Annotated in this window: 40 protein-coding genes and 1 pseudogene (2 of these 41 only partly in view); 9 read left to right on the forward strand and 32 right to left on the reverse strand. The window is 36.4% G+C overall.

Translation table 11 applies throughout. From position 1 onward, the window contains the following. From EGI24_RS20615 to EGI24_RS20690, 16 genes are all read right to left on the reverse strand, one after another. Nucleotides 1-773: the beginning of an ABC transporter permease gene (locus tag EGI24_RS20615; RefSeq protein ID WP_255050522.1), read on the reverse strand. Its footprint begins 1,642 nt before the window's first position; only the first 773 of its 2,415 coding nucleotides appear in the window; it begins with the start codon at nt 771-773; its stop codon lies off the left edge, out of view. Nucleotides 774-883: 110 nt separating this feature from the next. After that, on the reverse strand, nt 884-1,411 hold the full coding sequence (locus EGI24_RS20620) for a helix-turn-helix domain-containing protein (protein ID WP_255050523.1): 528 nt from the start codon (nt 1,409-1,411) through the stop codon (nt 884-886). A 100-nt stretch (nt 1,412-1,511) separates the two neighbouring features. Continuing rightward, nucleotides 1,512-3,899: an ABC transporter permease gene (locus EGI24_RS20625; protein ID WP_255050524.1), complete on the reverse strand. Its 2,388-nt coding sequence runs from the start codon at nt 3,897-3,899 to the stop codon at nt 1,512-1,514. 69 nt (nt 3,900-3,968) lie between these two features. Next, nucleotides 3,969-6,365, reverse strand: a complete 2,397-nt coding sequence (locus EGI24_RS20630; protein WP_255050525.1) for an ABC transporter permease — start codon at nt 6,363-6,365, stop codon at nt 3,969-3,971. 22 nt (nt 6,366-6,387) lie between these two features. Next, nucleotides 6,388-8,829 carry an ABC transporter permease gene (locus EGI24_RS20635; RefSeq protein ID WP_255050526.1) on the reverse strand — a complete coding sequence of 814 codons (2,442 nt, stop codon included), beginning with the start codon at nt 8,827-8,829 and terminating at the stop codon, nt 6,388-6,390. 269 nt (nt 8,830-9,098) lie between these two features. After that, nucleotides 9,099-11,570: a DUF5916 domain-containing protein gene (locus tag EGI24_RS20640; protein WP_255050527.1), complete on the reverse strand. Its 2,472-nt coding sequence runs from the start codon at nt 11,568-11,570 to the stop codon at nt 9,099-9,101. A 164-nt stretch (nt 11,571-11,734) separates the two neighbouring features. After that, on the reverse strand, nt 11,735-12,559 hold the full coding sequence (locus EGI24_RS20645) for a DUF4097 family beta strand repeat-containing protein (RefSeq protein ID WP_255050528.1): 825 nt from the start codon (nt 12,557-12,559) through the stop codon (nt 11,735-11,737). Between the two features lie 38 nt (nt 12,560-12,597). Next, nucleotides 12,598-13,455: a hypothetical protein gene (locus tag EGI24_RS20650; RefSeq protein WP_255050529.1), complete on the reverse strand. Its 858-nt coding sequence runs from the start codon at nt 13,453-13,455 to the stop codon at nt 12,598-12,600. Nucleotides 13,456-13,488: 33 nt separating this feature from the next. Continuing rightward, nucleotides 13,489-14,208: a HEAT repeat domain-containing protein gene (locus EGI24_RS20655; protein WP_255050530.1), complete on the reverse strand. Its 720-nt coding sequence runs from the start codon at nt 14,206-14,208 to the stop codon at nt 13,489-13,491. A gap of 62 nt (nt 14,209-14,270) precedes the next feature. Next, nucleotides 14,271-14,795, reverse strand: coding sequence for an RNA polymerase sigma factor (locus EGI24_RS20660; RefSeq protein WP_255050598.1), 525 nt, complete (start codon nt 14,793-14,795; stop codon nt 14,271-14,273). A gap of 202 nt (nt 14,796-14,997) precedes the next feature. Next, the gene (locus EGI24_RS20665) at nt 14,998-17,451 is read right to left on the reverse strand and encodes an ABC transporter permease (protein WP_255050531.1); all 2,454 of its coding nucleotides are present in this window, start codon (nt 17,449-17,451) and stop codon (nt 14,998-15,000) included. A 104-nt stretch (nt 17,452-17,555) separates the two neighbouring features. Further along, complete coding sequence (locus EGI24_RS20670) at nt 17,556-19,985, reverse strand: ABC transporter permease (RefSeq protein WP_255050533.1); 2,430 nt, start codon at nt 19,983-19,985, stop codon at nt 17,556-17,558. A gap of 78 nt (nt 19,986-20,063) precedes the next feature. After that, nucleotides 20,064-22,490 (reverse strand): ABC transporter permease, encoded by a 2,427-nt coding sequence (locus EGI24_RS20675; protein WP_255050534.1) that lies wholly within the window; start codon nt 22,488-22,490, stop codon nt 20,064-20,066. A gap of 62 nt (nt 22,491-22,552) precedes the next feature. After that, nucleotides 22,553-24,967 (reverse strand): ABC transporter permease, encoded by a 2,415-nt coding sequence (locus EGI24_RS20680; protein ID WP_255050535.1) that lies wholly within the window; start codon nt 24,965-24,967, stop codon nt 22,553-22,555. Between the two features lie 76 nt (nt 24,968-25,043). Continuing rightward, the gene (locus EGI24_RS20685; RefSeq protein ID WP_255050536.1) at nt 25,044-25,385 is read right to left on the reverse strand and encodes a hypothetical protein; all 342 of its coding nucleotides are present in this window, start codon (nt 25,383-25,385) and stop codon (nt 25,044-25,046) included. Nucleotides 25,386-25,549: 164 nt separating this feature from the next. Next, nucleotides 25,550-26,227, reverse strand: a complete 678-nt coding sequence (locus EGI24_RS20690; RefSeq protein ID WP_255050537.1) for an ABC transporter ATP-binding protein — start codon at nt 26,225-26,227, stop codon at nt 25,550-25,552. 162 nt (nt 26,228-26,389) lie between these two features. Between EGI24_RS20690 and EGI24_RS20695 the strand changes: the two are divergent. Beyond that, nucleotides 26,390-26,668: pseudogene (locus tag EGI24_RS20695) on the forward strand (four helix bundle protein); the annotation flags it as partial. A 47-nt stretch (nt 26,669-26,715) separates the two neighbouring features. Here the strand turns inward: EGI24_RS20695 and EGI24_RS20700 are convergent. From EGI24_RS20700 to EGI24_RS20725, 6 genes are all read right to left on the reverse strand, one after another. Continuing rightward, entirely contained in the window at nt 26,716-27,963 is a 1,248-nt protein-coding gene (locus EGI24_RS20700; RefSeq protein WP_255050538.1) for an efflux RND transporter periplasmic adaptor subunit, read from the reverse strand. A gap of 136 nt (nt 27,964-28,099) precedes the next feature. Next, nucleotides 28,100-29,425: a PAS domain-containing sensor histidine kinase gene (locus EGI24_RS20705; RefSeq protein ID WP_255050539.1), complete on the reverse strand. Its 1,326-nt coding sequence runs from the start codon at nt 29,423-29,425 to the stop codon at nt 28,100-28,102. Continuing rightward, complete coding sequence (locus EGI24_RS20710; RefSeq protein WP_255050540.1) at nt 29,422-30,750, reverse strand: sigma-54 dependent transcriptional regulator; 1,329 nt, start codon at nt 30,748-30,750, stop codon at nt 29,422-29,424. The genes EGI24_RS20705 and EGI24_RS20710 overlap by 4 nt, the downstream gene beginning before the upstream one ends. A 62-nt stretch (nt 30,751-30,812) precedes the next feature. Beyond that, entirely contained in the window at nt 30,813-32,117 is a 1,305-nt protein-coding gene (locus EGI24_RS20715; protein ID WP_255050541.1) for a TolC family protein, read from the reverse strand. Nucleotides 32,118-32,350: 233 nt separating this feature from the next. Then, nucleotides 32,351-33,013, reverse strand: a complete 663-nt coding sequence (locus EGI24_RS20720; RefSeq protein ID WP_255050543.1) for an ABC transporter ATP-binding protein — start codon at nt 33,011-33,013, stop codon at nt 32,351-32,353. Between the two features lie 391 nt (nt 33,014-33,404). Next, entirely contained in the window at nt 33,405-33,611 is a 207-nt protein-coding gene (locus tag EGI24_RS20725) for a hypothetical protein (RefSeq protein ID WP_255050544.1), read from the reverse strand. Nucleotides 33,612-34,119: 508 nt separating this feature from the next. On the opposite strand from EGI24_RS20725, the gene metG reads away from it, so the two are divergent. Next, nucleotides 34,120-36,186: a methionine--tRNA ligase gene (gene metG, locus EGI24_RS20730; protein WP_255050600.1), complete on the forward strand. Its 2,067-nt coding sequence runs from the start codon at nt 34,120-34,122 to the stop codon at nt 36,184-36,186. 97 nt (nt 36,187-36,283) lie between these two features. On the opposite strand, the gene EGI24_RS20735 is transcribed toward metG, so the two are convergent. Together EGI24_RS20735 and EGI24_RS20740 are read right to left on the reverse strand one after the other, a co-directional pair. Further along, on the reverse strand, nt 36,284-36,919 hold the full coding sequence (locus tag EGI24_RS20735; protein ID WP_255050545.1) for a hypothetical protein: 636 nt from the start codon (nt 36,917-36,919) through the stop codon (nt 36,284-36,286). A gap of 59 nt (nt 36,920-36,978) precedes the next feature. Then, on the reverse strand, nt 36,979-39,150 hold the full coding sequence (locus EGI24_RS20740; protein WP_255050546.1) for a TonB-dependent receptor: 2,172 nt from the start codon (nt 39,148-39,150) through the stop codon (nt 36,979-36,981). Between the two features lie 269 nt (nt 39,151-39,419). Between EGI24_RS20740 and EGI24_RS20745 the strand changes: the two genes are divergently transcribed. The 5 genes from EGI24_RS20745 (at nt 39,420) to EGI24_RS20765 (ending at nt 44,361) form a co-directional block, all read left to right on the forward strand. Continuing rightward, the gene (locus tag EGI24_RS20745; protein ID WP_255050547.1) at nt 39,420-40,997 is read left to right on the forward strand and encodes a GDSL-type esterase/lipase family protein; all 1,578 of its coding nucleotides are present in this window, start codon (nt 39,420-39,422) and stop codon (nt 40,995-40,997) included. Nucleotides 40,998-41,140: 143 nt separating this feature from the next. Continuing rightward, entirely contained in the window at nt 41,141-41,773 is a 633-nt protein-coding gene (locus EGI24_RS20750; protein ID WP_255050548.1) for a hypothetical protein, read from the forward strand. Between the two features lie 101 nt (nt 41,774-41,874). Beyond that, nucleotides 41,875-42,129 carry a hypothetical protein gene (locus EGI24_RS20755; protein WP_255050549.1) on the forward strand — a complete coding sequence of 85 codons (255 nt, stop codon included), beginning with the start codon at nt 41,875-41,877 and terminating at the stop codon, nt 42,127-42,129. Continuing rightward, nucleotides 42,119-42,448 (forward strand): type II toxin-antitoxin system RelE/ParE family toxin, encoded by a 330-nt coding sequence (locus EGI24_RS20760; RefSeq protein ID WP_255050551.1) that lies wholly within the window; start codon nt 42,119-42,121, stop codon nt 42,446-42,448. Before EGI24_RS20755 ends, EGI24_RS20760 begins: the two co-directional genes overlap by 11 nt. A 317-nt stretch (nt 42,449-42,765) precedes the next feature. Beyond that, nucleotides 42,766-44,361, forward strand: coding sequence for a carboxylesterase/lipase family protein (locus EGI24_RS20765; protein WP_255050552.1), 1,596 nt, complete (start codon nt 42,766-42,768; stop codon nt 44,359-44,361). A 75-nt stretch (nt 44,362-44,436) separates the two neighbouring features. Here EGI24_RS20765 and EGI24_RS20770 read toward each other — a convergent pair whose 3' ends face one another. The 7 genes from EGI24_RS20770 to EGI24_RS20800 all read right to left on the reverse strand — a co-directional run bounded on the left by EGI24_RS20770 (nt 44,437) and on the right by EGI24_RS20800 (nt 53,800). Continuing rightward, complete coding sequence (locus tag EGI24_RS20770) at nt 44,437-45,354, reverse strand: AEC family transporter (protein WP_255050553.1); 918 nt, start codon at nt 45,352-45,354, stop codon at nt 44,437-44,439. Nucleotides 45,355-45,453: 99 nt separating this feature from the next. After that, nucleotides 45,454-46,920, reverse strand: coding sequence for a YitT family protein (locus EGI24_RS20775; RefSeq protein ID WP_255050554.1), 1,467 nt, complete (start codon nt 46,918-46,920; stop codon nt 45,454-45,456). Nucleotides 46,921-46,942: 22 nt separating this feature from the next. Further along, nucleotides 46,943-47,983, reverse strand: a complete 1,041-nt coding sequence (locus tag EGI24_RS20780; RefSeq protein WP_255050555.1) for an adenylate/guanylate cyclase domain-containing protein — start codon at nt 47,981-47,983, stop codon at nt 46,943-46,945. Nucleotides 47,984-47,987: 4 nt separating this feature from the next. After that, entirely contained in the window at nt 47,988-48,359 is a 372-nt protein-coding gene (locus EGI24_RS20785; RefSeq protein WP_255050556.1) for a response regulator, read from the reverse strand. Nucleotides 48,360-48,396: 37 nt separating this feature from the next. Beyond that, nucleotides 48,397-50,364, reverse strand: coding sequence for an ATP-binding protein (locus EGI24_RS20790; RefSeq protein WP_255050601.1), 1,968 nt, complete (start codon nt 50,362-50,364; stop codon nt 48,397-48,399). 2 nt (nt 50,365-50,366) lie between these two features. Beyond that, nucleotides 50,367-52,445 (reverse strand): ATP-binding protein, encoded by a 2,079-nt coding sequence (locus tag EGI24_RS20795; RefSeq protein ID WP_255050557.1) that lies wholly within the window; start codon nt 52,443-52,445, stop codon nt 50,367-50,369. Between the two features lie 11 nt (nt 52,446-52,456). Beyond that, the gene (locus EGI24_RS20800; RefSeq protein WP_255050558.1) at nt 52,457-53,800 is read right to left on the reverse strand and encodes an ATP-binding protein; all 1,344 of its coding nucleotides are present in this window, start codon (nt 53,798-53,800) and stop codon (nt 52,457-52,459) included. Between the two features lie 248 nt (nt 53,801-54,048). On the opposite strand from EGI24_RS20800, the gene EGI24_RS20805 reads away from it, so the two are divergent. Continuing rightward, nucleotides 54,049-54,438, forward strand: a complete 390-nt coding sequence (locus EGI24_RS20805) for a VOC family protein (RefSeq protein WP_255050559.1) — start codon at nt 54,049-54,051, stop codon at nt 54,436-54,438. A 57-nt stretch (nt 54,439-54,495) separates the two neighbouring features. On the opposite strand, the gene EGI24_RS20810 is transcribed toward EGI24_RS20805, so the two are convergent. Further along, complete coding sequence (locus EGI24_RS20810) at nt 54,496-55,776, reverse strand: dicarboxylate/amino acid:cation symporter (RefSeq protein ID WP_255050560.1); 1,281 nt, start codon at nt 55,774-55,776, stop codon at nt 54,496-54,498. Nucleotides 55,777-55,971: 195 nt separating this feature from the next. Here EGI24_RS20810 and EGI24_RS20815 point away from each other — a divergent pair, with 195 nt between their 5' ends. Next, nucleotides 55,972-57,671, forward strand: the 5' portion of a protein-coding gene (locus EGI24_RS20815) for a YgiQ family radical SAM protein (protein WP_262926223.1). The gene runs 310 nt beyond the window's last position; only the first 1,700 of its 2,010 coding nucleotides appear in the window; the start codon lies at nt 55,972-55,974; the stop codon falls past the right edge of the window.

The raw sequence follows: 57,671 nt of genomic DNA on the forward strand, positions 1-57,671 counted from the left end.
ATTTCCGGGGTAGAATGAGTAGCCACCAATTGCGAAATGGCTTTTTCTACGGCCTCTGGCTTAACACCTTCTTTTAGCTCTAAATAGCTGGCTATGTATGGATTAAACCAAGAATCGTATTGATTTCTACCGAAAAAATTGGCATTTTTAAAAGACATGATAATCGGGAGGCCGCTTTCTGTTCCAGTAAGATTTGTGATGGAATTAAAAGGTACTTTTTCCAGTACGCCAGTTATAGTGAATTCAGCATTCCCACCAGAAAATGACTCCAGTTTTAAGGAATTTCCAACCACATCGGTTTTACCAAAATATTTGATGGCTTGATCAGTCGAAATAACCATGGAATTGGGCTGTAATAGTGCTGAACGGCTATCACCATGTAGAAGTGAGAAACCATACATACTCAAAAATGTGGAATCGCCCAGCTGAACACTTTCCCTGAACACTTTTTCTCCTTTCGAAACCACTGTGGAAACACCATCAAAACGATAAAAATTGGCCACTAGATTGGGATAATAATCTTTGAGAGCCTTTGCAACTGCACCCAGGGAGGTAATCTCAATACCCATGTTTTCCTTTTTCCATTTGCTCTGAATCATGTATTGATTCGGGGCATTTTTCAAGTTTCCGTTGGTTTGTATTTCACGCCAAACATAGCTCCCTATCAAAAGCGAAAAAGTAAGGCCGATGGAAAGACCAAAGATGGTAATGAAAGAATAAAACCTGCGTTTTTTTAGATTTCTCCAAGCGATTTTTAGGTAGTTTTTAAGCATTTGCAAAAAGGTAATTTTCCTTGATTAAAGATAAAAAAGAAAACCAATGAGATAAAATGGCTTAACTTTATTTAACTTTTAAACTGTCTTCTAAGTAAAGAAAATACTCGTTAAAGCACCTTTGATGGCTTCAAAAACTTAATATTTAAGGGATATTTATAAGCTTGTCCGTTATTTACTTTTACAGTATTAATGACAATGTATAACTGACTAAAAACTGCAAAAAATAATGAAATAGGGTGAATAGAAAAAAGCAAACAAGGAAGCAAATATAGAGACATGCTAAGTTGAAAATTAATCACATCATAAGCATGGGTATTAATATTTTCAATTCGATTTTTCTTATAAATCCAGACTAAAATGGGGGCAATGATGGTTAAAAGTAAGCCACTTAAATGCAATAATGGCAACCACTTTTTGGTTTCATTGTCATTTTGGTCTGCTTCATAAATATTAAGCACTTCAAAATCTACCTCCAAAGCAGCTGCAATAGACTGCAAAGTATAAGCACGCGGATCCACATCACCATTTTCAATACGTTGGATGGTTCGGACACTTATTTCAGTTTTTTCTGCTAATTCTTCTTGCGTTATGCCTTTTTTCAATCTTAGTGTTTTAATCAAATGTCCTGTCTTCATCCTATTGTTTTATTTGATTGCAAATGTAAATGTATTGAAAAAAGACTGAAACTACATTTACACGACATTTGGGTGACATTTAGTAAATGAAGTGGAAATTTCACTCTGTTTTCAAACTCTTTACTGGGTTCATAAAAGCTGCTCGAACTGCCTGGTAACTTACTGTTAAAAAGGCGATAGCGACAACCAACGTGCTAGCCAAAAGAACAATCGATGCATCAAAATTGATATGATAGGCAAATTGCTGCAACCATTTGTCCATGGCCCACCAAGCAATTGGAGATGCAACAAGAATAGAAACAATTACCAGAATCAGGAAATCCTTTGAAAGCAAATGAACGATGCTGCCCACACTTGCTCCCATCACTTTTCTGATGCCAATTTCTTTGATTCTGACCTCTGACGCAAATGTTGCTAGACCAAAAAGTCCGAAACAAGAAATCAACAAAACTATTGCTGCGAAAGCATTGAACATTTTAAGCTGTTTGCTTTCGTTTTTGTGCAAATTATTGAAAGTGTCGTCCAAAAACTCGTAATTCATTATGTTGTTGGGTGCTAGCTCTTTCCAGCTTGCCTGGGCAAAAGCAAGTGCATTTTGATATTGACCTGGGAGAACTTTCACATTTATGGTACTCATGTAGCCTTCATTGTTATAAAAAAGTACGAGCGGAGTGATGGCCTCCTTCAAACTTCTGAAATGAAAATCTTTTACAATACCCACTATTTCACCTTTACGGCCATTTGCTTCAAAAATTTGACCTATCCATGGTTTCGGGATTTTGAATTCTTTTATCGCAGTTTCATTCAAAATAGAATTGTTTTCATCGGCTTTACTATCGGTAATCCAGCGACCTTCTGTGAGTTTTAGGTTAAAGAATTTTTTATAATTAGGAGAAATTTCCAGCAAAGAAGTTGTTGGATTCCAGGTGGTATCCTTACCAGGCCAATTGAGGCTTCCGCTATGGGTATTCAAAACATTTACAATGCTTGAATTAGAAATCGTAACGTCTTTTATACTACTTTCCTTTTTTAATAAATCAACCATGGTTTTACACAAATTCGAGGAATTTGGAACATTCCAGGGAATCGTTATGGTGAAAATATGCTCCTTTTCATAACCCAGAGGCTTGTTTTGAATGAATTTTAATTGCCTGAAAATAAGCAAAGTGGACATCAATAGGACAACAGTGAATGTAAATTGAAAAACCACAAGACCTTTTCTGAAACTACTGCTTTTAGTATCAACACCCAAAGCTCCTTTAATAGATTGAATTGGATTAAATGATGCAATAAACAAGGAAGGATAAATACCTGTAAGAAAGACCGAAACGATAGCAATGCTTGTTAAAATATAGAAAACAATGGGGTTGTTTTGGAAAGAAAAATTTGAGTCTGAAATGTCGTTTAACAAAGGCATATCGAAATATATCAACATCAGTCCTATGGCGGCGGCTATAAAACTGGTGATAAATGATTCCAGAATAAACTGATAAAACAAGCCTATTTTGGTAGCCCCAATCATTTTTTTGATACTCACTTCCTTGATTCTTTGTGAGGCCTTTGCCGTGGTAAGATTGATGTAATTGATGCTCGCTATAAGTAAAATAAAAATGGCCACCAATGTAAAAATGTTCACTATGGTTTTGTTTCCTGCAGAAGCCAAACCGGTGGATTGAAATATATTATCGAAATGAACATCTGTTAATTTTTGGAGTTCCAGATGGGTATTGTCTTCTTCCGAATTTCGAGTCTTTTTTAGGAATTTTGTAAGCTTCTCTGAGGTAGTTTTAGGATTGAGCCTGGAAGAACTCAGTATATAGGTCTGATAGTTGAAATTATTCCATTGTTCATCGTTTTTAGCAACGTTCGGATTGCTCATTCTGGAGGCATTGTTAAAGATGAAGTCATGTTGAAAACTAGAATTTGAGGGACTGTTTTTTACCACAGCACCTACCACATACATCAATGAATCATGCTGAATTACGTTTCCGATTGGGTTTTCGTCAGGAAATAGTTCTTGTGCCTTTTTCTCAGAAATAATCATCGAAAAATAATCTTTCTTGAAGTTTTCGGGGCTTCCCTTTATAAATTCATAATCAAAAACCTCAAACCAATGACTATCCACAAATGCCACTTTTTTTTCAGCAAAAACTTCGTGATTTATGACAAAGTTGAAGTCTCCCCAAGGTGTAAAAAGTCGTGTGCTATTTTCGATTTCTGGGAAAGTTTGTTTCAGATAATCGGCTAATTTGTAAGGAGTTGATGCCCAGTGCCAGGTTTCAGTATCATTTATTTTGAGGTGGGTGTTTATACGGTAAATCTGATCTGATTTTTTATGAAAAGAATCAAAACTCATTTCGTTTTGCACCCACAAAAACAGTAGGGATGCCGTAGCCATGCCCAGAGCAAGTCCTCCAATGTTTATCAAAGAATATAATCTGTTTTTAAACAAATTGCGATAGGCGATTTTGAAATAATTCTTTATCATAATTTTGTTAATTTTTATTGGGAAATTGGTCGCTTTTATACCCGATTAATCAGTTTTCAAGTCACCTATTTACTCCGTTTTCAAACTCTTCACCGGATTCATCAATGCTGCCCTGATGGATTGCCAACCTACTGTGAGCAGTGCGATTACAATAGTTGTCATGGCAGTAAAACCGAAGATCCACCAATTAAAAGCTTCTCTGTAAGGATAGTTTTCAAGCCATTTTTGGCTGGCCAAATAAGCCAAAGGAAATGAAATGACAAACGATAAACTTACCAACTTTAAGAAATCAGTTGAAAGCAATTTTACAATACTTGTTACAGAAGCTCCCATGACTTTCCTTACGCCTATTTCTTTCGTACGTTTTTCGGCAGATAAAGTAGCCAAGCCAAACAAACCGATACAAGAAATAAAAATGGTCAAAATAGCTCCAAACAATATAATGTCTTTCCACTTTGACTCTGACTCATAACTTTTAAGATTCTCTTTTTCTTTAAATGAATAAGAATAGGAGCTTAAAGGGAAAATCTGTTTGAAGGTCTTTTCGATGTATTTCAAACTAGCGGTTTCAGTATTGGGTCTAATTTTCACATAAACTTGTCCATACCCATTACCGGGTTTCATAGTAAATAATTGTGGCTCAATTTTCTGACTAAGCGAAGCAAAATGATGATCTTTTACCACACCAATAACCTGATATTTTTCATCATTGTTATAGAAAAAATTCACTACTTGGCCCAAAGGATTTTTCCAACCAGCTTGTTTGACAAACGTTTCGTTGACCAAAACAGACTTTGTAGAATCCGAAGGAAATTCGGATGAGAAGTTTCTACCTTCCACCAAAGGGATTTTCAAAAGTCCCAAATAGGCAGTATTGACGGTTTCATAAGCAAAATTCATTGAAGTTTCGCCGTTTACTTTAGCTCCTGTTCCCCAAGATCCTCCGTTTTTTGGGGCAACTTCTATAATGTTCGGATTTTCAATTAATTCTTGCCTAAACAAATCGGCTTCCTGTTTTGTCATATTCCATTTCTCAACTTTAATTAAATCCTTATCGTCATATCCTAAATTACTAGATGTAAGATAGTTGAAGTGCGTATATATCACCAAAGTAGCAATTATCAAAAACGAGGCAAGGCCAAATTGTAAAACTACAAGGGACTTTTGAAGATAGGTTTTGCCTGTGAAATTGAATCTTCCATAAAGTGTTTTTACAGGTTCGTAACCCGACAAAACCAATGCCGGATAAATACCTGCCAACAAACCTGTTATAACAAAAAGCAAGACATAAGAAACAATTAATTTAAAATCAAAAAGATAACTTAAGGCTAAAGACTTATTGGCCAGCTGATTAAATATTGGCAACACCAGAACAACTAGTAATATGGCAATGATAAATGCAGAAAAACTTAGGATATAAGATTCACCCAAAAACTGAATGATGAGTTGTTTTCTATTGCCACCTACAACTTTTCTCACTCCGATTTCTTTTGCTCGTTTGATAGAACGAGCCACTGTCAAATTAACAAAATTGATGCAGGCTATAATCAGTATAAAAATAGCAATTCCACCCAAAATATACGAAAACGTTGGGTTGCTGGCATCTCTCAGGCCATTGCTAGCTATGTAGTCGGTGCTAAGGTGCATTTCTGCGAAAGGCTGCAGAAGAAACTTTGTGGTTTCTTTTACATCATATTTTTCTCTCATATTTAGTATGGCCTCTTTAGCATCTGCTTCAAAAACTCGTTTCATTTTGGCTTCAACAGCTTGCTGGTTCGCATTTGGTTGTAAGACGAGAAACGTATTCTGAAAGAAATTAAACCAATTGTCGTTGTTGGCATAAACAGAATTTTCTACTACTTGAGGAATCAGGAAATCAAATTTTATGGAAGAATTTTGCGGACAATTTTCGGACACGCCTGTGATTTTGTATGGCACAAATTTGTCGTCTTCAATTAGTTCTAAGTTTTTACCCAATATATCCGTTGTTTTAAAATATTTTTGAGCCATTACTTCCGAAAGAATTATAGATTTAGGTTCTAATAGAGCCGTTTTTGGATTTCCAGCAACCAGCGGGAAAGTAAATACGGAGAAAAAGTTAGCGTCCACTGCTAACATTTCTATATTGCTGATTTCGTTTTGATGTCTGATGTTTCGGTTATCAGATTTTAACCTCACGAAAGCCGCCACTTCAGGAATACTCTCTTTGAATTTGGGTCCTTGAAAATGTCCTGTGTTGCCATCCTTACTTTTTATACTTCCATCCGGACTTATCCATTGGTTTACAACCCGATAAATACTATTTCCATTTGCATGAAATCGGTCATAGCTCACCTCGTCTTTGCTATAAAGTACAATAAGCATTGCAGCGGCCAGTCCAATACTAAGACCCATAATGTTGATGCCACTGTACACTTTGTTGTGCACAAGGCTTCTCCAAGCGATTTTGATGTAGTTTTTTATCATTGTTTTAATGTTAAAAGATTGTTTACTCTGCCTTCAAAGACTCCACAGGATTTACTTTGGCTGCTCTCCATGCTTGTGATAGAACAGTTAAGGAGCTTATTGCGAGTAATATAAATATGCCGAAAATCAAAACCGATGGACGAATAGAAACCCTTGACACAAAAAACTCTAACCACAAATTGTTTATAAAATAAGCCAATGGAGTGGCAATGACCACCGAAATGGCAATCATCTTAATGTAGTTTTTGGATAACAAAAGGATAATCTGAAACGCTCCAGAACCCAGAACTTTTCTAATACCCATTTCTTTGCGGCGAGTTTCGGCCGTATAGGTAGCCATACCCAATAATCCCAAGCAAGATATAAATACAGCTAGGAAGGCAATGAAGCCTAAAACATTTGCAACATTGCTAAACACAGTATGTACCAAAAGCAATTCTTCATCAAGAAATTCATATTCGAAATTTGTAGTTGGGTTTACTTTTTTCCAAGTTTCTTCTAGATATTTGGTAGTCTCCTGTTGGTTGTTACCGCTGATTCGAATAGTGGCGTAGTTAAATTCCGATTGTCGATTTCTAAGCATTAAAGGTTCTATTTCTCTCATTACATTAAGAAATTGAAAATCTTTTACTACTCCCACTACTTCTACCGTATTTTTACCTACCAAAATCTTCTGACCAACCGCCTCTTGTGGTGTACCTAACTTGAATTTTTCGACCATTTTTTGGTTGATTAGTATATGTCTTTCTCCGTTTTGGCTAGGTATTTCGGGTAAATTTTTCCCGGCTATTAACTTTAGTCCCCAAACATCTACGCATTTGGCATCAATGTCAATATAGCTGGACTGTAGGCTATCCTTTAGATTAGCTGCTTTTTTTACCATTGTACCATTTTGAGTACCGGTGGCCGGTAAAAAAGTACATGCCGATACTGCCGCTATGTTTTTGTTTCTGGAGATTTCCTGTGCAAACCTTTTGTAGTTTTCTTGTTTATAGAGCGTTACATTAATTACGTTGTCTTTGTTGAAACCATAGTCGAAATTAAAAATATGGTCGGTCTGTAGGTAAATGAGACATGTCGAAATAATAAATATCAGCGAAACTGAAAATTGCATAATCAAGAGTGCCTTGCGGAGCGTGAGGCGTTTAAAAACCTTGGTTCCTCCGAAGCTTTTGAGAATTTGTATTGGATTAAAGGCTGAAATATAAAGGGATGGCAATAAACCAGCAATTACACCAACGGCTAAGCTGAAGCCTAAAAAAGTCAAATAAAGTGGAAGAGTGTGATTAAAGTTGATATTGAGGTATTTGTTTATCATCAAACCGGAGAAAAGCGATTGTAATAAGAACAATATGATGATAGAAAGCACCAAAGATACCATTGAAATCAATGCTGACTCCGCAATGAATTGGCCAAAAATATGACTTCGAGTAGCACCTGATACTTTTCTTATTCCAACTTCTTTGGCTCTTGTCAATGACCTCGCAACAGAAAGATTCGTGTAGTTTAAACACGCAGATAACATCACAATCAAACATAAAACGCCTAAAACCAATAAGACGATTTTAGGTATAGCAATATGTGTTTCGTTTCCTATGGGGTTACTCGGAGTTATTTCGGTAAGGGCTTTGGTCTTTAACCCATACTGATTGACATCGCCCTTTGGATAGTATTTATCAGATATTTTATCTAAAATATTTTGTAAGTCAGCCTCCGTTTTATCTTTTTGTAGTAAAACATAGGTATAGTTTGCCCAAATGGAGTTCCAGTCGTTTTGAGCAACGTTCAAAACCGAATCTTTAACCAAGACATTAAGAGAACTCATGGATGCCAATAGCTTAAAAGGCAGGTGAGTTTTCCCTTCATTAGCTTTTAGTACTCCAGTTATGGTGAAAAGTCCATAGTCGGTTTCTCGATTACCATTGTCAACACCAGTAGGGCTGAGATCGGTGTTTTTAAAAGTTACTGTTTTCCCCACTGGATTTTCATTAAAAAACAACTTTGAGGCCATTTCTTGGCTGATTACTAGTGACCGAGGATTGGTTAATGCAGTTTTTGGATCGCCTTCTAAAAGTTTGAAATCTAGTATTTTAAATAAGTTTTCATCGGCAAAGTAGCCGCCTCCAGAGGCTATTTTTTCATTATAAAACACATTTCCTCCGATATTTCTAACGAGTGTGGCTGAGGCCTCTATTCCTGTATAGTTTTTACGCAACTCTTCACCAAGCGGAATTGCCGAAGTAGCCATGTCGTTCATATGGTTGTTGTTTTTACCATGTGTCAATACTCTAAAAACCCGATCTTTATTCGAATGGAACTGATCGTAGCTTTTTTGATCGGCTATAATTGCCAAGATCAATAAACATACCGACATGCTAAAAGCCAATCCAATAACATTGATTAAGCTGAAAGCTCTGTTCTTAAGGAGATTCCTCCAAGCAATTATAAAATAGTTCTTTATCATAATTTTGTTAATTGGGTAGCGACTCGTGAAAATTATGATTGGGTTGGTCAAAAGAAAAAGTCAAAACACATCTCTGTAGTTCTGATTCTTTATATTGACTCTAAGTAAAACTTAGAAATAGCTTTTTCATAATTTTATATATAATATCCAATCCTATGCCAAAGTTATAACTAATTGATAATTAGAATTTAAAAATGATATAACAAAAAAAAATGTCCAAAAATGGACATTTGCAGTACATCTTCGGACATTCAAAAAAATACGAAATCTTATTTGGCTATTTTCTTCAAAGTCAGGTAATCAAGGAAGTAAATTACTTTCAAAGAAAGGTTGTTATTTTGTTCAGATTGCAGCGTATTTTGAAGGTTTTCCAAGTATGCTACTTTGGCATTGTCGGAGCTATGAACGGTGGCGTTTTTCCAAACTACATTCATGAAACTTCCTGGAGCAAACTGCCATGTATAAACCATGTCCACATTAAAATAATTAACGTTTCGATCAAGGTTTTGGGTAATATCAGCTCTTTTAGACAATAGCCCATCTTCCTTGAGTTCGTAAAACTCTCTGTTGTTTACTACGCTAGCGTAATGCCTCGCTCTGAAAGTCAAACCCATTTTGTTTGTAAAATTATATTTGAGATTAAGCGTGTTTTCAATTGATTTAACTTTTCTGATAGCAAAAATCGACTTGTCCTCAATTATGGTCGTAAATCCTAAGCCTTTATTGTTCGTATTAATTTCCATACCGTGACGAACCGAAAACTTCGAATTGAAACGATAATTGTGACTGAAACTGATTTCGGATAGGTTTAAGTTATAAAAATTAAAGTATTTGCGATTAAATACTTCAGCGTATCCTGAATATTTTTTGGCATTGTTGGTTTCAAACCATGTACCTATGCCCAAACTATTGCCTCTTTTAAAAACTCTACCCGCCACACGAGGCTCGTAAAAATCGTTGTGTGTAGGTTGAAAGTTTGAGAAAACACCAAACCAAAAAATTTTTCTGTGCTGAGCATTGAAGTTGAAGTTTATTCTTGAATTTTGATATTTTGTATCAATATCTCCAATTCTAGAGAACAAATGGCTTGCATTTAAATTAAGGTTGAAGTTCATGCGGTTGTACCACCCTTTTGGTTTTATGAAGCGATACCCAACATATGCATAGTGATTTATGAAATTATTGTTGGTGAAATAGCCCAAATCATTGCTCGTGTATTTGGTATCTGTCAACTCTTGAGTTGCTCTAAATTGAAATCTACCACTGGTTTTGCCAAAACCAAATGAATGACTGTATCCAGTAGAATTGTTCTTTTCGATGCTCTTAAAATCCAAATGACTGATGGCTGTATTACCCGAAAAATTGTAATTATTTTTCTTATCGTTTACACTAAAAAGAGCTGAACTTACATTGGCATTATATTCATGGCTACCTCTCAAAACACTGGTATTGATAAAACTAACCGACGAATTGTTTTTCAGGTTTTGATCCAGAACAAAAATGTTGTAGTTGGTTGTTGGGTCGGTTTCATATTTTCTTATTTCGCCTGATTCGTTGTTTTGAATGATGGCAAATTGTGGTTTTGTAACAGCATTCAAAAGCCCTATTCCAAGACCTTTACTGGTTCTTCCAGAAATTTTAGAAGCATTAATTAGCTTTGATTCAGAAGGGTTTCTGAGTATTTCTTCACCGGATTTTACTGCATCATACGCATCGTAAAGGTTGATGGGCGTACCACCAATCCGACGAGAATAAAAGAGGTTTCCTTTACTAAAAAGCTCGGTTCCTTCTGTAAAAAACTGGCGATTCTCGTTGAATTTTACTTCAAATGGTGTCAAGTTTAGCACCTGATTATCACTTTGTACTTGCCCAAAATCTGGGATAAGTGTTGCATCAAGTGTAAAAGCTTGACTCAAACCTAGCTTCATGTCCATCCCTCCCGACACTTGGCTTGTCCAGTTTTTTTGGTTGGCCACATCTGCTGGAAAGTGATTTTGATACACGGAAAAATAGGGATAAAGCTGCAAACGAAGCGGCGGTTTTATGTCTGTTATACCTTTCCAAAGGCCCTCCTGAGTCAGAAAACCATTTTTGTTTGGGTCTATGGCCGACCAAGTATTTTGAGTTTCAACTTTTCTACGTCTGCGGGTAATATTTAGCCCCCAGTCCTGCACTTTGTCTTTGCTAAAACGAATGGCAGAATACGGCAGGAAAATCTCGAAAGTCCAGCCTTTTTCATGAATGACTACAGCACTTTGCCAAACGGCATTCCAAGCGAAGTCTTCACCACCATTGTTGGAGTTTTGATTGGAGGTCATTTTGGCATCCCATTGTTCGCCCAATGGCGTTACGAAATACTCAAAACCGTTCAAATTGTCGTGGTAAGTATCAAAAATAAGGCCGATGTAGTCATTCGCTCCGAAGCCATCACGGCCCGAAAGTTCTCTAGATATAGAATCTGGTGTACTTTCGAAGCAAGTCCCACCAAAATAAATACCAGCATCATCGTACATAATAAAGGCCTCTGTTCGAATTTCTGGCCTTTCTTTTCGTCCGATTACTGGACGAAATTCTGTAAAATCATCTAATTTGGAGGCATCGCCCCAGGCTTGTTCATTGAGTTTTCCGTCAATTGAAACTGGCTTGCTGGTGCGTTTGGCGTCGAGGACTTTGGGGACAATTTGTGCAAATGAGACATAACTCATCTGCATTACTAAAAAGAGTAATGTTAGTTTTTTCATAATAGTTTTTTCATAATGTGAGCAGGGCAAACCACACTCAATATTTCAAGATTTGCAAAATAGGTCTACCAAAGATTGTTAAAGGGAGGTTTTAGCAAAATTCAATAGACCTATAAAGACAAAAAAGATATGTTTTTTTTTAGGATGTTGCACCTATGGCAAAATTATTTGACTTTTCTGATGTAGATATTGCCTTGCATGGTTTTCATCATAATTTCCGAACCGCCACCGTTAATTTTGCCGTAGGTCCAGTCGTCTTTTTTGATTTTATAAAGACCATTTTCTTTGTCAATCGACTGATTTATTTTTGAGGAGGTTTTATCAACATCAATATCGAAATCGGTAAATACATCACCCATATCAGTTTTTAGTTTTACGTTGGCTTTCAAGCTTCCTGGAAACGTAACATCCACTTTGCCGTTGAGTGTTGTGAAGGCCATTGGTGTGTTGGGAGTTATTTCGGTAAAGTTGACCAAAATGTCTTTGTTGATGGTGTTGGCCACTACCGAACCACCCACGTTTTTCATTTTTATAAAGCCGTTGATGTTGCTTATTTCAAGATTTCCAACGACGTTTTCAATCGAAATGTCGCCATTGTTAATCGTACTCACTTTGAGCGAAAACTTATGAGGTACTTTGATGGTCAGGTTTACATGCATATTTACATTATCTACTCCCACGTTCACCGTGTTATTTTTTTCTTTGGCAGTTAGTTCAAACCCATCATTTGAATTAATTCTTTTCATTCCTTCAGACTCTTGGTTTTGTTTCTTGTGATTTTTTTCTACAGAAATAGCATCAATAACGACTTCTTTTCCGGCATAGCCAATCACTTTTATGGAGCCAGTGATGATACCCACATTTAGTTTTCCTTCTTTATTGGGATCTGACAATGGAATGGTTAGTTGTTCTTTTTCTTGACTTTTTGCAAAAAATGGAATTGCTACAGAAAGCAATAGAACTGCGAATATTATCTTATGTATTTTCATTTTTTTATTTGTTTTGTAAAGCAATTTAAAATATTGCCTTACGATTTTTTAATATAAATATTTCCGTTAAAAGTCTCGAATTTTAGGTTTTTGCCGCCACTTCCAATTCTTATGGCACTTCCTTTATTGAGTTTATGTACAGTTCCACCCTCATTTTCTTTGGTAGTTTTTGTGATTGTCGAAGGCAGTTTTTCTACATTCTCAAAGTCTGTATAAAATTCGCCATTAAAACTTTTGAAAGAGCAATCTGCCGAAAGATCACTTGGGAAAATTACCGTTAACTTACCATTCAGTGTATAATATTTAGAATTATCAGGCGGCAAAGCTACATAATTGATATTGACATCGCCATTGATGGTATGAATTTCGTTGGCATTTTTTGCATTATTTACGGTGATTTTCCCATTGATATTATTCACTTTCATAAATCCTTCTACGTCATTAACCACAATGTCGCCATTATTTATAGTCGACACAACTAGATTTAGGGTTTTGGGCACTTTTATAGTAAAATCGAGATTGTGGTGAAATTGAATTTTTCTTTGGTCATTATTCCGTTTTTCGTTGTTGCGATTGGGCCGAGAGTCCCAGGGTTCGAAAATGTAAACAATTACACTATCGCCTTTTTGCTCAAACTCTAACTTAAATTCTCTCTTTCCCTGTTCCATAATCTCGTTTGTTTTGCCAGAGATTGTTTTGTCAACTTCAATAAGCACTTTATTTCCCTCATAACCTTCCACTTTTATGTGGCCGTCGATGTTGTAAACTGCCAGAACGCTCGTGGGCGAAACGGTAAACGCTTTGTTTATTTTTTCTTTAAATTTGGTGTCTTGTGCACTCGAATTTGTGCATGAGATTACCATTACCGACAATATCGGTATGATTAGCTTTTTCATAATTTTTGTTTTGATTTTATATTTTGAAACTTCTTACGACAGCACCAGAATCGTTTTTTCGATTTTGCCTTTTACAGCATCATTGAGGTTTTCTTTTCTGAGCAACTCCTTAAATTGTTTGACAGAACGCTTCTCTTGTAGTTTCACCATCGCATCGGCCAATGCGACTTGCATCAAAGGTGATTCTTGGGTAAGAAGCGATTGCACCAAGCCCTCACGTACTTTTGGGTTCTCTGCTAATTGAATCAAGGCTTCGAGTGTTACGAGGCGTACGTTCTCGTTTTGGTCGAAATTGAGTGTTGTCAGCAGTGCATCTATTACTTGGTCGTCAACATTATTTAGTTCTTGTGTGTAACTAACTGCTTTTAGTCGCTCAGTGGCAACTGGATTTTCGAGCATAGAGAGCATCATCATTTGCTTCATATCTTGCACTTCTGAAGATAACCTTTTTACTTCATTGCTGTTGGCTGCCACTTCACTGTTAGGTTTTCCAATAAAATATCCAGCACCGCTACTGATTACAATGAGTATCATGGCATAGGCCCAATTATAGGCAGGTTTGTATGCAAATAGCGTTTTGAAACGTTCAAGTAGGATTTGAAAAATACCTTCTTTTTTGGCTTCCTCTTCCGCTTTGAAAGTGTCAAGCATTGCATGAAAACGAATTTTCACATCTTTGCTTGGCTCAGGAACTCGCAGTTTGCCCATTTGTTCCCAAAGCGTTTTTTCAATATCATCAAATTGTTCGTCCATTTCTTTTTATCAAATAATAGGGAGTTTCTAAACCGAAACCAGCCTTTTTGTTTTATTGATTTTTAATGTGTTTCTTTCAAAAATATACCCTTCAATTCTTTCATAGCACGGTGCACTTTTACTTTGATGTTTCCTTCTGAAGTTTTAAGAATTTCGGCAATTTCTTGATACGACAATTCTTGAAAACGACTCAAAATCAAAACTTCTCGGTGATCAGGACTCAATTTCGCCAAAGCTTGGTGCAGAACTTCAGATTCTTGTTTTGTTTCAAGCTGAACATCTGCTGCTGGCGTCGAAATTGTCCTTTCGCTCCTTGGCGTGATGTCTGCTTCATAAACCACTCTGTTGTTTTTCTTGGCAGCATCATTGACTACATTTCTGGCCAAATGAAACATCCAAGTTCTGAACTCACCCTCCCCCGAAAAAGTATGGCGGTATTTCAACATTCTATAAAATACCGTTTGTACTAAATCTTCACTCTGTGCCACCTGACCCGTGGTGTGATATAAAAAACCAAACAAAGGCTTATGATAACGCTCAAACAACAAGCCCATCTTGTCTAAATCACCAGCTTTCACTTTAAGCATGAGGCTATTGTCTGTTAATGCGTTCAATCGGTTTGTTTTTTGTTTTTAGGGTGATTTGAACGTGGAAACTCCACTTGTTGAATAAGGTTACAATAAAAGTAGAATATTTTTGAAGAAACTTTTTGAAAGAGAAAAAAAAAGGAAAATTGGTTACTGGGAAACTTCTCCCCAATAACCAATTTTCCAATAACCTTAACATAATTTACTCCGTTTTCAAACTCTTCACCGGATTCATCAATGCCGCCTGAATACTTCTGTAACTTATGGTTAAGAAGGCAATTAAGACAGTTACCAAACCTGCAACCACAAAAACCCACCATTGTAATTCAGTACGATATTCAAAGTCTTGAAGCCAATCCTGCATTACATAATAACCTAATGGAAAAGCGATTAAGAATGACACTACTATTAATTTTAAGAAATCTTTTGAAAGTAAACCAACAATTTGAGGGACAGATGATCCCAGTACTTTCCTGATTCCGATTTCTTTGAACCTCTGCTCCGTGGTAAAAGTCACCAGACCAAATAAGCCCAAACAGGCCACAAAAATGGTCAGGATAGCGAAGATTCTAAGAATGGAATTCATGTTGGCTTCTTTTTGGTATGTTTCGTTATACAGCTGATCTAAATATGCATAGTTGAAAGGCTCACCTGTGCCGTAAGAAGTCCATTTGCTTTTCATAGTACTTATCAAATCAGCAGAATTTTCAGAACTTACCTTAATTATCAATCCGTAATATGGATTATAACGCATAATCAAAGGGTCAATTTTTTCGTGCAAAGACCTCGCATGAAAATCCTTTACGAGTCCAACTATGGTCAGAATTTCATTCGGTTTGTCTGCACCAACTGATTCCAAAACAGTCTGCCCAATTGGATTGGCCTTTAAACCGAATGCTTTGATGGCCGATTCGTTTATTATGATGTTATTTTTTTCCGTTCCTGTTTGTTTGGAGAAATTTCTACCCGCCAACAATTTCATGCTTAGTGTAGGTATGTATTCTTCATCGATATTGAAGTTTTTAGCACGGATCCTTTGCAAGGGATCGTTCAAAGGTGAGACCACCGTTGTGAAATTATCAGAAGGACCCGCAGGTAAAAATGCCGATGTTGAAATATTTTTAACTCTACTGTCTTTCTTTAATTCATCGCGAAAAGCCTCAAAACTTTTGCCCAAAAGCCCAGCTTGACGGATAACTATCAATTGTTTTCTATCGTACCCAATGTCCTTGTTTTTAATGTATTGCATCTGTTGGCCAACCACCAGAGTGCCAATAATTAGCGTGGCTGAAATAGCAAACTGAAAGACAACCAAACCGCTGCGAATACCTTTGGTATTTCCTGTAGAAAATCTATTTTTTAATGCCTGCAAAGGTTTAAAACCCGACATAAAAAAGGCAGGATAAGCACCCGCTATTATGCTTATTGTAAATGTAAGTAGCAAAATGACACCCAAAATGTGAGGATTCAGGAGGTCTTGGATGGAATAAATTTTGCCTGATATTTGGTTGAAAAATGGAATTGCCAAGAAGAATATTAGAACAGCTAAAACCATAGCCACTAAGGTTGAGATAAAAGCTTCTGTCAAAAACTGAAAGATTAATTGGCTTTTTTCAGAACCCAAAACCTTTCGCATGCCTATTTCTTTTACTCTTTTTGAGGCACTTGCAGTTGACAAATTCATAAAATTTATACAAGCTATAAACAGCATAAAAAGAGCTATTGCAGAGAAAATATACACCGTTTTGATGTCGCCAGGTTGTTCGAGTTCAAATTTATAATCAGAATAAAGATGAATATCTGTAAGCGGTAAAAGTCTGAAGCCCACTTTGTTGCCTTTGTCCAAAAACTCCTTAAAAGTCATTCCCATTCCAGATTTTATCTGCGAACTCATGTATTTTTCGGGAATTAGCTTCATTTTGGATTCTAATTGGGCCATATCAGCTTTTTCAGAAAGCAAAAGGTAAGTATGATAATTGCCATTTAACCAACTCGGACTTAGCCCGTCGGGATTACCTGCCATTGAAGTCAAAATATCAAAATGAAAATGGGCATTGGACGGAATTTCTTCGATAATACCAGTAACTGAATAAAAACCGCTCAGATTCACATAGCCAGCCTGAGAATAAACACCTTGGTCTTTGATTTCAATGGTTTTGTTGATAGGGTCGTCATTTCCAAAATAAGCTTGGGCTTGCTTTTGCGTCAAAACAACTGTTCTGGGTTTATTCAAAGCATTTTTGGCGTTTCCTTTAACGAAATTTATTGAGAAAACATCAAAAAAAGTTGAATCCACCATAGCGGATTTTCCACTTCTGAAGGTTTGATTTTTGTAAATAATCTTTGCGATGTCTGCAGTTTTTAACAATCTCGTTGTGGCCTTAATTTCTGGTAATTCATTCTTAAAAGTCTGAGCCACAGGAGCCATAACACTCGACTCATCTATGAGTTCATCGCCCATTTTAGCACTCAAATTTACCCTAACTATATGTTTGGCGTTTTCGTTGAACCTATCATAAGAAAGTTCATCCATCACAAAAAGTGAAATAACCAAACAGGTAGCGATGCCCATTGCCAATCCAAAGACATTTATAGAAAACATCATTTTGTTTTTTTGGATGCTTCGCCAAGCGATTTTGAAATAGTTACTTATCATAATTTTTTTATTTATTGATTGGGAAAATAGTTATCGGGAAAATAGTTACTGGGAAATTGTTCGGTATTGAAACCCTATGCCAGTTATTTAATTTCCAGCCACCATTACTCTGTTTTCAAACTTTTTATAGGATTTACCAATGCAGCCTTTATACTTTGATAACTAACGGTCAATATCGAAATAAGAATGGCTGAAAATGTAGATAGAGCATAAATCCACAATGGTATATCAATTCTGAATGAAAAATCTTCGAGCCATTTATTCATCACAAACCAACCCACAGGCAAAGCAATAATGATGGCTATACCTACCAATTTTAAAAAATCCTTTGTAAGTCGGTAAGTTATCTGGCGAACGCTGGCTCCCATCACTTTTCTAATTCCTATTTCTTTGGTTCTCATTTGTGCATTGAAAGCGGCCAATCCAAATAGACCAAGACAAGCAATTAATAGGGAGAGTACTGTAAAAGTCATGAAGATTCTGCCGAGCTTTTGCTCTACTTCGAATGTATTGTTAAAAGAATCATCCATGAAATAATGGTTAAATGGCTGTCCAGGAGCTACTTCTGACCACTTTTTTTCGATCTGCGAAAGACTTTGTTTGAAATCGCCCGAATTCAACTTCACTATCAATCGATTCGAATTAGAACCTATACGTAGACTCAAAGCCCCAATTTCGTCTTTGAATGACGAGTAATGAAAGTTCTTTACAACCCCAATTATTGTATACACTGGTTTTATACCATTATCTACCACAGTTGTGATTTTTTCCCCGATTACTTCATCTGGTTTTAAACCTAGAATACCCACCGCAGTTTCGTTTAAAATAATAGCGGTAGAATCGGTCGCAAAGCTTTTATCGAAATCTCGCCCCGCAATTATTTTCATATCCAAAGTTTCACTGTAATCATGGTCTACCCGCCAGTTTTGCATCTGAATGGTCTTTTTAGGCTCCGAGCCTACAAATTCAAATGAGTTATCTGATCGATTGGAGGGCGTAGGCAAATAACTACTTAAAGATGTTGACTCCACTTTGGGTAGTTCTGATACTTCCCTTTTAAAACTTTCCAGTTTATTTCCAGCTGCATAAACATCATCAATAATCAGAATCTGGTCTTTTTTATACCCAAGATCTTTGTTTTGAATAAACTTGAGCTGCTGAAATACCACCAACGTGCTGATGATTAAAAACACCGAAATGGCAAATTGAAAAATTACCAGAGTATTTCTAATTTTGCCTCCACCAACCTTAGATTTATTATTTCCTTTTAATACCTCTACAGGAACAAACCTTGAAAGGAAAAAAGATGGATAACTACCCGAAACAAAGCCAAGAAACAAGGTTGCCCCCAACAATACCAGCCAAAATATGGGATTAAAGAAGGGCAAGGAAATAGTTTTGCCTGAAAGTTGATTGAAAAAGGGGATAAGCATAAAAGCTAACAATAATGAAAAAAATAAAGAGATAAAAGTGAGCAAACTAGACTCTGTCAAGAACTGACGAACCAAGGCTGATTTATTTGAACCCAAGGTTTTACGAATACCCACTTCTTTGGCCCTTTTAAGCGATTGAGCTGTGGATAGGTTCATAAAATTAACTACTGCCAGAACCAACAAAAACAAGGCTATAAATGATAATATATATATTGTTTGTTTGTTGCCGTTTGGGTTCATTTCAGCTACTCTATTACCTGCTAGGTGCAAATCCAAAAGGGGAATTGTGCTGTATCTGATATAATTTCCGCTACTTTCGAAACTTTGGCGTGTTACACCAGGCATAAACGATTGTGCATACGGAATCATGTATTTTTCAAACAATATCTGCAAAGGCTTTTGCAAATCTGTGGCATTGGCATTGGGTATTAATTTCAGAAATGTGCTGAAATTATTACTTCCCCAGTTCGCTTCTTTAGATTCAGCATATCCTTCCATTGACAAGAAAATTGAATATTCCTTCAAAAAAGAATTTTTAGGCAAATCGGCAATTACCCCAGTAATTCGGAATGTTTCATTGTTGTCGATCAAAATACTTTGCCCAATCGGAGAGCTTTTTCCAAAATGTTTTTTTGCAGTGCTTTCAGAAATTACCACCGTATTGGGTTCCTTAAGAGCTGTTTTTGAATTACCTTCTAAAAGATTTAATCCAAAAAAATCAAGAAAATTGGGATCGGCGTAAGTGCTATTAACTTCTTTCTGGTTTTCGTTGGTCTGGGTCCGTCTAACCAAAACGCTACCAAATGAGCGGAAACGTGTAGCATCTTCCACTACTTTGAAATCACGCTTAACAGTTTCAGCAAATGGTGCTACCAAAACTCCAAATTCTTGAGCCTGACCTCCAAATTTTATATCTACGTTGGCACGGTGAATTCGGTTAGCGTCTTTAAAGGAGCGATTGAAACTAAGCTCATCAAAGATATACAACGAAATGAGCAAAGCTCCGGCCATACCTACAGAAAGTCCAAAGATATTTATGAAAGTAAAAAACGGCTGCTTTTTTAGGCTTCTCCAAGCGATTTTGAAAGAATTCTTTATCATAATTTAGTTATTGGTTATTGGAGAATTGGTTACTGGAATATTTTGTTTTATGACATTTTCCTTGTAAAAAATCAATATCTATTCAGATTTCAAACTCTTAACAGGATTCATCAATGCTGCTTTTATGGCTTGGTAGCTGACCGAAAATATGGTAATTAAAGTCGCGAATAGGCCAGAAATAACGAAATATTCCCAAGTAATATCAATCCTGTGTACAAAGCCTTGAAGCCATTGTATTGAAAAATAATAGGCCAAGGGTAAGCTCAGTAACGTAGCGATAAGCACCAAAATAAGAAAGTCTTTCGACATCAACTGCAAAATATTGCCTATACCAGCCCCCATCACTTTTCTAATTCCTATTTCTTTTTTGCGTTGCTCAGCATAAAAGGCTGCCATGCCCAACAACCCCAAACAAGCAATGAAAATGGCAATTCCAGATGCTGTTTTGTAGATTAAGCCTTGTTGTGTTTCAGCTTTGTAATAATTGGCTATATTTTCTTCGTAAAACTTACCGTTGAAAGGGTATTCTGGAAAAATAGCATCGTGAGCAGCTTTGATTTGAGCTACTGTCGCTTGCAAATTACCTGAAGTTATTTTCACAGAATTGTTCCAAAAATACTTTTGAACAGGAAAAATGATTATTGGGCTGTTTTCTTCTTTGGCACTGGCTGTCTGAAAATCTTTAACTACACCTACAATGGTATTCCATCCTTGACCTCCCATTCTTATCTGCTTGCCAATGGCATCTTCTGGCTTGATGTTGCCGAGTTTTTTGAGCATAGTTTCGTTCACTACATATTTTGGAATACTGTCGGTGTTTTCATATGACTTTCCAGCCAGCATTTTAAGCCCAAAAGTTTTAAAATATTGAGCGTCTGCAATTTTCGCACTTATGTTAAACTTCTCGTCTTCGGCTCGATGGTCGAAGGCAAAGTTGGATTGCCAATTGTTGCCGGAAGAAGGTGGGTCACTGTTGAAACTCATTGAACTAACTCCTGGTATAGCTTCTATTCTACTTCTGAGAGCGGTGTTTCTACTTCTTAATTCAGGGTCAACCGAAAAAATCAGAACGCCTTCTTTTACATAACCCATGTCTTTGCTATCCAACATTTTGAGTTGCGATACATTTATGAGTGTAGAAAAGACCAAGAAAATAGCTATAGCAAATTGGAAAACAATCAGTGCTTTTCTGAGTGAAAGTCCTTGCCTCCAATTGGCTTTTTTTGTGCTTCTAAAAGCTTCCAACGGAGAAAAATTGGACATTATTATAGCAGGATACAGGCCTGAAAATAAAGTGACTAATAATAATATAAGGCCTAAAAAAGGGAGTAACAATTTGTTCGAGAAAATACTGTATCCCTCTGGAAGGTCGAATAAGGCACTTAGCCATGGCTTGCCCAATAGACTTATCAGCAAGCCTAATATGACTGCTAGTAAGCTCACTATGAAAGTTTCAGACAAAAATTGTCCAGCAAGCTGCGACCTATACGAACCTAGCGTTTTTCTTACACCCACTTCCTTTATTCGTTTTCCGATAATAGCTGTAGCAATATTTATAAAGTTAAAACAAGCCATAAGGACAATCAAAACACCTATTAGTCCAATACCTTTGAGTTTTTTGGATGAAACTACTTTGTCTTTGAAATTGCTCAATCGTTGGTCAAAGTAAACTTGATCTAGACTGCCCAAAAAATGCTCCTTCACATCATTGGCTCCATCATTTTTGTATTTTTCTTTTGCAAATTTTCCAAGAACGGCATTTGTTTTTGATTCGGATTGATTATCCGCTAGTTTAAGAAACAGGTGGTCGTTGCTACTTGTTGAGCCCCAATCGTCAAATTTTCCAAAGCCCCATTTTTCAGGATTTTTTCGTTTGCTTTCATATGAAAATACCATTGAAGTATTAAAATCTGTGTTCAGTGGTGCATCTTTAATAACACCCACTACTTGTATCAGTTCTGTGCCATTTACCTTGATGTTTTGACCAACGGCTTTTTGAACATCACCAAAGTATTTTTTTGCCATGGTTTCAGATAGTGCAACTACATTGGGCTCTGCGAGTGATTTTGGGTTGCCAATTAACCATGGAAAATTGAAGACCTCAAAAAACGAGGGGTCAGTCACAAGTCCTTGATTATCTTCATTGTATTTGTCTCCATTTACACCTGAGCCATTATTCATTACTGTAACGACTGGTTCTACCATACCATGAATAGGTACATATTGACCAAGTTCAGGATGCTCGGAGATTAGTGTTTTTTGAAAAGCCAATGGTGAGCCAGTTGTATATTCAACCTCACCATTCTTGAGTGTGCTTTTTCTTAAAACCCTGAATATCTTCTCAGGCTCTTTATGAAAATTGTCATAACTATATTCGAAACTTAAATAGCTAAATATCAAAATAGCAGCGGCGATTCCTAAGCCTAGTCCTGCTATGTTTATGATATTATAGCCTCTATTTTTAAGGAGACTTCGAAGGGCGATTTTGAAATAGTTCTTTATCATAATTTTGTTATTTTTAAATCAAGTTTGCACGAATAATTCGTAATTCATCCTTGTCAGTTCATTCACTCCGATTTCAAACTCTTCACAGGATTTACCAATGCTGCTATTATGGCTTGGTAGCTTACTGTGAGTAAAGTAATAAACATTGCCCCAATGCCTGCAAAAGCAAAAATCCACCAAGAGATTTCTGTTCGGTAATTGTATTTTTGCAGCCAATTACTCATAAAATAGTAAGCAATTGGTGCAGCGATAAGGCAAGAGATTATCACCAATACCACAAAATCTTTTGATAACATTCGCCATAAACTTGCTACGCTTGCACCAAGTACTTTACGAATGCCTATTTCTTTAGTCCGTTGCTCGGCAACGAAACTTGCCAAGCCAAAAAGCCCCAAACATGAAATAAAAATGGCCAAAAACGTAAAAAGGGTTGCCAGTTTACCTAATAATTGTTCGGATTTGAATTTTTGTCCGTATTCGTCACTTGTAAATTTGTACTGAAACGGTGCAGATGGAACCAATTTTTTTTGAATCAATTCTATTTTTGCCAATGCTTTATTTGCCGATAAATTTGGGTTGATTTTCACCAACATTTGACCAACATCATTTGGATTTTTTACGTACCAATAAAATCCCATTTTTACAGGCTCATAAGGTGAGTCTGCTATTACGTCTTCAACAACTCCTATGATTTGGCGGCGTTGTTGAGTATCATCATTAGTGATAAATTCGCCAATTGGATTTTTTAATCCGATATATTTTGCGGCTGATTCATTGATGATTACGGCAGAAGAATCGGTACTAAACTCATTAGAATAATCTCTTCCTTGCTTAATTTTCCATTGAATAGTCTTGCCATAATCTTCATTTATATAAGTGACCGAAAATGACGATTCCGACTCTGCTTTTTTTCCTTTCCATGTAAATCCTCCCCAGTTATCCCAGATTGAGGTTACGGGGCTACTCGAAAAAGCCACATTATCTGCCAACCCATTTCTGAGAATCTCTTCTTTCATTATCAATTTGTTATTATTGAAATTGGGGTCATCCATCGGAATTCTTATCAAACTCTCTTTATTGTAGCCAATTGGGCGATTTTGTGCATATTGGATTTGTTCATACACGATGACAGTTCCAATAATTAGTATGATCGAAACCGTAAATTGTACCACAACCAATACTTTACGTGGCAGCGAAGCATATTTGTCCTGTCTGATTGTACCTTTCAGCACTTTTATTGGCTCAAATGAAGACAGGTAAAATGCAGGATAAAAACCAGATAACAAAGCTGTTGAAGCTATAAAAGTCAAGCAAAGCAACCAAAAATAAAGATTATAAAATGGCATTTTGATATTCTTATCAGTTAGCTCGTTGAATGGAAAAATAGAAATAGAAACCAAAATAAGCGTGATAATAAAAGCAAAAAAAACGACCAAAAATGACTCGCTCAAAAATTGATTTACTAATTGAGATTTTACTGAACCAATAGCTTTTCGTATTCCTACTTCTTTGGCTCTTTTTTCGCTACGAGCAGTGCTTAAATTCATAAAATTTATACATGCCAGTAATAATACAAATAAGCCAACAATAGCAAAAAGCCATACAAAGGTTATTCGTCCTTCAGATGGGTATCCATCTTTGAAATCAGAGTATAGATACCAGTTTTTCATTGGATTTAAGTAAAGAATTGCCTGATATTCTTTTGCTAGTTTTTTGTAATCATCGGGGGCATCTTTAAAATAAAAATTCTTTATTGCAGCATTAGCTTGTTCCACACTTACGTTGTCGGCGATCTGTACAAAAAGCCTTTGTGAGCTGTTGTGCCAGTTGGTTTCGTTTGCTTTTACTTCTGGAAAATTTGCCTTTGTATTCTCAAAATTGCCTATGAATTGAACATCTCCCAAAAAAGAATTTTTGGCAATGTCTTCATATACACCTGTAATTTTGCAGTTTATCTTATTATTTAGTTTGATAATTTGGCCAATAGGTTCTTTTTCTGCAAAAAGAGATTTTGAGGTCGATGCTGAGATAACGATTGCTTGCGGGTCATTTAGGCTTTCTTTGCTGCCTTTTAGCATTTTTAAAGAAAACATATCAATTACTCCATTATCAAAAAATTGACCTTTTTTTACATAGTTATTTTCACCAATTCTCATTGAATAATCACCGGCCCATTGTAATAAGATTACATGCTTGAAGAGATGTCCATATTTTTCACGAAGAACCTTCGCCAATGGTTGTGGCAAAGTAGTTGCGTAATCTGCTTTTTTTTCTAATGGCTCAATTATATGATTATGAACTTGTGCAATTCGGTCATAGTTTTGGTAGTTACGATTATAACTTACTTCGTCATAAACCCAAAGTCCAATAAGCATAGCCACTGCCATACCAACAGCTAGCCCACCAATATTGATGAAAGAATAAACCTTGTTTTTTTGGAGGTTTCTCAAGGCGATTTTGAAATAATTTTTAAGCATTTGTCTTGTTTTGTTTATTCAAAAAAGTAACTATTTCTAGAACACAAAATGCATTTATATCCTATATATCAATGTTTTATGATTTAGAATTTTGCTTTAAACTCTTTTCTTTTTTTGCGATTTCTTTCAACCTATTCTCTGGAAATATAATGGTAGTGCCATATTGGTTGCACTTAAATTGAGCGTTTTTTAATTGGAGATTTTTCATCACAAATCCTTCTTTCGATATGTGCATAATAGCCAAGTCTTCCACATTAAAAACCAAGGTATCTGAAGATTTTGAAATGAATTTCAGAATGTTATTTTCAAGACTAATGGCCTCACCTTGTTCGTAGGTTCCGTCAGATTTTTTGATAAAATCTTGGCAGTAAACTTGTCCAAAAACAAGTAGAAATGTAAGTGTTAATAGCTTTTTCATAATTTATTTTTTTGCTTTTAGCTTTTAGCTTTTAGCTTTTAGCTTTTAGCTTTTAGCTTTTAGCTTTTAGCTTTTAGCTTTTAAGTAATGTTTCTTGGCTTATCTTGGTTCATTCTATCTATTTAAATTCCAAAGCGAAGAGCTTATCACTAATAGCTTTAGCTTTACACGTGGAAATTCTCCGTCACGATTTTACCGTCAAAAAGATTCACTTTACGGTGTGCAAAACTGGCATCGTAAGGTGAGTGCGTTACCATGGCTATTGTAGTGCCTTCAGCATTGAGTTCCATTAAAAGTTTCATCACTTCCTCGCCATTTGTCGAGTCCAAATTACCAGTAGGCTCATCGGCCAAAATCAACTTAGGTTTTGCTACAACTGCTCTTGCGATGGCCACACGTTGCTGCTGTCCACCAGACAATTGCTGCGGAAAGTGATTGCGGCGGTGCATCATGTTCATTCGGGTCAGGGCGTTTTCTACCAAAATTTTACGTTCGTCAGTAGGTGTTTTCAAATACAAAAGCGGCAACTCCACGTTTTCGAAAACGGTCAACTCATCGATAAGATTGAAGCTCTGAAATACAAAGCCAATGTTGCCTTTTCTTAAGTTTGCACGCTCCCTTTCGGTCATTTTGGCCACTTCATTTCCATGAAAATCATAGCTTCCTTCGGACGGATTGTCGAGTAAACCGATGATGTTTAACAAGGTAGATTTACCACAGCCCGACGGCCCCATAATGGCCACAAATTCGCCATCTTTGATTTCTAAATCAATGCCATTTAAGGCTGTCGTTTCAATTTCTTCGGTACTAAATACCTTCTTTAGGTTGGTTGTTTTAAGCATATTGTTAGTTTTTAGTTTGTAGCGTATAGCTTTTAGCTTTTTTCTCGAAGCTTGCTATATTTGCTATTATAATATAAATCTATTCTTTATGAAAAATTTTAAAATCTATCCGTTTGGGAAAAATCCCATCAACTAACTTTAAAGGTTTATAAACCCACGGTTAGTTTCCCTTCAAATGAACTTTATGGACTAACCAGCCAAATTCGTAGTTCCGCTGTTTCTATCCCTTCAAATATTGCTGAAGGAAGTGGTCGCAATACAGACCCATAATTAGCAAGGTTTTTAACCATTGCACATGGCTAAGCTTCAGAACTGTCTTATCAATTGTTTCTTTCTTTTGAACTAGGTTATTTTTCTATTGAAACCTTTAATAATTTAGAGTCTTCAGTAACTGAGGTCTTGAAAATGTTAAATTCATTTATCCAAAAACTAAGTAAATAACCCAAAACTTGAAGCTAATGGCTATTCGCTAAAAGCTATTAGCTCTTCTAAAACACCAATACTTCCTTATCTCCAAAATTCTCATAGCCACTAGTTATCACTTTTTCTCCAGATTTTAAGCCACTTAAAACTTCGAAGTATTCAGGATTTTTGCGACCAAGGGAAATGTTTCTTTTGACTGCTTTTTTGCCAGAGGCATCTACTACATAAATCCAGTTGCCACCGGTGTCAGAGAAAAATCCGCCAACAGGTATTAACACTGCTTTTTCAGCTTTGCCAAGCTCTAATCTCACCGGAGAGGATTGTCCACGTCTGATTCCGTCTGGCGAGTTTCCAGTGAAAGTCATATCAACAGCAAAACGACCGTTTTTCACTTCGGGATATACCTTTATGATTTCTATTTCGTGCGACTTTCCGTTGAATTCAAAAGACCCCCTAAGCCCAGGAAAAATCCTAGAAATGTAATGCTCGTCGATATCAGAACGCATTTTAAAGCCATCCAAATCATCAATCTGCCCGATATTTTGCCCCTGACTGATGTTAGAACCAACTTCTACATCAATAGAAGAAAGTAAGCCCGAAACTGGGGCTTTAACTACCAAATTCTCAAGCGTTTCACGCCATAAATCCACGTTTTTTTGCGTCCTTTGTAATGTTCCTTCGAGCTGTTTTATTTGGAGATTCGAATTTTCTTCTTGGTATTTCTGAGATTCTACCTCAATATTTCTTTGGTTTACTTGTCTCTCATATTCTCTTTTAGATTTTTGAAATTCAGCCTCAGAAATTACATTGTCTTTAATCAATTTCTTGTTTCTTTCAAAAGCATCTTTGGCTTGATCAATCTGAAAATCCAATTCGGCAAGGGTCTTTCGTAAGGTAAATTTCTCTACTCTCAATCTCTGGCGAGTGTTTTGAAGATCGTTTACCAACCTGTTAGCCTCGGTTTCTGACTGTAGAAAGTTCAGTTTCAGTTGTTGATTTTCAAGTCTCAAAATAATATCGCCTCTTCCCACTTTGGTACCACCTTCTACCAATTTTTGTGTAACATATCCACCAACGATAGCGTCTAACCTAATGGTTTTTAGTGGTTGCACTGCTCCCTGAACGATTATGAATTCATCAAAATTTCCTTCCTTTACATCACTGATGGTTATCTTATCTGCATCCACATTTAGTTTCGATCTTTTATCAGAAAAGAACGTCAGATATATGATAAATGCGACCAAAGCCACACCCAATCCAGTAAGAGCAATTTTCTGTTTAGTCCAGAATTTTTTCGGTTTTATTACGTCCATTATTATTTATTAGTTCAATACTCTTATTAATATTCCTATTTCGTGCCAAAAATACAAAGCACTGATAATATGTATTTTATAAAGTAAATACCAGATTTATTTGTCCATTTTCGGACGTTAATTGTCCGTTTGCGTTTTATGCAAACTGCAACACAAATACGGCACCACTAGGTTGGTTTTCGTAAAAATTAATGTTGCCGTCGTTGAGCTGCATAATTTGGCGAGATAGACTAAGTCCTATGCCTGATCCCGTCTTTTTGGTTGTGTAAAACGGAATGAAAATTTTCTCTTGTAAAGTTTTGTCAATTCCAATTCCATTGTCAGCGATTTCAATAGTTTTAGTGCCATTTTCGGTGTGGGCTGTAATGGAGATTATTTTATTTTCTGATTCGTTTTCTACTTCAAAAGCATTTTTGACGATATTGATTAGAACCTGTTCAATTTGCTCAATGTCGATAAAAGTCTCAAAATCACTTTCCACTTCATAACTAATTTTAAGCTTACTTTCGAGAGCTTTTTGAGCAAAAATACCTTCCAATGTTTTTAATAATTGGCTCGCTGTGGCATAATATTTATTTGGAGTCGGAATAGACGTAAACTCGCGGTAAGCATTTACAAATTTCATGATTCCGCTTCCTCGCCTTTGAACAGTTTGTAAGGCATCTTTCAAGTCATCAATAGATTCCTGTTCTTTTGGGTTATTGGCTTTGATCTCGTTTTCTACTATATCTTTCATCGTTTCGGCCAATGAAACTATGGGCGTTACAGAGTTCATAATTTCATGACGAAGTACTTTAGTAAGGTTCTGCCAAGCTTCTAACTCTTTAATTTGCAACTCTGAACGAATATTATGAATAGCCACTAATCTAATTTTTCTACCACGCATTTGAATTTCTGTAACAGAAAAAGAAAGATCATTTTCAGGCAAACTCAGCAATTTTGGTTCACCTGATTTTAGTGAAGCAATACATTCAAAAATAAATGGATTCTGCTTTTCAATGTCTGAAATGTGCTTGAGCCGGTAGACTTTCAAGAGTTTATTGGCCGCTTGGTTATTGATTTCAATTTTGCCTTCGGTATCATAAGAAAGTATGCCTACGTTGATTTGCTGAATGATGGCATTGATAAAGTGTAAAGTCGCTTCTCGCTCAGCCCTAACTTGATTGAAACTATTAATTACAGCATTGAGGTCGTTGTTGAGGTCTCTAAAACTCTCACCAAGCTTGTTGTCGGCTTTGAAAGTAATCGCAAAATCTTGGTACTGAATCGACTCAAATAATCGCTTCATTTTTCGGTTAAGTGAGGTTACGTATTTATAGAGATTGGCAACACTAATTATTTGCAACAAACCAAAAATTATGGCAACTGGAACGTTTTTTTGAAAAAATGACCATGAAAAACCCAATGATAAGCCTAGAATTATAAGACTACGAAGCAGAATACCTAGGCTAAAATTTTTCATAAATTAAACTTTTCAATTCTCCTATAAAGTGCTTGGCGACTTATGCCCATTTCTTTGGACGCATCCGTGATATTGCCATTGTGTTTTTTGAGTGTTTTTATAATTAACTGTTTTTCAAGGTCTTCCAAATAATAGGTTTCTACCAAAGGATTATTGTTATTGTTTGTTTTTCTTACCACAAAGTCGTCTTCGCTGAGGGTGGTATTTTGCGTTACTATGACAGCCCTTTCTATTACGTGTTGCAATTCTCGCACATTTCCTGGCCAATGATAGGCCATCAATTTCTTTTGCAGTGGCACGCTTATTCCTTTGATTTTCCGATTGTATTTTTTTGTGTAAATACTCAAAAAATGCTCGGCCAAAAGCAAAATATCTTGACCTCTCTCTCTGAGTGGCGGTAAATTTATCTCAATCGTATTGATTCTAAAAAGCAAATCTTGGCGGAATGTTTTTTCTTCCACTCGCTCGTAAATAGCTTCGTTGGTAGCACAAATCAAACGTGCGTCGAATGGAATTTGTGCATTTGACCCTACTTTTACGATGTTTCTGTTTTGAAGTACAAATAGCAATTTGTTTTGCAAAACCATTGGGACATTACCTATTTCATCCAAGAAAATAGTGCCTTTGTCGGCTTCTTGAAATCTCCCAATTCTTTCTTCGCGGGCATCTGTAAATGCACCTTTTACATGGCCAAAAAGTTCACTTTCGAAAAGATTTTCACTCACTGAACCTAGGTCGGCATGGACAAACTTCTTTTCTTTTCGTTTTGAAAATTGATGAATTTCTCTGGCTACAAGGTCTTTGCCAGTTCCGTTTTCTCCCAAAATCAATATATTGGCATCGGTGGCAGCCACTTGCTTGATGAGGTCAGCCACTTTTTTCATTTCATCAGATTCTCCAATGATACTTTGTGTAGTCTGATTTTCTTTAATTTCAAGGGTATCTTTTTTTGAAAAAACACCACTTAGGGTTTCTAGCAGTTTATCATTTATCCAAGGTTTCAGAATAAAATCAGAAGCTCCATTTTTTATGGCTCTTACTGCCATTTCTATTCCGCCAAAAGCTGTAAAGAGAATTACTTTTTGATCTTTCTTCTTATCTAAAATGAAATCCAACCAAAAGAATCCTTCATTTCCTGTGTTTACATCTCTGCTAAAATTCATGTCGAGCAGAATGATGTCAAACGTAAAGTTATTAAGTAGATAGGGTATTTTGTCCGGATTTTTCTCAATTTCCACTTTTTGAAAATGACGCTTCAGCAGCAGTTTAGCCGCGTTTAGAATATCCACATCGTCGTCAATTATCAATATGCTTTTTTCGTGCATCTAAAAATGAAATTTATGTAAATCTAAGAAAGCTTTATCTGAAAATCTCCAAATTTTTGTTTTTAAAGAAAGTCAAATTCACCAGTTTGATAATATGCTAGCAATTTTTTCTGCAAAACCCACCTGAATTTGGCCTGAATTTGATTGGAAATTGCCCTTTCGAGATTGGCCTGAGCTAATGAAAACTCAATTGGATTTATGGTCCCTGCTTCAATTCTAAGTTCAACAAGATTTAGATTTTCTCTACTGATTTCAACTTGCTGACTGGCATTTTTATACCTTTCTCCAAAAGCGTTCAACATCAGTTTTACAGATTCCAAATCTTGCTGGAGCGTATTTTCTCTCACTTTACGTGTGTTATCAAGCATTTTTTTCTGAATCTTTAGCTGCTGAGTTTTGGGAGAAGTTTGAAATTTCGAAAATATAGGAATGGCCAAATTCAAAGAAAATGAACCGTTTCTGGTATCATTGACTTGTTGGAAAAAAGACCGCTCGGGATTTGAAGACGCATAAAAAGTGCTGTAATTGCCACTCAAGCTTAATTCAGGCAAATTTTCTGCCTGATTAGCTTTTATTCTTCTATCAAAACTTTGACCTTGTAAATCAAAACTTTTATACTCTGGCAAAAACTCTACAGGATTTACGGCTATTTCAATTATTGATTCCTGTCCAATTTCATAAGGAATTATAGATTCAAATTCAATAGCGTCATTTGGCTTAATATTCATCAATTGAAAAAGCGTGAGTCTCGCAATTTGAAGATTGTACTGGGCGTCAATCAAACCACCTTTATCAGATGCGGCTTGATTGCTGAATTGCAGAGCTTCTAGCTTTCCAGAAGTACCTGCGGCCATCATTTTTTGTTGCCTGGCAAGCTGAATTTCAGAGTTTTCCAACTGCTTTTTTGCAGCAACTGACAATTCCTTTGCAGCTAAAACATCCAAATATGCTTTGAGTAAATTTACTGATAATTGATTTTTATCTGCTTCAACGTTCTGGGTTTCGGCCTCTTGAAGTAGCTTGGCACTCTCTATTAAATTTCTTGTTTGAAAACCTTTGTAAATGGGAATACCCAACTGAATATTTCCATATGTAGAATTATAGAGTTGGTTGATATAATCGTTCGAAAACCTATCTATAGAACGTCCGAAGTTCATTCCTTGGGCAAAAAACGCTTGAATTTGTGGTAGATTTCTAGCCTTGGCATCGGCCGTATTGGCATTGGATAGCTCAGCATTTAAGTAGGCTCTTTGAAAAGTTGGATTGTTTTTTAAAGCCAAATCCACACACTTTTTCAAAGTGTATGTCTGCCCAAAAACATTGCTTGTAAACACAAGACTTAAAATTATAAATAGCTTTTTCATCATCGTTTTTGTCTATTAGAATACTAATTATCAAGCATCCAATGTTTTAAATTTTGAGTGGTTAGAAATTATCCTTTGTTTCGTAGATTGAGATTGATGGAAACGGTCACTGAGCACAATGAAATTCAAATGATAATTTGAACAAAATTGCGACCGCAGGTAGGCGGTCACTGAGCACAATGAAATTCAAATGATAATTTGAATAAAATTGCGACTGCAGGTCTGAAGTGCCGTTTTTACACCAACCATCCGTCTTTCAAATTCACTACTCTATTACCATATTCCGCATTGGTTTTAGAGTGCGTAACTTGGACCACAGTAACCCCATCTTTTTGATTCAATTCTTTGAAAACCTGCATGATATAATCTGCTTGGTCAGAGTGTAAGTTTCCTGTTGGTTCGTCCGCAAAAATGATTTTTGGCGAAGTCACCAAGGCCCGTGCTATACCTACCAATTGTTGTTGTCCACCCGAAAGCTGGCTCGGGAACAAGTCTTTTTTTGCCACAATTTGGAATCTATCCAATATGTCCGCTACCCTACTTTTCCGTTCTGCAGAAGAAACATTTTGATACAAAAGAGGCGTTTCTATGTTTTCATAAACCGTTAGTTCGTCTATCAAATGATAAGCTTGAAAAACAAATCCAATTGTATTTCTATGTATTTCGGTCTTCTTTTTTTCTGAAAGTGAAGTGACGTTTTCATCCAAAAGCTTATATGTACCTTCTGAAGCTTCCTCCAATAGCCCAAGAATGTGTAATAAAGTAGATTTTCCAGAACCCGATGGTCCCATAATAGACACAAATTCTCCTTGTTCTATTTTCAAACTTATGTTTTTTAAAATATAAACCTTCCCAAAACCTTGTTTGAAATATTTTCCTATGCCCTGAAGCTCAATCATTCTTCTAAATGCTTATTTAAGCCATAAAGATTCGAATTTTGTGCCAAAAATACAAGTACCTCATATTCTGATACTTAAAAAATAATAGTATGGTTATTTCGTCCGAAAATGGACAAAAAAAGTACGGTGGTGGACAATGCAATTCACTAAAAAGTTGACCTAAATAGTGTTATTTATTATTAAGATGGATGTGATAACTTTAATTAAATGACTTAAAGTTGAATGAAATTTATAGCAATGAGGAAGAAAATAAAAACCGAATAAATAAGATTAAATAGATTTTTTCAATCTTAAAAAAATATAGATTATCAATTCTTCAGAAATACATATTGAAAAAAATCCATAAAAGAGACTGGAATGATTACACTTATTTAAAATAAAAACGTTGCTTTCATACAAAGCCTTTGATACTTAAAGTACCATTTTCTCTCTGAAAAATAGGCATTAGGGTTTGATTACCCCGCGTTATAGTACCGAAATAATAATGACTATATGATTTAATTTTCATCGGTAACAAATCAGGAAACTGGGTCTTTAATAGTGCTGGTATTTCACCATTTGACTTCACAACGTGCTTCGGTACAATTATTCTGGCCATGATTATGATATTTTTTTTATAATTATCCTAAATATTAAAGTATCTGACTAACATAGAATTAGCTCAATAACTAGCGAATCCCTTAATGCTTAATGTTCCCCCAATGCGTCTAAAAACAGGCGTCAAAGTTTGATCATCATCCTTGTGCGTTCCGCAAAAATTATGACTATACGAACATGATCTTTCATAGGATAAATCCGGAAAATGATTTCTTAATAAAGAGATAATCTCAAGATTTGAGTTTACTAAATGCTTCGGAACAATGATTCTGGCCATGATATTTTTTGTTTATAATATTTGAAAAGCTTGAAATTGAACGACTTACGCCTTCTTTTATAAATCAAATGTATAGGTATTTTTTTATGCTAAAAAATTTTGCTTTAAATTGCTAATATTTTAAGCATTTGATTTTTGTAATTCTAGCGATTGCTTTACAGCTTGGTCAGTTTGGTGAAACATTTCTCAGAAAATTATGCTAAATTTGCACCTCAATTTTCTCCGAGATACGATGAACAACAATCCGAAAAGATATACTGTTACTGCTGCTTTGATTTATGCCAATGGCCCAATACACATTGGACACTTGGCTGGCTGCTACCTGCCTGCTGATATTTATGTGCGTTATTTGAGACTGAAAGGCAAAGATGTAGCCTTTATCAGTGGCACAGATGAACATGGGGTGCCGATTACTATAAAAGCAAAAAAAGAAGGGACGACACCGCAGGGTGTGGTTGACAAATATTACGGAATAATCAAAGATTCATTTGAGCAATTCGGGATTTCGTTTGACATCTATTCTCGTACTTCAAATCCCGTTCACCACGAAACTTCAAAGGAGTTTTTTACGACACTGAACAACAAAGGGTATTTTGACGAAGTGATAACAGAGCAATATTTTGACGAAACGGCACAGCAATTTTTGGCCGACCGTTACATTGTGGGTGAGTGTCCAGTTTGTCACAACGAAGGGGCCTATGGCGACCAATGTGAAAAATGCGGTTCGTCACTTTCTCCTACCGAGTTGATTAATCCCAAATCGACAATATCGGGTGCTAAACCTGTTATGAAAGCCACCAAAAACTGGTATTTGCCTTTAGACAGAATGCAGCCCGAAATAGAAAAATATGTGAATAGCCACCCCGAATGGAAGCCCAATGTGTTTGGCCAATGTCAGTCGTGGTTGAAACAAGGTTTGCAGCCACGTGCAATGACCCGCGACTTGGACTGGGGGGTAAAAGTGCCGTTGGAAGATGCGGAAGGCAAAGTACTATATGTGTGGTTTGATGCTCCAATAGGCTATATTTCGATGACCAAAGAATGGGCAGCTGCCACAGGAAAAAACTGGGAAGATTATTGGAAATCAGAAGACACGAAGCTTGTTCACTTCATCGGAAAAGACAATATCGTGTTTCACTGTATCATATTCCCGGCCATGTTGATGGCCGAAGGAAGCTTTATTTTGGCAGATAATGTGCCTGCCAATGAGTTTATGAATCTCGAAAACGATAAGATTTCGACTTCAAGAAACTGGGCAGTTTGGTTGCATGAATATTTGGAAGAATTTCCAGGCAAACAAGACGTGTTACGATATGCTTTGGCGGCAAACGCACCTGAAAGTAAAGACAACGACTTTACTTGGAAGGATTTCCAGACCAAAAACAACTCAGAGTTGGTAGGCATATTCGGCAATTTTGTAAACCGAACCGTGGTGCTAACACAGAAGTTTTATGATGGAAAAGTGCCTGCAAGAGGTGAACTTCAAGAAGTTGACAAACAAGCCCTTGAAGCCTTGAAACAACTGCCGTGTGATGTATCTGATGCCATGAAAAATTACAAATTTCGGGATGCATTGGCCAGTATGATGGAAATTGCCCGATTAGGAAATAAATATTTGGCCGAAACCGAACCTTGGAAAGCCATAAAAGAAGATCCTGAGCGTGTAAAAACCATTATGAACATAGCGATGCAAATTACAGCCACATTAGCAATTGTAGCTGAACCGTTTTTGCCGTTTACTTCTCAAAAATTATATGACCAATTGAAACTTTCAGGCTGGAACCTAAATGGCCCTAAACACGAATGGATAGATGCTGGAAATGCAGATTTGGTACCTGTTGGACTAGAAATAGGTTCTGGAGCATTGCTTTTTGAGAAAATAGAGGACGAAACCATAGACAAACAAGTACAAAAACTACTCGACGCCAAACGAATGAACGAACTGGAAGGAAAGACCGTAGCCCCGCTGAAAGAGAACATTCAATTTGATGATTTTGCAAAATTGGACATCAGAATTGGAACCATACTAGAAGCCGAAGCAGTGAAAAAAAGCAAGAAATTATTGAAATTCTTGATTGATGACGGCCTAGAAAAACGCACAATTTTGAGTGGTATTGCCGAACATTTCTCTCCCGAAGAAATGGTAGGCCGCCAAGTAACTTTCATAGCCAACCTAGCCCCAAGAATGATGATGGGCATAGAGTCGCAGGGTATGATTTTGATGGCCGAAGACAAAGATGGATCTTTGGCACTTTTACAGCCCCACAAGGAGGTTTGGAATGGTGCTGGGGTGAGTTGAGGTTAACTAAATATTAAATACAAACTATTTCAATATTTTATAAAAAAAGCCGAATCCATAAAGAATTCGGCTTTTATATTAAATAAAGTATAGAGAATTACTTTATCTGCGAAAGAAAATAATTCGAAGCTTCTTTTCCCCAATTTGGAGCATAAACAGTTGCCGATTTGAAAGTGCTGAATTTGGCTAAAGCTTTCTCAAAATATGGTTTTGCTTTTGCCTGACCTCCACCAAATCCTTCGGGGGTGTAAAAAACATTGGTTCCCATCACATAAGGCACTCTCGGATTTTCTGGATTGATTTCTTCTGCTCTTTTGAGGGCAGTCTGGAAATCTGCACCGTATTTCTGCCATCTACTCATCGGATCTACCGAAAGTTTAGCCATGGCGTATTGGGCTTTTAAAACTTCAATTTCATCATTGTTTGGTGATAACATTTCGGCTTTTTCTATAAAAACCGCTGCCTTTTCCAAAAGTAAATCTTTTTCGCCAGCTTCTTTCAGCTTAAAAGTTTCGTTGATAAGGCAATATGCCGACCAATATTGTGGTGTCCACTCTTTGGCCTCCGCACCGGCTATTCGCTCCATTTTGTTGGCCATGGGCATATATGAACCTTCATAATTGGCCTGAATGGCGGCCGCTTGTTCAGTCATGATAGCTTCAAATTTCTCTTTTTGTGCAAAAACTGCTACCGAAGTAATTGCTAATGTGATACTTAATACTAACTTTTTCATAATAATTTGCATTGTTTAATATACTGTTTTGTTTTATTTATTGCTCTGTTTAATATCTTCTAAAAATTCAAATCTGCTTCTTTTGATCTTCCATTGAGTTTGCCAAATGTCCAACTTACTCCAAAGAAAATCATACGTTTCATGGGTGGATTTACCTCGTATCGCTTGCTTCCGTCAACCGAATATCTGTAGCCAAACACGTTGTTCCTACCCAAAACATTATCAACAATGGCATAGAATACCAAGAAACTATTGGCTGTTTGTTTTATTTTGCTGGCCATAAAACTCACGTTCTGATACGGTTTGGTCATTTCCACTTTCCCAAAATCTTCATTTATACCATACACTGGTCGGCCCGAAGCTTGTGAAAAAGTGAGACCTACATTGGTGGCTATTTTAGTAAAAAACTGCTTGTAAACTATACTCATATTATGTTTTGAAGCGAAATATGGCATGACTGACTTTGGGTAATTTCTGAAATATCTCTCGGTGTCAAGAAAAGAGTAGGTCACCCACACATCTCCATTTTTTAGACTTTTTTGATCTCTAAAAAACATGTCAAATCCTTGAGCGAAGCCATTGCCGCTGTTGTCTGTTTGTCCAGTTGGAAATCTATATGGATTTGGATCAAAAGCTTGGCCCTTTTCCACTACCAAATTGTCATATTTTTTATAGAAAACCTCTGTTCTGAATGTCCTGCCCAACTTCATAATCTGATAGTTGGCTATAATATGATCCGACGACTCAAAACCAAGATTTTTGTTGAGATACAAATACTCTTTGTCAGGGTTTTGATAAAATCTACCGCCCGCCAATGACACTTGCGAGTACTTTCCAGTTTTATACGCCATGGATATTCTAGGCACTGCATTGTATTTACCGATAGCCGAGGAATATTCAGCTCTGGCACCTAGTCTAATGGCTAATTGTGGCGATGCAAACATTTCTGATTCAGCAAAAATAGCAGAGTAGTGATCTTTCAAAGTAGCAAGGTTCTGTTCAAATTGATTTGAAACATTTATCCAATGCGTCTCCGCTCCAAAATTGAAAGTTGAACTGCGATTGTTTCCGTAAAGTCGGCTCATAACCGCTCTCAATTGCGTTCTTTCATCCTCTCTATCCGCTTTCATGTTACCGATTTTTAGATTATCCATATTTTTGCTGTAAGAAACGCCCGAGTTCAACACCCAAAGTCCGTCTTTATAAGATTGGCGATAAGAAGCATTGGTGAATGCATTCTTATTGGTATTGGCAAATAGATATTTGGTGTTTTCTACATCATAATTTGGCAAGTTTATAGCCGAACGGTTATCTGCAAATGTCCCGTAAATTTTTAAAGAGCTGTTGTTCTTAAAGTTTTCGTTTACACTTACCGAGGCTCCCACACCTTCTGGCACTTTTTCAAAATCATAGTTATTTTTCACCAATTTTATCAATGGTGTGATATTGCTGTAATATAAAGTTCCTGTCAACCAACCTTTGTGCGTATGCGTAACCGCCGCACTGGCCAGATTCAAACTTGCAGTTGTGGAGGTATTTTCACCCAGTTTATCTTGGGTATTGAGCAACAAAACCGATGATAAAGCTTGTCCGTACAATGCTGAATATCCACCAGTGCTAAAAGCTGTACCCTTAAACATAAACGGATCAAACCTTCCTCGCTGAGGTACATCTGGCGTGCTGCTAAAAAACGGATTCTGAACAATCATGCCGTCTATTACCGTTTTGGTTTCGTTGGCCGAGCCACCTCTCACAAACAAACCTTCTCGCTCCCCTACTCTGTTTGAACCTGGCAAAAGCTGCATTACAGACACGATATCAGCGTTTCCACCAGCTGTAGTGACGATATCTAGCGGCTTCAGCATCACCATTTTCTTTTCATCAGAGGCTTCAAACATACCCGCTGTAACTACCACCGCATTGAGCGAATTTATGGTCTCTTCCAATTTGATTTCAACCTCCACTTTTTGTCCATTAAGTTGAATTTCCTTTTGTGCGTTTAGAAAACCAACCATGGTTACCAGTAATTTCTTTGTGCCTTTTTCGTCAGTAGAAAAACTAAACTTGCCGTTTTCGTCCGCCGATGCACCGTCATAAGTTCCTTCAAGTGCAATATTAGCAAATGGAAGAATCTGACCTTTTTTGTCGGTTATTTTGCCCGAAACGACGGTTTGGGCTTGAGTAGAGAAGATAGTGAGAATTGTAATTAAAAATGTAAATAGCTTTTTCATAATTGTTTTTTGCGTTTCGATGAGTCAAAATTGATGGATTATGCAAAAAATAAAAATGAGTATTCGATGAATGATATGAAAATTACCGATGAGTGGATTTTTCGTACCGATTAAATTAAATTCATAACAAAAAAATATCCAAATGAAAGCTTTAAGACATCAAATTGGATATCTCAAATAAAAAGGGAAAATTAATTCGTACGAATTAAATTACTACCCAAAAATATTTTTGCACTAAATTGCCATTCAATAATCAACCTTAATATATTATGTTAAAAAAGCTTTGCCTTCTATTGCTAATCTGCCCATTAGCTTATTCTCAAAAAACCATAAAACTCTACCCAAATACTGCACCAGGCTCAGAAAATTGGGACTGGAAAGAGGCCGAAATAAAAACACCAGAAGGCAATACGATAGCCTACAATGTGGTGGAACCTACGCTAAGCATTTATTTACCCGAGAAAAACAAAGCCACTGGTACGGCCATGTTAGTAGCTCCTGGTGGGGCATTTCATATACTTTCAATGGATAGTGAAGGACATCAAGTGGCCAAAATGCTCCAAGCAAAAGGCGTGGCTGCGTTTGTGCTGAAGTATAGAGTAGTACAACTCAAAACCGATAATCCATTCGGTGAATTGATGGGCAAAATGAAAGACTTCAAAAAGCTGGATGAAGAAAACGCCCCAGTGATAGAATTAGCCATAAAAGATGCTCAAACGGCATTAAAACTCATCAGAGATAATGCTAATGAATACGACATCAATATGGACAAAGTAGGAATGATGGGTTTCTCCGCAGGTGGAACGCTCACTCTTGGAACTTTCTATGCATCCTCAAAAGAAACGAAGCCAAACTTCATTGCACCGATTTACCCTTATGTGCCAGCAGTAGATTATCTTAAAAATATCCCGAAAGAAAAATATCCGATTTTTATAGCCCTTGCCGATAATGACAACCTTGGTTTTGCTCCTGCAAATGCCCAACTGTATCTCGACTGGCACAATGCAGGTCAAGCTGCCGAAATGCACATTTACGAAAAAGGTCTACATGGATTTGGAATGAACAAAAATAAAATTCCGACAGACACTTGGCACGAAAGACTTACAGATTGGATGAAACTCCAAGACTACCTGAAAAAAAAATATCCAAATCAATGGGAAGTGGGCAAAACTGATGAACAACTAGAAGCAGAAGCCAAGAAAAATGCCGAAAGAGAACGGAGAGATTGGACTAATCTGGGTAGATATAAAGACGCAAATGCAAAAATAGGCCCTCCAAAAGCAGGAAAAACTAGGGTAGTTATTACTGGTGATTCCATAACAGATGGCTGGGCATATGCAAGCACAGATTTCTTCGAAAACAACAATTATGTAGGAAGAGGAATAAGCGGACAAACCTCCCCGCAAACGCTTTTGAGATTTCGTCAGGATGTGATAGACTTAAAACCAAAATTGGTTGTAATCAACATCGGCATCAACGACATAGCCGAAAACACAGGCGATTATAATCCAGAATTCACATTGGGCAACTACCGCTCCATGATAGAAATAGCAAAGACCAACAAAATAAAAGTGGTTTTAGCGTCTGTATTACCTGCATACTCTTTTCCATGGAGACCAGAAATCAAAGATATTCCTGCAAAAGTAATTGCTCTAAATGAAGGTATCAAAAAACTGGCCACTGAGTATGGAGTGAGCTATTTAGACTATTTCAACACCTTAAAAGACGAAAGAAATGGCCTAAGCAAAGAAATGGCAGAAGACGGCGTGCATCCAACCAAAGCTTGCTACGCCATAATGGAGAAAATGGTAAAAACAGCAATAGACAAAGAATTGGCAAAAAAGTAAACAAAGAGAAATCAAAGCGGTCAGACGCAAGTCAGACCTGAAAATGGCAAGTTAATTAGTCAAAAAGCTATTGTAACAAAAGCGTTAGGATGATTCTTGAAAAAAACAAAAAAAGAACGTTAAAATAATTAAAAATCAAAGAATTGAAAAAAAGAACAATTCAAGCAAAAAAAATTCTCAAAAGTCTAATCAATTATAAAACGGATATTGACTCACGGTTTGACATTAATAAACTTCGAGAAAATAATTGTTTGTACTTTCAAATGGAAGATTACTATGGTTTTACTAAGGACAAACGAGCAAATGGAGAACTAAAACAAAAAACAATTGAAGTTCTTTTAAACATTTTTCATGATTGGCAAAATAATTTAGAAGGCTTAGGTTTTAACTATTACCTAGCCATCTGGTTGTACAATCCGAGAATAAGTCTGAGCGAAGTAGTTTGCGGTATTAATAATACAATTGAGTATTACGAAAATGATGTTTTTTTGCAAAATGATAAAAAAATAAATTTTAACTCTTTAAATTTTGGCAAATTAGACGAAGAATTGAAAAAATTGACTTGGGATTTAAAAATCGATTTGGATAATGTCAGTGATTGGGAAGTAAATTACCCAAAAGAACAATACAAGAACTTAAAGGAGTACAATGTTGAACAACGATACCACAAGAAAAATATCAAAAATGCAATAAAAACAATAGAGGAACCTTCCGGAAATTTGTATCTATTCCCAGCTGGTGATGTATGGGTTGGACAATTTAAATCAAAAAAGTAGATTCAATTAAACCAGATCTAACATTTACAATATAAATCAACTCTTAACATTTAAAATATTCTATAATTCTATATTTTTGTTTTACAAAACGCATCTAAACAATGGAAGCTACTTTAAAATACAGTATTCCTCAATCTGTCAAGGAATTAGCCGAACTTATAAAAAGTAAGTTTACAGCGAAGGAACAATTGAAATTGGTGCAAATTCTCCAAAAAGAACCTGAAGAAGATGACGATGAAGAACCTACCAAAGAACAACTCCTTCAAGAAATTAGAGAAGCTGCTGAGGAGATGAATCTAATCAAGCAAGGAAAACTAAAGGGTAGACCACTTCAAGAGTTGTTAGATGAGTTATAAAATTGAAACTATCCGCACATTTGATAAGCAAATTAAACGACTTTCCAAAAAGCACTCTTCAATTAAAAAAGACTTGCTTGAGTTAGTATATGATTTAATGGCTAACCCACAGAAAGGAACTCCACTTGGCAAAAACTGCTTTAAAATAAGACTTTCCATGAGAAGTAAAGGAAAAGGGAAATCTGGTGGAGCAAGAGTCATCACTTATGTACAAATAATTGACGAAACCATTTATTTACTCACCATCTACGATAAAAGCGAAAAAGAGAATCTTAATGAGGGTGAAATAGATGCACTACTCGACGAGATTTTAGACTAATTTTTAATAATGTCTTAAAGTAGCGGTCAGACGATAAACATGCCTGAAAATAAAAACTTCTAAGTTGAACAAAAAAACCTAAAGCGGTCAGACAATATTCGGACCTTAAAATAGGAATTCTACGAAAAATCATTTAGAGATAGCTTAGAGTCCCCACTGAAATCTAAGCTATTTTTTTGAGAAAAAACATAAAAGAAGTCTCTCTAAAATATTATTGTATCATTTTGCGACAATAATCTTTTTTATTAAAACTATTTGCCCTATTTTCGTGAAAAATAATAATTTTCAAGTTCAACCTTTTTAATCAATTAAAATTTATGAAATTAAAACTATTGGCAATAATAGCCGCAGTAGTGTTTTCGCATAACACCATTGCTCAGTTGCAAACTGGTGAAAGTATAGCCGTAACCTCAACAGATGCCGGTAAAGTACGTGGATATATCAACAATGGTATTTACAATTACAAGGGCATTCCTTATGCAGAAGCAAAGCGTTTTGAATCTCCTCAAAAACCAAAACCATGGACAAACGTACGTAGCTCCATGTCGTATGGCCCAGTGGCTCCGCTCGAAAACCCAACCACCAGCATAATGGACGAAAGCGAGTTTGTATTTGACCACAATTGGGGTTTTACAAATGAAGACTGCATGCGTATTAATGTCTGGACTCCTGGTATCAACGATGGCAAAAAACGCCCTGTAATGTTCTGGATCCATGGTGGTGGTTTTACAGCTGGCTCATCTATAGAGTTGCCTTCTTATGACGGCGAAAACTTGGCAAAAAAAGGCGATGTGGTGGTAGTTTCAATCAATCATCGATTAAACATTTTAGGCTACTTAGATCTTTCAGCTTATGGAGATAAATACAAACAATCGGCTAATCTAAGTGTTTTGGACATGAAGGCAGCTTTGGAATGGGTAAAAACTAATATTACAAATTTTGGAGGTGACCCCAACAATGTGACGATTTTCGGACAGTCTGGTGGAGGTGCAAAAGTAAATACACTTATGGCTATGCCCTCAGCTAAAGGTCTTTTCCACAAAGCCATCAATCAAAGCGGTTCATTCCGGTCAGCAATGTTGGATAAAGCTACTACCCAAGCTATTGGAGCTGAAGTAGTGAAAGAATTAGGACTTGGAGACAAAGTGGATGAGATTCAAAACGTTCCTTATCAAACTTTAGTAAATGCTGGAAAAAAAGCCCTAAAAACTGTGGCTGACAAAATGAAAGCCGAAGGCAAACCAGTTATAGGTTTTGGATTAGGCTGGGGACCAAGTGCAGATGGAGAGATTCTTCCTTACCAATTGTTCTCTAACGAAGCTTTTGAATTATCGAAAAATATACCTTTAATGATCGGTACCACAATAAACGAATTTGCTGTATTCAGAGGAGGAATTCCAGCAAACTCAACAGACGAACAAGCCAAGGAAGCTATCAAAAAAGTACATGGCGATAAAACAGATGCTTACATAGCTGCAGTAAAAAAAGCTTATCCAAATGGCAAAATGACAGATATGTTGAGCTATGACGTAATGTTTCGTCCAGGTGCCGTGGTACAAGCCAACATGAAATCGGCTTTGGCTGGTGGAGCACCAACTTACATGTATCTGTTTGATTGGCAATCGCCAGTAATGGACGGAAAATACAAGGCGGTTCACTGTATGGAAATCGCTTTCTGTTTTGATAACATTCAACGCACCAAAAACATGACTGGTGGTACAAAAGAAGCCCAAGCGTTGGCTGACAAAATGAGTCAATCTTGGATAAATTTTGCAAAAGTTGGAGATCCAAACCACAAAGGTTTACCAAAATGGCCTGTATATAATTCATCAAATACAGCTACCATGCACTTTGATAATATTTCAACTGTTAAGCCTCAAATGGACAAAGAATTGTTTGAATTGATGAAGTAATCTAAAGAATTCTTTTTTTTTGCCACGAATGCACGAATAATATTGAAAAAATTCGCGTATTCGTGGCAATATTATTTAAACCAAATGTAACAACCACACCAAAAGCCAAATCAACACAAAACTTATTAAAAGCGAAATATTAACCATGGTACCAGCAATTCGGGAATCAAAGCCAAATTCATCTGAAAAAGGTAGAATAGTCATACCCAATGGAAGTATAACTAAAACAATTAAAACACTTTGCATAAGTGATGGTGGAACCAAAAAATAAATACCAACCACACAAATACCACCAAGCAAATATCTCAAAAACAACACTTTACTTATATATTTCATTTGAGACCTATTAAGCTCAAAACTCAAATAAATACCCATCAATAGGAGAACCAAAGGCTTATTGGCTTTTGCCAAAATCCCTAAAAAATCAAAGGCAATATCTGGCAATGGAATACTGAATATATTTACGCTCAATCCAATAACCATTCCTGTAACAGGTGGCAAGGTAAAAACCCGAAGCATCAATTTTGAAATGGGAAATTTTCCATCTCCGCGTTTGGCAAAATACGAACCCACTGGATATACACCTCCGAAAGTCATGATGGTATTGCCGATATCAAACATAACAGCAAAAACCAAGGCTTCGGTACCCCAAATCCCTTCAATCAATGGAAATCCAAAAAGGCCAACGTTAAGCCCACCTGCACCCATAGTAAGTACGCCTCTAAGCTTGGTTTCTAAGCCTTTGAATAAATAAAAAGCCGCAGAAATCATGATTACACCCATGCCAATACATAAAAAAGGCAATAAAAAGAGCGTTGGCTCAAGTTTGATTTTAGCGGTAGAAATAATCATCAAAGCGGGAAAAGTAGTGTGCATCAAAAACTTCGAAAGCACTTTCCCTTCTTTTTCAGAAATAAAATTATACTTTTTTATCAGAAAGCCCATTAAAATAAAGGCCAACGTAATGATAAAAGTGGCGTTCGCTTGAGCCATTTAAATTCTTTTTTTACAAAGATAAAGTCTATAAATAAGAAGAGTACAATTATGTCAAGTCAGAACAATTAATCAGAAAATAAATACCATTTCTGTATTTTAATGATGTTGTTTTCTGCTGATTATTCCACCGGAAGCTTCTTTGATCGTATTAGCAAAAACAAAAGCATTTGGGTCAACTTCGTAAATCAAATTCTTTAACTTCCTTAACTCAAACCGCGTAATAACTGTAAAAATAATATCACAATCGGCACTGACTTCAAAGGTTTCAGGCAAAAAGCCCCGCTCTCCTTTATAGATGGTGATTCCGCGTTTCAGATTATTAACTAACTCATATTTAATAAGTTCACTTTCAGAAGAAATAATAGTCACGCCCGTAAACGCCTGCAAACCTTCTACCACATAATCAATGGTTCGGGATGCTGCAAAATAAGTTAGGCATGAATAAAGGGCTGTTTCGACACCAAACTTAAAGGCCGCAATCGAAAATATGATAATATTTATCCCTAAAATGATTTCTGTAATGGTAAAAGAAGTCCTTTTGAGTGTATACAAGGCCAAAACCTCGATACCATCAAGTGCAGCACCAGCACGCATATTAAGTCCTACACCCAAGCCAAGAAAAACACCGCCAAAAATTGAAATTAGTAGTTTGTCATGCGTGAGGTCAAATACGGGTAAAGTCTGCAAAACAATTCCTAACAACACCACAGCTACAAAAGTCTTTATTGCAAAAGTCTTTCCCACAGTAAAATAGCCCGTGGCAATAAGGGGGATGTTCATCAAAACTATAACCAAGGCCAAGTTTACATGATACAGCTCATGAATCAAAAGTGAAAGACCTGTTACGCCTCCGTCAAAAAAATGATTGGGTACTAAAAAACCTTTCAAAGCTATGGCGGCAATAAGAACTCCAAAAGCTATCATCAAGTATTCTTGAATATACCCTTGAAGTTTAGAGGTTTCGCCCTGTTTTTTCAAATTCTTCATCTTTTGCTCAATCTTTTTTAAATTCTTCCTCTTTTTTGTTTCAAGTTCTTTTTTGGCTGTGTCGGTAAAAAATTGATGCCTTGAAAGAAAATCTACCTGAATTTCACACCAATTTGCTTCAGAAACTTGACGTCCTTCAGCTCTAAATTCAGCCACCAACTTATCGGAATTTTTTGTATAATTATCAGTACCAAGATAATACAAATCTGCATCACAAATAATTTCCTGTAATTTATTCTGCGGATTCTGCGGAAGCTTCGTGGCCATGATTAGTTCACCAATTACCTCAATATCTGCTTCTGAAAATCCGTATTCTGGCAAAATTTCTTGGGCAAAATTACGAGATCGTAGTTCATGCCCCTCACTTTTGGGCTCAAAGATAAAACCGGTATCGTGAAATAAAGCTGCCGTTTTTAATAGTTCTACCGAAGATTTTGCTATCTGCTCATTTTCAGCTAAATAAACCGTATGTTCCAAAACATTTATCGTGTGTTGATAATTGTGATAGGAAATAGAAGTGGGGATTTCAATCTTTAGTTTCTCGATAACTAAATCATAAATCTTGTCGAATCTCATAATATATTTTCGAAAATTTTAATCAATTTAGTACTTCATAAACTATGACCTCAATAGATTTATTTTTGAGTGCCTTGGAACCCAAAAGCTGACAATTAAATGATTGTTTTACTTTATTATAGGCCTCATCATTTATTAAAATCTGACCGTTTTGTGCTAAACTCTGTAGCCTTTGAGCAGTATTTACAGTATCGCCTATAACGGTATAATCGAGTCTTTTAAGCGTTTTTGAACCGATATTTCCCGAAATCATTTCTCCTGAATTAATACCAATAGAAACTTTGGGGTGAAACTCAATTTTGGAGGCCGCCTGAGGCAATGCCTCTATGTGATTACGAATAGCCAGTGAAGCCTCAATGGCACGGTCAAGGTGAAATTCTCCCTTGAAAACAGCCATGACACAGTCGCCGATAAACTTATCGATCAGCCCTCCTTGGGCAATAATTTCTTTTACGATTAGGTCAAAATATTGATTCAGCAGCATCACTACATTATCAGGACTTTCGGTTTCACTGATAGATGTAAAACTACAAATATCAATAAAAGCCACACTGGCCTCTACTGTTTCGTTGGCCGAAAGTGATGCCTCATACTCACGTCCCGACATAAAATTCAGCACATTGTGGTCTACATACATTTTCAAGATATTGTTCTCCTTAATGGCTTGAATGGTCTCCTTGAGCTGATTTACGTGATGAATGGTCTTCTCAATAGTAGTTTCAAGGTCGGCAAAATTTACGGGTTTGGTCACAAAATCAAAGGCTCCGCGGTTCATTGCTGTTCGGATATTGTCCATGTCTCCATAAGCCGAAACCATTACAGATTTTACCAAAGGATGTGCTTCACTTAACTTGGTCAAAAGCGTAAGTCCATCCATCTCTGGCATATTAATATCGCTCAAGACAATATCTACATCAGGATTTTCCTCCAAAACCCTCAAAGCCTCTGAACCATTGGTCGCAAACACAAAGGCATAGTGATGCTCCCGGATTTTTTGCCTATACTTCTGCTTTATAAGTATTTCTAAGTCAGTTTCGTCGTCGGCTATTAATATCTTGGTCATTTATCTAGCGTTTAAAAAGTCTTTCTTTCAAATCACCAAAATCTAAAGGTTTATTCAGGAAATCGTCGGCTCCTAAACTCAAAGCCTTGTTGCGTGTTTCATCGTCGCCGTAGGCTGTTATCATCATTACGATAGGCTTTGGTTTTGTGTTTTTTTCTACTATTTCTCTCAAAAGCTCAATGCCACTCATTCCAGGCATATTGATGTCAGACAAAATCAAAATCGCCTCAGATTCATGTTCATGCAAATAAACCAAAGCGTTTTCGCCAGAAGTGGCAAATGAAAATTCAATTTCACCATTCCTGATTTCTTTTCTAAATTTCTGCAAAAAAAGATCCTGAATATCCACTTCGTCATCAACAACAAGAACTTTCATGGTTTTGGGTTTAATGTTGGTAAAAATAATAAATGTTTTAGCTAATTGGTAATTTTATCATAAATGTTGTTCCAAAGCCCTCCTCGCTAGCCACTTCCAAAGTCCCTCCATGACCCTTAACTACAATATCATAAGCCAAACTCAGCCCTAAACCTGTGCCTTCACCAGTTGGTTTGGTTGTGAAAAATGGCTGAAATATTTTGGCTTTGGTTTCTTCTGACATTCCTTTGCCATTGTCTTTTATGCTTACAATTATTCCATTTTCAACACCTGCCGTTTTGATTTCAACAAACGGATTTTTGACACCTTTTGTGGCATAAAAAGCATTATTAATCAAGTTCAACAATACTCGTCCAAAATCTTGTGGAATGACTTCAATTTTTGGCAAGTTTTCATCAAAGTCTGTCTTGAAATCGCTATTAAATGAACTATCCTTAGCTCTCAATCCATGATAAGCCAATCGCAAATATTCATCTGCCAAGGCGTTGATATCAGTTAATTCTTTTTCACCTGTGCTAGTGCGGGAGTGCTCGAGCATACCTTTTACTATGCTACTCGCTCGCTTGCCATGATGATTGATTTTTTCCTGATTTTGACTTAAATCATTTGCCAAGTCAATTATAAGTTCTTTATCAATGTCAGGCTTTTCAGCTTCTTCTTTTAGTTCTCTAGCTAAATCCACTGATAATTCAGAGAAGTTATTGACAAAATTCAAAGGATTTTGAATTTCATGTGCTATACCTGCTGTGAGTTCGCCTAAAGAAGCTAATTTTTCGGATTGGATGAGTTGAGTCTGGGTGGCTTTCAGTTTTTCTAAAGTTTGTTCAACTTTTATTTTTTGACTATCGGTTTCTTTTTTTTGAGTTTGAAGCAAATTAAATGCTTTTTGTTTATGCTTGTTATTTCGCCAAAGCAAAAGTGCTACCAAAAACAAAAACGCAAGACCGCCTATTAAACCATAAATTTTTAAGCGATTTTGAAATTTAAGCTCGGCTTCCTCCAACTCCTTTTTCTTTTGTTCTTCTTTGAAAATAAGGTTTTGAATAGCTATCGTTTTTCCTTGATTGAACAACGTATCTTTTAATGCAATGGTCTGTTTGAGATATGTAAAGGCACTGTCAGTTTTGTGTTGAGATTCATAAATATTTGTTAACATTGAAGAAGCTTCCAACAGATATTTAGGAATTAGTTTGCCATATGGATTACTCAAAGCTTTTTGGCAATAAAATATAGCTGAATCAAGCTGGTTTGTTTCTTTAAAAATAAAAGCAATGCCCGTATTTGCTTCTATTAAATCTTTATTATATTCACGTTTAGTTGCGATAGGAATTACTTGTTTATAGTAACTCATTGCCTTTTTATATTGACCTTTTTTTGAGTAACAACTACCTAAAATATACAGCATTGCACTTTCAGACCTTCTATACTTTATTAGGGTATCGGCATACGCAATCGCTAAATCCAATTGATTATTTTTTTCATATATTGAACTTAAAGTACTGTAAAACCCAAATTTAGAGACAACTCTTTTTTTATGATTTAAATTGTACGTATCCTCTAATCCCTTTGCATTTAAAGTATATTTTAATGCATTTTGAATATCTCCTTGCTCTTTGAAACTTAACCCAATAATACTTAAACTATTTATCATTCCTAATGTGTCTTTCAGAATTTCATAGTTTTTTTGGCTTTCAAATGCATAATTTAGAGCCATGGGATAATTGCCCATGTAAGTTAATACTCTACTTAATAAATTTTGTGCAAGGCAAATTTTTCTAATATCTTTAGATTTTGTAGCAATTGCCAATACTTTCTTGGCATATACAATTGATGTGTCAGGATACCGATTTCTATAATAATTACTTAACTCGATTAAAGCTTTAAATTTTATAGTATCAACTTTCGAAGTTTGTAATACCTTTTTTAGACTATCTCTATTAGGTATTTGGGCAAAACCAAAGCTGCAAACAAGTGTAAGAAATAGTGTAAGGCTTAGTTTTTTCATAATCAAATAGTTTGAATGGGTAATTTTACAATAAACTCCGTCCCCTCTCCTTCCACACTTTCAACTTCAATCGTTCCACCATGCCCTTTCGTTACAATATCATAAGCCAAACTCAACCCTAAACCTGTGCCTTCACCAGTTGGTTTTGTGGTGAAAAATGGTTGGAATATTTTGGCTTTGGTTTCTTCTGACATTCCTTTGCCATTGTCTTTTATGCTTACAATTATTCCATTTTCAACACCTGCCGTTTTGATTTCAACAAGCGGACTTTTGACTCCTTTTGTGGCATAAAAAGCATTATTAATCAAGTTCAACAATACTCGACCCATATCTTGTGAAACCACTTCGATTTTTGGCAAGTTTTCGTCAAAATCAGTCTTGAAATCACTAATGAAAGTGTTATCCTTTGCTCGTAAACCGTGATATGACAACCGCAAATATTCGTCAGCCATTGCGTTAATATCCGTCAATTCCTTTTCGCCAGTGCTATTTCTTGAATGCCCTAACATTCCTTTTACGATGTCACTTGCTCTTTTGCCGTGGTGATTGATTTTTTCTAGATTTTGCTTTAAATCTTGAGCAATTTCTTTCACTTCAGTAGTATTTCCTTTTTCAATCTCCTCTTTCATTTCATCCACCAACTCGCCAGAAACTTCCGAGAAATTAGTGACAAAATTCAAAGGGTTTTGAATCTCATGAGCAATGCCTGCTGTGAGTTCGCCGAGAGAAGCTAGTTTTTCGGATTGGATGAGTTGGGCTTGAGAGGCTTTTAACTCTTGTGTGCGTTGGGCAACTAATTTATCAAGCTGTTCGTTTTGAGATTCAAGGATTTGTTGTTTCTCTGACGATAATACTTCTACTTCTAATAATTTTTGTTGTAAAGAGATATTTGTTTTTGCAAAATTGTAGCCCAAATTAATTGCGACGGATATAGGAATAGCTATTTGTGCTAAAGCATAGGAAAAATTTGAAATGAGCTCCATTTCACCTCCTTTAGTGTTACTATACAAAAATAAAATCCAGGAAACACAAAATATAAAACCACCTGATGCAATAATCCAAGCCCCTTTTTTATTTTTCAAGAAACTAACTATGGCAATCCTGAATAATTCCAGATTAATTGAAAAATTAAATCCAATTCCAAAAACCACCCATCCCCATTGATAATTATAAAGACTGAAGAATATACTGAAAATTCCAAGTATTAAAACTAACCAAAAAATTATGCCTATTTTTTGTTCAAATAAACGATAAATTGCCAATAGCAAAAATGAGCTTGCGATTACAGCAGTAAAAATTAATATGTTACTAAAACCGTAAAAAAAATCAACATTTTTCAGAGTAAAAAAACCGCTGAATCCATAAGGCAGAAACTGTAAACCATTGTAAATTGCAAAGAACAAATTAATTTTTTGACTTGGGAAAAACAAATAAAAAGCAAAATAAAGTACACACAAAGTGGCAAAAATAACCGCAACAACGATGTTCCAATTGGTTTCATTTTGTTGATTCTGATCCTCTATATGCCATGACTTTAAACTATTTATTTTTACCCTTAAAACACTATTTGTATTGGCAAAATGGGTTCCATATTTAATATTAGGCTGAAAGGCATATCTAACTGCCAAAATGTGTAATTGATTGGGAAGTAATCGTAAACTAAAAGGTTCTCTACCAGGAGATATTGCCTTGATTTGAGTTTTATCTTTATCAATTACTCCTATTTGTTGAACTAATTTGCCATCTAAAAATATTTCTGATGCCCCTGATTGTTTAATGGTCATTATCAATGATTCTTTAGAGATACTTTGGGACAAAAAAAGAGGAAGGCGAAGCCAGAAAATATCTCCATTTTTACTTAAATTTTTCAAATCAAAAATATCCTTGGTAGGGTCAATACCCTCCCACTTAGAATCGTCAAAATCAGCTTTTGCAAAATCAGGACTATCGCCAGCGTGCCATTTCCAACCTTTGTCAAGTAAAATACCCTCTTTGGGTAAAGAATCTATTTGAAAAATCTCATTCTTTTGGGAGAAGGCTCCTAGTGGCAAAAAAAGAAATAAAATTGCCAATAATCTCATATTCAAATAATTTACAAGTTTAAACTAATAATAAACTCAGTACCAACTCCTTCCTTACTCTCGACTTCAATCGTACCCCCATGCCCCTTCGTCACAATATCATAAGCTAAGCTTAAACCTAAGCCCGTACCCTTTCCAGTAGGTTTGGTGGTGAAAAACGGTTGAAAAATCTTCTCCATATTATCTTCCGAAATACCCGCTCCGTTGTCTTTCACACGTATTTCTATTGCGTCATCTATTTTAAGCGTAGAAACTGTTACTAATGGCTTATAGGGATTTTCCCCATTCACTTTACTTTGGGCTCGGCTACGCTCCGCACATGCATAAAAAGCATTGTTGATAAGGTTGAGTAATACCCGACCAATATCTTGTGGCACAGCCTCAATGACCGGCAAGTTTGGATCTAGTTCAGTTTTAAAGTCGGCATTAAAAGTCTTGTCTTTGGCCCGTAATCCATGGTAACTGAGTCGCAGAAATTCGTCTGCAAGGGCATTAATGTCAGTGGTTTCTTTTTGTCCAGTATTAGTTCTAGAGTGCTGTAGCATTCCTTTCACTATACTTGCTGCACGCTTTCCATGGTGGTTTATTTTTTCGAGATTTTGTCTAATATCTGAAAGCAATTCCTCCTCTTCAATTCCTCCTCGGGGTGTTTCTGGACTCATCAGCTCCTCAATTAGTTCCAGATTGAGTTCTGAAAAATTATTCACGAAGTTTAATGGATTCTGAATTTCATGAGCAATTCCGGCGGTAAGTTCACCCAATGAAGCCAGTTTTTCTTGTTGAACCAACTGATTTTGGGTAGCTTTTAGTTCTTCCACCGTAGATTCCAATTGTTCTTTTTGTGCCGAAATTTCAGAAGTTCGCTCTCTAACGAGAATCTCTAGTTTTTCATTTTCACCAACAACTAGCCTGTTTTTCTCTTCTTCTTTTTTTAGTGCCTTGATTTGGTTATTCGTACTTATGGCAAAAGCAATCATCCAAAACAAACTCCCTAGAAATACCAAATCTATAATCGAATCATTTTCTTTGGTAAAACTTGAAAAAAAATATTCCATGATGTCCCTCAGGCTATTCACAATAAAAAATGGTAACCCCGCTTTTAGCAATGAACTGGCCAAATTGTTTTCTCTAAGCAGCCACAAAACATACATTATTGCTGAAAAGACCACAAACCAAACGAAATTGATGGTTGGAAGAAACCGCTCAAATGAATTAAAGTTTAGAAGCAACAAAAAAGGAACAATGAACAAGTTCAGAACCTTTAAATATTGATCGTATTGAGGTAGTGACTCCTTCGTATTTAGGTGAGTGCGGATAAATCTTAGTGCAAAAAAGGCGATCAAAAAATTCTGCATTAGCGATAAGATTAATATTTGGGATTTTTAGGGTTTTTAAAAAACAAATCAAATTAAGAAAACTATCTGTCTAATTGATAAACAGGGGAATAATAAATTTCTAAAATCATTATTTTGTGAAAATAATAATGGTGCAAAATAGGTTTTAAGTTCAATAATGAAATTTTAAACAAATAATTAACATAATAATTTCGTATAGCTATTGAGAGATAAAATCAATTATCTTTTTTTAATTTGTAAAAAAAATTATGAGCCAGTTTATTGCACACATTGCATTGGTTGTCAGAGATTACGACGAGGCCATCGCCTTTTACACCAAAAAACTAAATTTTGAATTGATAGAGGATACCGTACTTTCAGAAACCAAACGATGGGTTCTTGTGGCTCCAAAAGGTTCGAAAGAATGTAAACTCCTTCTTGCAAAAGCAGTTGGCGACCAAGTTAAGGCCATTGGATATCAATCTGGTGGAAGAGTTTTCTTGTTTTTGCATACCAATGATTTCGACAGAGACTATCAGCATTTGCTTAATCAAAATATTAAAATTTATAGAGAACCAAGTACTGAAGAATATGGTAAAGTATGTGTCTTTGAAGATCTTTATGGTAACCTGTGGGATCTGATTGAGAAAAAACCATAAAAAATGGGAATGCAAAGTAGTTTACATTCCCATTAGATTCTATTTCAAAACCTTTCTTTAATCTTTCAATTCGCCCTCCCATTTAGCTACAACTGCTGTGGCTACTGCATTACCAGCCACAGAGGTTGCTGAGCGACCCATGTCTAATAACCAGTCTACAGCCAGAACTAAACTAATACCTTCTTGTGGAAGTCCAAACATCGTAAGTGTGCCTGCAATAACCACCAATGAGGCACGTGGTACTCCTGCTATACCTTTGCTCGTAAGCAATAGGGTGAGGAGCATCGTAACTTGCTGTCCAATACTAAGTTCAATTCCATAAATTTGAGCGATAAAGCCAGTTGCAAAAGTCATATACATCATAGATCCGTCGAGATTGAAAGAATAACCCAACGGTAACACAAAACTAATGATGCGTTCCGAAATACCGAATTTTTTAAGTTGCTCGATCTGCATAGGCATAGACGCCTCAGAACTGGCCGTACTAAATGACAGAAAAATTGCATCTTTGACATATTTCAGGAGCTTCCAGTAATCTATTTTCATAAACAAACAAATAACCCACAAAACCACAAAAATGAAAAAGGCCAAAGTAGCAAAAAAGCAAACAATCAAATACAAATATCCACCCAAAACACCCAAGCCTTTTGAAGCAATAACGGCCGCTACTGACCCAAAAACTGCATATGGTGCAAATATCATCACATAACCAACAATTTTAAACATTACCTCCGAAATAGCATCGAGAGCTTTTGTAACTGATTTGCCCTTGTCTCCAATGGCAGCCAAGGCCACTCCAAAAAACAGCGAGAAAACGACTATTTGTAAGACTTCATTAGTTGCGAGTGCTTCAAAAATACTTTTAGGAAAAACGTGGGTGATAAAATTTTCTAAGGTCATTTTCTTGGCCTCCACGCCTGTATCTGTTCCAGTTTCGGGCAAATCCAATGACATGACCTTACCCGGTTTCATGATATTGACTGCCACAAGACCTGCAAGCAATGACAATATGGTAGCGAAATAAAAATAGCCCAGTGTTTTCAGTCCTATTCGACCAACTACCTTAAAATCGCCGAGTTTAGCTATTCCAACAGTTAAAATAGAAAACACCAAAGGGCCCAAAATCATTTGGATAAGTCGAAGAAAAATCTTTGAAAGCAACTGAAGGTAGGAACTCCATTCTTTCACGCCATCGTTGGCCTTTACTTGATCAGCAGTGAGCAAACTGGCATCTTTTATACCAAACTGCCCCAAATCAAAGTGATTGTGAATAAAAAAACCGACGATGATACCGAGTGTCATGCCGATGAAGATTTTCCAAGTAATGTTTAATTTCATTCGTTTAGGGTTAATTCTGATGTTTGATGATTAAAAATAAATATAAATCAATTCTTTGGATTTCGAAATTTTCCTGATTCAAATTTCTACAAAAATAACAATTTCTTCTTCATTGATTTATAATTCTGTGCTTAATCCATTCTAGACAAAAAACAATTTAAACTTTCTTATGCAAATAACTGTTAATTTTGCAATATGATAACAGTGAGAGAAAGGCCAGTAACACATTGGCTACCAATAACTAAAAAAGAAGTAGAAATGAGAGGTTGGGATGAGGTAGATGTCATCCTCATCTCAGGAGATGCCTATGTAGATCACCCTTCATTTGGAACAGCTGTTATCGGCAGAATCATTGAAAGTGAGGGATTTAGAGTAGCAATTATTCCTCAACCCAACTGGAAAGACGACCTCAGGGACTTTAAAAAACTTGGAAAGCCTAAATATTTTTTCGGAGTAACGGCTGGCTGTATGGATTCCATGGTGAATCACTATACTGCCAACAAACGCCGCCGCTCCAATGACAGTTATACGCCAGGCGGAGAGGCTGGTTTTAGACCTGACTACGCCACAACGGTTTACAGCAAAATATTAAAAGAAATATATCCCGATGTTCCAGTTCTAATAGGAGGTATAGAGGCCTCTCTACGTAGAGTTACGCATTACGATTATTGGGAAGACAAACTTCTACCATCGATTCTCGTTGATTCTGAGGCAGATATGCTGGTTTATGGTATGGGGGAACAGCCCTTACGCGATCTTTTGCGACTGGTCAAAAAAGGAGTTCCACTAAATAGTATCAAAGATGTCAATCAAATTGCATTCTTGGAGGATGGTTTGGAAGAAGTAAAAACCTACAATGATTGGGAAACCGTTGAATTGGCCAGTCATGAAGTTTGTTTAGAAGACAAGATAAAATATGCTTCAAACTTTAAAATAGTAGAGGTAGAGTCTAACAAATGGCAAGCCAACCGAATTGTGCAGAAAGTAGGCAATAAAACGCTGGTTATCAATCCTCCATACAAAACCATGGACGAGGCAGAAATGGACAAATCGTTTGATTTGCCGTATACCCGCATGCCACATCCGAAGTACGCCAAAAGAGGCACAATTCCAGCATATGAAATGATAAAATTCTCCATCAATATGCACCGTGGGTGTTTTGGGGGCTGTAGTTTTTGTACCATTTCGGCTCATCAAGGCAAGTTTATAGCGTCTCGTTCGGAGGAATCTATCATGAAAGAAGTGGATGCGTTGACCCAACATCCCGAATTTAAGGGCTACATTTCCGATCTAGGAGGACCTTCGGCCAACATGTACCGCATGAAAGGCAAAGACGAATCCATCTGTAATCGTTGTCAAGCTCCGAGCTGTATTCACCCTGTAATATGCTCAAATTTAGACACTTCGCACAAACCACTTACCAAGCTTTACCAAAAAGTAGACGCCCATCCTGAAATTAAAAAAGCATTTGTAGGCTCTGGTGTGAGATATGATTTGCTGGTGGACGACTTCAACAAAAATAACCAAGACGGCAACCACGACGAATACATGGAGCAGTTAGTCACTCGTCATGTTTCGGGAAGACTCAAAGTAGCCCCTGAGCACACTTCAGATGCTACCTTGAGAGTGATGCGTAAGCCTGGTTTTAAATATTTCAGAAAATTCAAGGATAAATACGACAAAATACAAGAAAAACACGGCCTGAAACAGCCATTGATTCCGTATTTCATCAGTTCACACCCAGGATGTGAAGAGGCTGACATGGCCAACTTGGCTGCGGAAACCAAGGATTTGGGCTTTAAACTAGAACAAGTACAAGACTTCACTCCCACTCCCATGACGGTAGCTGAGGTCATTTACTACACAGGTGTGCATCCTTACACCCTACAGCCAAT

Source organism: Lacihabitans sp. CS3-21 (assembly GCF_024343675.1).
In the GTDB taxonomy this organism is placed as follows: Bacteria; Bacteroidota; Bacteroidia; order Cytophagales; family Spirosomataceae; genus Leadbetterella.

What these genes read in the sequence shown, in the direction of transcription:
- EGI24_RS20770 (WP_255050553.1), bottom strand. Translation starts at nt 45,354, where the DNA reads ATGGCTCAAGCGAACGCCACTTTTATCATTACGTTGGCCTTTATTTTA.
- EGI24_RS20655 (WP_255050530.1), bottom strand. Translation starts at nt 14,208, where the DNA reads ATGGACGAACAATTTGATGATATTGAAAAAACGCTTTGGGAACAAATG.
- EGI24_RS20800 (WP_255050558.1), bottom strand. Translation starts at nt 53,800, where the DNA reads ATGCAGAATTTTTTGATCGCCTTTTTTGCACTAAGATTTATCCGCACT.
- EGI24_RS20785 (WP_255050556.1), bottom strand. Translation starts at nt 48,359, where the DNA reads ATGAAAGTTCTTGTTGTTGATGACGAAGTGGATATTCAGGATCTTTTT.
- metG (WP_255050600.1), top strand. Translation starts at nt 34,120, where the DNA reads ATGAACAACAATCCGAAAAGATATACTGTTACTGCTGCTTTGATTTAT.
- EGI24_RS20625 (WP_255050524.1), bottom strand. Translation starts at nt 3,899, where the DNA reads ATGATAAAGAATTATTTCAAAATCGCCTATCGCAATTTGTTTAAAAAC.
- EGI24_RS20700 (WP_255050538.1), bottom strand. Translation starts at nt 27,963, where the DNA reads ATGGACGTAATAAAACCGAAAAAATTCTGGACTAAACAGAAAATTGCT.
- EGI24_RS20780 (WP_255050555.1), bottom strand. Translation starts at nt 47,983, where the DNA reads ATGACCAAGATATTAATAGCCGACGACGAAACTGACTTAGAAATACTT.
- EGI24_RS20775 (WP_255050554.1), bottom strand. Translation starts at nt 46,920, where the DNA reads ATGAGATTCGACAAGATTTATGATTTAGTTATCGAGAAACTAAAGATT.
- EGI24_RS20740 (WP_255050546.1), bottom strand. Translation starts at nt 39,150, where the DNA reads ATGAAAAAGCTATTTACATTTTTAATTACAATTCTCACTATCTTCTCT.
- EGI24_RS20640 (WP_255050527.1), bottom strand. Translation starts at nt 11,570, where the DNA reads ATGAAAAAACTAACATTACTCTTTTTAGTAATGCAGATGAGTTATGTC.
- EGI24_RS20720 (WP_255050543.1), bottom strand. Translation starts at nt 33,013, where the DNA reads ATGATTGAGCTTCAGGGCATAGGAAAATATTTCAAACAAGGTTTTGGG.
- EGI24_RS20715 (WP_255050541.1), bottom strand. Translation starts at nt 32,117, where the DNA reads ATGATGAAAAAGCTATTTATAATTTTAAGTCTTGTGTTTACAAGCAAT.
- EGI24_RS20670 (WP_255050533.1), bottom strand. Translation starts at nt 19,985, where the DNA reads ATGATAAAGAATTCTTTCAAAATCGCTTGGAGAAGCCTAAAAAAGCAG.
- EGI24_RS20705 (WP_255050539.1), bottom strand. Translation starts at nt 29,425, where the DNA reads ATGAAAAATTTTAGCCTAGGTATTCTGCTTCGTAGTCTTATAATTCTA.
- EGI24_RS20765 (WP_255050552.1), top strand. Translation starts at nt 42,766, where the DNA reads ATGAAATTAAAACTATTGGCAATAATAGCCGCAGTAGTGTTTTCGCAT.
- EGI24_RS20805 (WP_255050559.1), top strand. Translation starts at nt 54,049, where the DNA reads ATGAGCCAGTTTATTGCACACATTGCATTGGTTGTCAGAGATTACGAC.
- EGI24_RS20645 (WP_255050528.1), bottom strand. Translation starts at nt 12,559, where the DNA reads ATGAAAATACATAAGATAATATTCGCAGTTCTATTGCTTTCTGTAGCA.
- EGI24_RS20725 (WP_255050544.1), bottom strand. Translation starts at nt 33,611, where the DNA reads ATGGCCAGAATAATTGTACCGAAGCACGTTGTGAAGTCAAATGGTGAA.
- EGI24_RS20680 (WP_255050535.1), bottom strand. Translation starts at nt 24,967, where the DNA reads ATGCTTAAAAATTATTTCAAAATCGCCTTGAGAAACCTCCAAAAAAAC.
- EGI24_RS20665 (WP_255050531.1), bottom strand. Translation starts at nt 17,451, where the DNA reads ATGATAAGTAACTATTTCAAAATCGCTTGGCGAAGCATCCAAAAAAAC.
- EGI24_RS20660 (WP_255050598.1), bottom strand. Translation starts at nt 14,795, where the DNA reads ATGCTTAAAGTGAAAGCTGGTGATTTAGACAAGATGGGCTTGTTGTTT.
- EGI24_RS20745 (WP_255050547.1), top strand. Translation starts at nt 39,420, where the DNA reads ATGTTAAAAAAGCTTTGCCTTCTATTGCTAATCTGCCCATTAGCTTAT.
- EGI24_RS20810 (WP_255050560.1), bottom strand. Translation starts at nt 55,776, where the DNA reads ATGAAATTAAACATTACTTGGAAAATCTTCATCGGCATGACACTCGGT.
- EGI24_RS20735 (WP_255050545.1), bottom strand. Translation starts at nt 36,919, where the DNA reads ATGAAAAAGTTAGTATTAAGTATCACATTAGCAATTACTTCGGTAGCA.
- EGI24_RS20690 (WP_255050537.1), bottom strand. Translation starts at nt 26,227, where the DNA reads ATGCTTAAAACAACCAACCTAAAGAAGGTATTTAGTACCGAAGAAATT.
- EGI24_RS20795 (WP_255050557.1), bottom strand. Translation starts at nt 52,445, where the DNA reads ATGAGATTATTGGCAATTTTATTTCTTTTTTTGCCACTAGGAGCCTTC.
- EGI24_RS20675 (WP_255050534.1), bottom strand. Translation starts at nt 22,490, where the DNA reads ATGATAAAGAACTATTTCAAAATCGCCCTTCGAAGTCTCCTTAAAAAT.
- EGI24_RS20710 (WP_255050540.1), bottom strand. Translation starts at nt 30,750, where the DNA reads ATGCACGAAAAAAGCATATTGATAATTGACGACGATGTGGATATTCTA.
- EGI24_RS20760 (WP_255050551.1), top strand. Translation starts at nt 42,119, where the DNA reads ATGAGTTATAAAATTGAAACTATCCGCACATTTGATAAGCAAATTAAA.
- EGI24_RS20635 (WP_255050526.1), bottom strand. Translation starts at nt 8,829, where the DNA reads ATGATAAAGAACTATTTTATAATTGCTTGGAGGAATCTCCTTAAGAAC.
- EGI24_RS20685 (WP_255050536.1), bottom strand. Translation starts at nt 25,385, where the DNA reads ATGAAAAAGCTATTAACACTTACATTTCTACTTGTTTTTGGACAAGTT.
- EGI24_RS20790 (WP_255050601.1), bottom strand. Translation starts at nt 50,364, where the DNA reads ATGAAAAAACTAAGCCTTACACTATTTCTTACACTTGTTTGCAGCTTT.
- EGI24_RS20630 (WP_255050525.1), bottom strand. Translation starts at nt 6,365, where the DNA reads ATGATAAAAAACTACATCAAAATCGCTTGGAGAAGCCTTGTGCACAAC.
- EGI24_RS20620 (WP_255050523.1), bottom strand. Translation starts at nt 1,411, where the DNA reads ATGAAGACAGGACATTTGATTAAAACACTAAGATTGAAAAAAGGCATA.
- EGI24_RS20755 (WP_255050549.1), top strand. Translation starts at nt 41,875, where the DNA reads ATGGAAGCTACTTTAAAATACAGTATTCCTCAATCTGTCAAGGAATTA.
- EGI24_RS20650 (WP_255050529.1), bottom strand. Translation starts at nt 13,455, where the DNA reads ATGAAAAAGCTAATCATACCGATATTGTCGGTAATGGTAATCTCATGC.